Here is a 57671-nt window from a genome sequence, read left to right as displayed (position 1 = left end):
GCGACCCCGGTGAAGATGGTCGGCGGGAACCAGAAGCCCTTGTCCGGCAACAAGCACGCCGGCGACCACCGCTCGGCGCCCTCGGGCTCGCCGGCGTCCGACAGCTCCCGGATCCTGGCGAGCTGGGCGGCGGAGTTGATCGCACCGATGTCGGTGTTCTTGTCCAGGGGGTCGCCCAGGCGGAGCGTGCCGAGCCGCCGCTTCAGCGCCTCCAGCAGTTCCGTCGCGATCGACTCCTGGACCAGGAGCCGGGAGCCCGCGCAGCAGACATGGCCCTGGTTGAAGAAGATCCCGTTGACGATGCCCTCGACGGCCTGGTCGAGCGCGGCGTCCTCGAAGACGATGTTGGCGGCCTTGCCGCCGAGCTCCAGGGTGACCTTCTTGCCCGATCCGGCGACCGACCGGGCGATCTGACGGCCGACCTCGGTGGAGCCGGTGAAGGCGACCTTGTTGACGTCGGGGTGGTTGACCAGGGCCGCGCCGGTCTCACCCGCGCCGGTCACGATGTTCACGACGCCGGGCGGCAGGTCGACCTGCCGGCAGATCTCCGCGAAGGCCAGCGCGGTCAGCGGGGTGGTCTCGGCCGGCTTGAGGACGACCGTGTTTCCACACGCCAGCGCGGGGGCGATCTTCCATGCGAGCATGAGCAGCGGGAAGTTCCAGGGGATGACCTGACCGGCCACGCCGAGCGGACGCGGGTCGGCGCCGTATCCGGCGTATCCGAGCTTGTCGGCCCAGCCCGCGTAGTAGAAGAAGTGCGCCGCCACCAGGGGGAGATCAACGTCGCGGGACTCGCGGATGGGCTTGCCGTTGTCCAGGGACTCCAGCACGGCCAGCTCGCGCGAGCGCTCCTGGATGATCCGGGCGATCCGGAACAGGTATTTGGCCCGCTCGGATCCGGGCATCGCCGACCACACGGTGAACGCCTTGCGCGCGGCCTGGACCGCCCGGTCGACGTCGGCCTCGCTCGCCACGGCGACCTCGGCGAGCACCTCCTCGCTGGCCGGGTTGACCGTCTTCTCGCGGCCCTCACCGAGGGGCTCGACCCACTCGCCGTTGATGAACAGGCCATACGACGGCTTGAGGTCGACGATGTCCCGCGACTCCGGCGCGGGTGCGTACTCGAACATGGATGGCCGCCTTAGTCCAGGGTGAAGTAGTCGGGCCCGGCGTACCGGCCGGTGGCCATCTTCTGGCGCTGCATGAGCAGGTCGTTGACCAGCGAGGAGGCCCCGAGCCTGAACCAGTCGGGATCGAGCCAGTCCGGGCCTGCGGTCTCGTTGACCAGCACCAGATACTTGATCGCGTCCTTGGTCGTCCTGATGCCGCCCGCGGGCTTGACCCCGACCTTCCTGCCCGCCGTACGGAGGAAGTCGCGGACCGCCTCCAGCATGACGAGCGTGACCGGCAGGGTCGCGGCCGGCGACACCTTTCCCGTCGAGGTCTTGATGAAGTCGGCGCCCGCGATCATCGCAAGCCAGGACGCCCTGCGCACGTTGTCGTACGTCGAGAGCTCGCCGGTCTCCAGAATGACCTTCAGGTGTGCGCTGCCGCAGGCGGCCTTGACCGCCGCGATCTGCTCGAAGACCTTGAGGTAGTCCCCCGCGAGGAACGCGCCCCGGTCGATCACCATGTCGATCTCGGACGCGCCGTCCGCGACCGCGAACGCGGTGTCGGCGACCTTGACCTCCAGCGACGACCGGCCGCTCGGGAACGCCGTGGCGACCGAGGCGACCTTCACCCCTGAACCGCCCAGAGCCTGTACGGCCGTCGCCACCAGGTCGGGGTAGACGCAGACCGCCGCCACCGAGGGGACGGAGGGGTCGGTCGGGTCGGGGTGAACCGCCTTGGCGCACATCGCCTTCACCTTGCCCGGGGTGTCCGCGCCCTCGAGCGTCGTGAGGTCCACCATCCGGAGGGCGAGGTCGATGGCCTGCCTCTTGGACGTGGTCTTGATCGATCGCGTGCCCAACATCGCAGCCCGGGCATCCGCGCCCACCCGGTCCACACCGGGTAGGCCGTGCAGGAACCCCCGCAGCGTCGAGTTGGAAGCGGTGACCTCCGCGAGCGGAGCAGTGGTCATCGTTGACGGCCCCTTCCGGTTCGGCCCGCGCCTGCCGCGGTACGCGGCTTGCGCGGTGGCGCTGTCGAGGCCCGCTCGATCAGCTTGGTGTCCAGGATGATGCGCCGGGCGGCATCGTTTGCGTACTGGTCCTCGAAGCGGCGCAACAGCAACCGCATGGCGAGCGCTCCCTGCTCGACCATCGGCCGGTCGATGACGGTCAGCGGCGGCCGCAGCAACGGGCCCGTATCAAGGTCGTCGAACCCGATGAGACTCATCTCGCCGGGAATGTCCGTACGTAGGTCGCGCAAGGCCTTGAGCGCGCCCAGCGTCATGAGGTTGTTCGCGCTGAAGATGGCGGTGGGCGGTTCGGGCAGCGACAGCAGGGACAAGGCGAGCTGGTAGCCGCTCTCCTCCCGGAAGTCGCCGACCAGATCGTGTTCGGGAGGGATCTCGACGCCCGCGGCGGTGAGGGCCTTCACAAAACCCTCGCGGCGGCACCGTCCGGGAGTGGTGTCCTGGCTCCCGCTGATCGCGGCGATCCGGGTGTGGCCGAGGCCGAGCAGGTGCTCACCTGCCTGCTGACCGCCCTTGGCGTTGTTGACCAGGACGGCGTCGAAGTGCTCTCCGCCAAGCAGGTCGCGATCGACGAAGACCAGTGGGACGCCGGCGTCCCGGACATACAGCGGAGTCTGGTCCTGCTCGGTGGCCGGGGCGAGGATGATGCCGTCCACCCGGCGTATCATCTCCGCGAGCACGGCGTCTTCCCGCTCACTGCTCTCGTCGGTGTTGGCCAGCTGGATGCGGTAGTCGGTGTGGCGGGTAACGGATTCCATCCCCTTGACGACCGCGGCGAAGTAGGGGTTCGTGATGTCGGGGACGACCACGCCGATGGTGTGCGTCCGGCCCGACTGCAGAGACTGGGCTGTGGCACTCGGCCAGTAGTCCATCTCATCCACAGCCGCCTGGATCGCCTCCGCCGAGCGCACCCGTTGACCACGCAGGAACCGCGAGACCGTCGCGGGAGAGACCCCGGCACGGGCGGCCACATCGTGGATGGTGGCCAACAGGACCTCCTCATACTCAACTGAAACCGTTCTCAGAGAATGGTCGCAGCATCTACATAACCCGCGTCAACGGAGGTCTCCGACATGTGGCCGATTCGAAACCTTCTGGCTCGCCGCCCAGCTCACCGGCGACGGAACCACCCGATCATGGGATGACTTCCATTAGAGCGACGATCAGTGAAATCGATGCCAGTTACGGGTTCCGCGCCTCACACGGGAGCCGTAGGGTCACGAATTTGTGTCGCTGTGTTCAGTTCTATCACCATCCCCTTGACAGCCGCTCGACATCGCAGCGATCGTCTTACCAGCAACTACGCGGACAATCGTGCCATTTTGACGCGGTGTACCTGCCAGAGGAGTGTCGGTGATCGGTCCCGAAAAACGGCGCGGACGTTGGCGTCTGTCCAACGCCCGAGGGACACCGTTTTCAGGCTGACGCCATCGTGACGATAGGTCTCGTCGCCCATCGCCATGCCCGCCCTGGTGGCGGGCTCGCCCCCCGTTTCGTGGCCTGCCCCCAGGCGTCCGAGAACGGTTGCACACCCCCAGCCGCCCCGGCCAAGCCAGCGCCTCCCTGCCGACCGGCGTGAGTCGCCATTCTCCGCCAGGCCGTTTTGCTCACCCCAAGAAAGGCTCCTTCCATGCCTGCGCCCTTTTCTCGTCGCGCCTTCCTGTCCGGCGTCGGAGGCGTGTCGCTTCTCGCCGCCGGTATGGCGCTGAGCGCCTGCTCGTCCTCCTCCACCACCCCCTCCGCCTCCGGCCTGGCCAAAGTGAACTTCCAGCTCGGATGGTTGGCCAATGTCGAGAACATGGGCCTGTTCATGGCGGACCACGCCGGCTACTTCCGCGACGAGCGGCTCGACGTCACACTGACGCCGGGTGGTCCTTCCGTCGTCGTCGAACCGCTCCTGGTCAGTGGCAAGGCGATGGTCGGGCTCGACTCCGTCGACACCATCGCCAAAGCACGTAACGAGGGTGCCGCCCTCAAGATCGTCGCCGCGACCATGCAGACCAATCCGACGGCGATCATGTCTCTCGCCTCGGCTCCCGTGCGAACGCTGAAGGATCTGGTCGGCAAGCGGCTCGGTGTCCAGCAGAGCGGCGTGGAAATCGTTAACACCGTTTTCAAGGCGAATGGCATCGATCCCGCCGGCGTGACCATCGTGCCGATGCAGTTCGACCCGGCGCCCCTGGTGGCCGGGGACTGCGACGCGTTCATGTCGCTGCTGGTGAACCAGCCGATCCAGCTGGACCTCGAGGGTGTGAAGACCACGACGTTCACGCTCGCCGAGTACGGCTACAACGTCTGGGCTGACGTGCTGCTCGTCAGCGAGCAGACGCTCGCGGACAAGGACAAGCGCGAGTTGATCGTCAAGATCGTCCGGGCCTCGGTACGCGGCTGGCAGGACGCGCTCAGCGACACCGACGCCGCGGCCAAGATCGTCGTGGAGAAGTACGGCAAGAGCCTCAACCTCGACCTGAAGGCCCAGCAGAAGACCGCCGCGGCGTTCCAGTCCGTCATCGAAGCCGGGGACGCCAAGACGAACGGCCTGCTCACGATGAGCGCCAAGGGGATCGCGGACAACATCGCCACCCTGAACTCGCTCGGTATCAAGGCGACCGCCGAGGAGTTGTTCGACACCAGCGTCCTCGGCGATGTCTACGCGGGCAAGACCCGCCTCTGACGTCCCCCTTCCCGTTACCCCTCCATACCAACAGGAGCCCACCGCAGTGCCTGTCCCGCACACCGAAGATCCTTGGACACACGTCAACAGCGTGCGGGGATTCCCCGCCGACGAGCTGATCTCCACCCTCCAGAAGTCGGTACGCCGCGGCCTGCTGGAGAACGCCCTGCTCGTCGCTCGTGAGATGTACGAGAGCAGCGGCGAACTGGAGGAGGTGATGTGGTCACGCCTCCTCGTCATGTCAGTCGAGGACACCGGAACCGGCACGTTCGCCGAACCCGTGGTCCTCGACTGCCTCTACCGCATGCACCAGCACCTCCCCCGAGGCACCGGCGACAGGTGGCTGTTCGCGGTGCACGCCATACGCTTCCTGGCCGGCCGTACGAAGGACCGTACGACCGACGAACTGGCGCTGTGGACCACCAACGTGCTGGGCAGCGGAGAACGCCTCCCCGAGATCCCCGACTACGCCCTCGACATGCACACCCGCCGCGGGCAGGAGATGGGCCGCGACGTCTCGCACTTCCTGACGGAAGGCTCGAAGGTGGAGAACGAGCTCCCCGGCCGCGACACTTCCTACCGTGACCGGTTGCTCGCCATCCTGGCGGCGGGAAAGTGGGACGCGTGACAGCCCGCCCGCACGCGGCCCCTTCGCACGCCGCCGACCCGCCGAGCACCGTGGGCCTGGCCGCGACCACGCTCAGCAGGACCTTCAGCGTAGGGGCGGCCGAAGTCGCCGCGCTTCGCGACATCGACCTGCACACGAGACGCGGCGAGTTCACCGCCTTGCTGGGTCCTTCCGGATGCGGCAAATCCACCCTGCTGCGGATCTTCGCCGGTTTGGAGCAGCCATCTTCCGGCGCCGCGCACGTCCACGGCCGCTCCCCCGACGACCTGCGGCGTGAGCATCGCATCGGGGTGGCCTTCCAAGACGCCGCCCTGCTGCCATGGCGCAGCGTCGAGGCCAACATCGCGCTGCCCTTCGAGGTGGCGGGCCGGCCGGTGAGCCGGGCGGCGGTGGCCGACCTGGTGCGCCTCACCGGACTCACCGGCTTCGAGAAGGCCCGGCCCGCCCAGCTGTCCGGTGGCATGCGCCAGCGAGTGGCGCTCGCGCGGACCCTCGCCGGCGAGCCGGAGGTCATGTTGCTGGACGAACCGTTCGGCGCACTGGATGAGATGACCCGCCAGCGGCTCAACCTGGAGCTGCAGCGGATCTGGCTGGAGCGTGCGACGACGACCCTCCTCGTCACCCACTCCATCAGCGAGGCGGTGTTCCTCGCCGACACCGTGGTGGTGATGGGCGCCCGTCCGGGACGAATCATCGACGCGGTACGGATCGACCTGCCACGACCGCGCGACGTCGGAGTTACGCGCTCACCCGAGTTCCATGCGCTCTGCGACACCCTCAGCGAACTGCTCTTCGGACAGAGCGGCGACGGTGACTCCAGTCAGAGCGGCCCGTCCGGGGACATGACGTGAACCCATTCATGGCGACCCGGCGTGGCCTGATCGCGGCCCGCAGCGGTGTCCGATCGCCGGTGGCCGTGGCACTCGGCGTGGCGGGCCTGCTCCTGATCTGGGAGATCCTCGCGCAGATCTTCGCCGACCTCCGGGTCGTCCCCCAGCCGTGGGCAGTACTGCAGGCGATGTGGGACGACCGGAACATCTACTCCGGCAACATCTCCACCACGCTGTCCGAGGCGGCCATCGGCTTCTTCTGGGGCAACGTTCTCGCCGTCGCGCTCGCCGGTGTCTTCGTCCAGGTCCCGGCAGTGGAGCGGTTGCTGCTGCGCATCGCCGTCGCGAGCTACTGCGTGCCGCTCGTCGCGATCGCGCCCATCCTCGTCGTCGTCCTGCCCGGCAACGCCCCCAAGGAGGCACTGGCCGGGCTGTCGGTCTTCTTCACCACCTTGACGGCCGCCGTGCTCGGACTGCGATCCGCCGATCGGAGCGCGCTGGATCTCATCCACTCCCTGGGCGGGGGCTCCTTCTTCATCCTGCGCAAGCTTCGCCTCCTTTCCGCGTTGCCCAGCCTGTTCGCAGGGCTCAAGATCGCTGCGCCTGCGGCGCTGCTCGGCGCGATCATCGGAGAGTACCTGGGCTCCAGCAGCGGACTCGGCGTAATGCTGGTGCAGGCGCAGTCGTCGTTCCAGGTGGCACGCACCTGGGCGGTGGCACTCGTCATCTCGGCCCTGGCGGGCCTGGGCTACGCACTGGTCGCGATCATCGCTCGGTGGCTCACCCCCTGGGCCGGCCGGGACGTGAGCGTGGGGGTGGGCGCGGCGGCATCCGCGGTAGCGGGCGATGGACGGGCGCGGTCCCTGCTTGTCGGCACGGTTGGACTGGTCGGCTCCATCCTCCTGATCGTGGTCGGCTGGTATGCGATCATCTGGGGTTTCTCCCTCGACTCGTACTTCGCGAAGACGCCGGCGGACGTCGCGACCTATTTGTTCGCCGGCGAGGACGCGGCGGAGCATCGGCAACGTCTGCTGGCCGCGTTGGGCATCACGCTGCTTGACGCGGGTGTCGGCTATGTCGTGGGGCTGATCGCCGCATCGCTCGCCGCCGCGGTCCTGGTGGCGTTCCGTCGCGTCGAACAGATCGTCCTGCCTCTCGCCATCGTGCTGAGGTCCATTCCCCTGCTCGCCCTGACCCCGCTGCTCGCCCTCGTCTTCGGACGCGGGCTACTGGGCGTCACCATCGTCGTCGCCGTGATCACCTTCTTCGCCACCCTCGTAACCGTCAGCCAGGGACTGCGGGCAGCCCCCGTCCTCGCCTGCGAGGTCATCACGTCGCTGGGCGGCGGGCAGTTGACGGTCACCAGGAAAGTGCGGCTGCTCTACGCGCTCCCCTCGCTGTTCGCGTCCGCGCGGATCGCCATCCCCGGCGCGATCGCCGGCGCCACTCTCGCGGAGTGGCTTGCCAGCGGCAAGGGACTGGGCAGCCTGCTGGTCTCGGACTACACCGCCTCCCGCTTCGCGGGGCTCTGGTCCGGATCGGTGGTAATCGTTGTCGTGTCCGTGGCCCTCTACGGACTCGTCACCGCCCTGGAACGTCCGGTTGTCGCGCGTTACGCGCCGCAACAAGTGGAGTGAGGAGATCCTTCACCTCCATGCATCCTCGACGTCGGCGGCCTCTGCCGACACCGGCGGCGCGAGGAGCCAGGACGCAGCGGCGGCAACGGCCGCCGTGGCCTGCGCGACCTCGGCCTCAGCCACTCCTTCACCGCCTGACTTCGGAGCCATTGTGGACACCGCAGCCCTTGCCACCGCCTTCGGCGCACGTCTGCCCGGCTGGGTCACCGCCGAGCTCGGCGGCGTCCCGGAGATCCTCCCGACCGACGACGACCGCATCCGCCTGACCAACCGGCTCGCCGAGCGTAACCACCGCGAGAACACCGGCGGCCCCTTCGCCGCCCTGGTCGTGGAGTCCGCCACCGGACGCCTGATCTCGGCCGGTGTCAACGTCGTCCTGGCCTCCGGATTGTCGTCGACCCACGCCGAGGTCACCGCGCTGTCCCTCGCCCAGACCCGGCTCGGTGCCTGGGATCTGGGTGGCCCGGACCTGCCCGACCTGGAGCTCGTCGTCAACTGGCGGCCCTGCGTCATGTGCTACGGCGCCACCATGTGGTCCGGCGTCCGGCGTCTGCTCATCGCGGGCGACGGCCCGGAGCTGGAGAAGCTGACGGGCTTCGACGAGGGCCCGATGGTCGCCGACTGGGCCCCCCAGTTCGCCGCCCGCGGCATCGAAGTCGTCCTCAGCCCGCTGCGCGAGGAGGCCATCGAGGTGTTCCGCGCCTACGGGGAACGCGACGACGCCGTCGTCTACAACGCCCGCGGCACCTCTTAAGTGGTGTTCGATCCCATGGATTCCGCCTGAATCGGCTTCAGGTACCGCGCCAGATTCCGGCATCGCGAGGTGGAAGACAAAACCGCCGAGCACCCGATCGGCCTCCGGGCCGAGCAGCCGGAAACGCCCGGCCGTGAAGCCGAGCAGTGTCAGTGCCCAGATCGGGATGAAGGCCGCGATCAACGGGGGATCATCACAGCTTCCTCACCTCGGCAGGGTTCAAGCGTACCTTGCCGATCTTGACGGCCCTGAGCCGCGGTTCGGCGAGCGTGCGGTGCCGACGTGGCCGGGCGGAAGCAGGCCGCCGGGCGGCTACAACGAGCATCCGAGTCGACGGCTCGCAGCATGAACCGGCCGCGGAGAAGCCGCCTGGAATGATCCTGGTCTCTCATCCTGAGCGCTCAGGATGGTGAGCCCGTTCGGTTCCCTATTTGTCGTCGGATCGGCGTCGGGTCAGCGGCCGGGGGCGCGGGTGACGATTTCCTGGAGCACCCAGCCGTTGCCGTCGGGGTCGCTGAATGAGGCGAACGATCCGTAGCTGCGACGCTCCGGGTCCGGGCCGGCGACGCGTCCTTCCGTTCCGGCGTGGTGGAACACTCCGTCCGCGTCATGGAACACCTCGCTGATGTCGACGCCACGGGCGGCAAGATCGGCCCGGGCGGCGACGATGTCGGTGACGACGACGTGCAGGCCCTGAACGGAGCCCGGGAGCGCCGACGTGACTCCCTTGCCGATGATGACGGACGCCTCAGAACCGGGGGGTGTCAGCTGCACGACGCGGAAGTCTTCGCCGACGACGAAGTCGGCGTCCAGCCGGAAGTCCAGGTTTTCGTAGAAGGCCTTGGCACGATCGACGTCGGAGACGGGGAGCGTCAGTACTTCAAGCTTCAGGTCCATGCTGTGCCCTCTCATTGGTGACCCCGGCGAGACGCGCACCCTTGTGCGTTACCGGTTCAACTGGTGACGAGCATGGCATGTTTTTCCGTCACCCGTCAATGTGGTGACGCACGATGGTTCGTCACCTGGCAGACTGGTGACATGGAACATGCATTCCCCTGCGGCAACCTGGCTCTCGATTTCATCGGGACGCTGCGAGCGCGACGCAACCCCGTGCCGACGGACATGCTCGCGTCTCCGCGCAGCCTGGACGCCTGGTTCCGGGAGTCCGGACTCGTCGACGTCGACGGCAACGCCCGCCCGGCCGATCTCGACGACGCGATCGCGCTGCGGGAGGCGATCTACGCGCTCGTCATCGCGCGAATGAAGAACAGCGGGTACGACGAGGACGCCCTCGCGCTCGTGAACCGTGCGGCGGGCCTGCCCTCCGCGATCCCGCACCTCACCCAGGGCGGCCGGCGGACCGAGGCGACGACGGAGCAGGCGATGTCGTCGGTGGCGAGGGACGCAATCGACATTCTCGGCGGAGCCCATGCCTCGCACCTCAAGGAATGCACCCGCCCCGAGTGCACCCAGGTCTACCTCGACCATTCACGAGGTGGACGCCGCGAATGGTGCGCGATGCAAACCTGCGGCAGCAGGGTGAAAGCGGCGGCTTACCGCGCGCGCAGACGGCGAGCCGCCGTTTAGTGCTGCACCCGTTGGCTCGTTGAGGGGTCGGCCGAACCCGACGCGGTGCGGCGCTAAGGAGATCCCAGGCCGGTGTGGGCGGCGCAGAAGGCGAGGATGTCGGCCTGCAGCGCGCTCCAGCGGGACGCGGCGCGTGGTCCGTGGCCGACTCCTTCTTCGTAGCGCAGCAGGATGGGGTTGCCGGAGGTGGTGGCGTGCTGGAGGGCCGCGGTCATCTTGCGGGTGTGCATGGAGTCCACACGCGCGTCGTGGTGCGGGCTGATGAGGAGCACCGCGGGGTAGGCGCTGCCCGGCCGGACCCGGTGGTAGGGAGAGTAACCGAGCAGGGTGTCGAACTGATCGGCCTGGCCGGGGTCACCGAATTCGGTGACCCACCAGGGGCCCAGGCCGAAGTACGGGTAGCGGACCATGTCCAGGACGGCGGCGGAGCAGGCGACCGCGGCGAACAGGTCGGGGCGCTGGGTGAGGGCGGCCGCCACCATGAGCCCGCTGTGTGAGGCTCCCTTGATCGCGAGCTGCCGCGGAGTGGTCCACCGGTGATCGATCAGCCAGGTGGCGGCGGCGATGAAGTCCGCGAAGGCATTGGGCTTGTTGAGTCCGCGGCCGGCGGCGTGCCAGTCGGTTCCCCGTTCACCACCGCCGCGTACGTTGGCGATCGCGTAGGTGCCGCCGGCCCGCACCCACGCCAGGATCGTAGGTGAGTAGGCGGGCAGGCAGGAGGCACCGAATCCGCCGTAGGCGGTCAGGAGTGTCGGACGCGGACCTGGCGCCTGCTGCCCGGCGGCCGGGGCGATGACATACATCCGCACCGGGGTGCCGTCGGAAGATGCGTAGGTGATCTGACGGATCCGCGGAGGTGGTTGCCCCGGCTCTGCCAAGCCGGAGACCGGGCCGGGGACCGAGCCGGAGGGGGCGGGAGCAGCGGTGGTGGCCGGGGCGGCGGGGGCGGGAACAGCGGTGGTGGCCGGGGCGGCGGGATGGCAGCGCCGGTCGTGCAGGCTGAAGCGGTAGACGGCCGGGGCGGTGACGAAGTCGCTGTAGCCGAACCACGCCTCGGCGTCGCCGTGAGCCGGTGCGGTGAGTCTGGTGATGGATCCGGGTCCGGGCGTCGGCACCTCGGCGAGCTGGTGGCCTTCGCCGTCGTGCAGTGACAGCTCGGCCGCCCCGTGACGGGAGCGGCTCAGCAGCAGGCAGACCTCCTCAGAACCAGAATCAGAACCGGGTACGGGGCCGATGCCAGGGGCGCAGGCAGGACCGGGAGCGGTGTCGGGGCCGGGGACAGATCCAAGGTCGAGAGCAGTACCGGGGACGGACACGGAGGCAGGATCGGGGGCGGTGTCGGGGCCGGGGACAGATCCAAGGTCGAGAGCGGTACCGGGGACGGACGCGGAGGCAGGGCCGGGAGCGGTGGGGCGGGCTACAGCAGTGGCGACGTCGGAATCGGGGCCGGGGGTGGGGAGTGGGACGCAGCCGGTGAGCACGGCGGGCGGGTCCTGGGCGATCAGGGTGCGCCAGGCCGGGGCGCGGGGGTCCGCCAGGTCGACGGCGCACACCCGGCCGAACGGCGCGCCCGCGTCGGTGATCGCGTAGATCCGGCCACCGGGGCCGAAGGTGAGCACCGCCTGAGCGCCGTCGGCGCTCCCGTCGTGGAGAAGACGCGGCCGCAGGACGTGCTCCTGCCCCGCGGTCACCTCGGCCAGCCACAGCATGTTGCCGCTCTGCGCTCCCGGCGCGCAGCTCAGCATCAACCACCGCCCCTCAGGGCTGATCTTGACCGACAGCTGCGGGGAGCAGGTCTCGAAGACCACAGCGTCCCGGTCGGGGTCATGACCGAGGCGGTGCAACCGGACCTGGCGCTGTGGCGCCGCCCCGGAGCCGCGGCTCCGGGAGAGGGTGACGTAGTAGAACCCGTCGTCGCCGGCCAGCCAGGCCGTCGGCGTCGCCCGGCCCGGAACCAGCGGGCCGTCGACGACCCGGCGACCGGCCACCTCCATCACCCACAGCGCGGGCCGCTCATCGCCCTGGTAGGAGAGCTGGTAGGCCAGCAACTCGCCCGTCCAGGACGGCCGCCAGGCGTCCAGCGTCGTGCGTCCCGACGGATCCACCGCCAGCGGATCAAGTAGCGCACGCGGTGGCTCACCGTCCTCGGCGACCATCAGCACGGGCAGTTCCTGGTCGGGGGCGCGGTGCAGGAAGAAGCGACGCCTCGCCCGCCGCAGCGGCGGTGTCACCGCGGGAACGGCCACCGCGCCATTGCCGGCCAGCTCCGCGACCACCCGGTGGAACATCTCCCGCTGCGGCCAGGTGGCCGCCTGCGCCGCCAGCAGATCGTCCTGGGCGGCCAGCCATGCCGCGCACTCGGCGCCCTCGTCCGACTCCAGCCAGCGGTAGGGGTCGGCCACCGTGCGCCCATGCAGTTTCTCGACCAGCTCTTGACGCCGCGCCGCGGGATAGACGATCTGTTCCTTGACTCCCTCTTGTCGTGCCATTGTCGCCGGTTCGCCTCGCCTGATTGAGCTCCCACCCGGCAGTGGGCTTCCCACCCGGGAAGCCCACTGGCCTTTGAGGTTTCAGCGGTGATGTTCAGTCGACGTTTCCGTCGACCAACTCGATCCGCCAGTCTTCGACAGAGACGACCTCATCAGCGAGGATGCTCATGACATCGAGTGGAAGTTCGGTCATGGTCTTCTCTCTTCTTTGCCGATTAACGGCCTCACTCCGAGGCGTTCATTGCACGTCACGCCCAGTTTGACGCCATTGATTACTAATCGACTATGTTCCTCCACTTTGACTTACCTGCCTATGAGAGTGGTGGGTTCGCTCACCTAAAATCTCGACCAGGAAATGGCCAAGCACCGCGCGCCCGAAACGCTCGCGACGGTTTCAAAGGTGGTCCACCTCCGCGTACGGCAGGCCGCCCGACAGCGACGGGAAGCCGGAACCCCGGTCGAAGAACGGGGCATCCGCGGGGACACGGGCACGCAGTTCGCCACGGAGGCGGCCCGTACCCTCCTCGTCGATCGACGGATCGCCGGCGGGGCCGTGAAGGATCACGCCGTAGTGTTCGCGGGCCCCCTCGGCCGAGACCTTGCCGTCGCGGACGTCGGCGGCCACCAGCGCGGGGTCGCGATCCAGCGGCGAACCCCAGCCACCCCCGCCCGTGGTGCGCACGCGAACGACCTCGCCCGCGCGGACCGGCGAGTCGTCCACCAGCCCCTCCATCACCCGGCCCTCGATCTCCACGACGAACGGCCTGCCGGCCCGGCCGCCGTTCACTCCCCAGCAGGACAGGATCGAACGGTCGGCGATGGACATGAACGAGGCGTCGCGGAGCATCCGCAGATGCTTGTCATAGCCGAGACCTCCCCGGTAGAGACCCGGACCGCCGGAGTCCTGCGCCAGGCCGAGCCGCTCGACCCGGAACGGCCAGCGGGACTCGGCGAACTCGACCGGGATGTTGCGCGAGTCGGGGACGACGTGGATGGTGTCCTCCCCGTCGGCGTACCACCGTCCGCCCGAGCCGCCGCCGAGGACCTCTCTCATCAGGTACGGCATGCCGTCGAGGCCCTCGCCGTAGACGCCGGTGTAGCGAATGGTCTCCTGGTCTGCGGGCATCCGGCCGCCGGTCGCCTTGGCAAGCACCCCGGCCAGCACCCCCAGCAGGCGCAGGATCACGAACGTCCGGGCGTTCGTGGGCGCCGGGAAGATCGGGGTGAGCAGGGTCCCCTTCTCCGGAAACCTCATCTCGATGAGGGGGACGACGCCCTCGTTGACGTCCAGCTCCGCCATCCGTTCAGGGGTGTCGGCCAGGTTGCGCAGGATCGGCGCCAGCCACTTCTTCAGAAACACCCCGTCGGCGTAGTCGCCCGCGTGGTTGATCGGCCCCTTGGCCTGCGGCGACGTGCCGGTGAAGTCGATGATGAGGGGAGACGTGGCGGTGTGGTCGACGGTGAGGGTCATCCGCTGGGTGTGCAGGCGAGGCTCGTCCACGCCGTCGTGCTCGGCGTAGTCCTCCCACACGTGCGTACCCTCGGGAATCTTGGCCAGCAGCTCCCTGCGGAACGTCTCGGTGGTCTTGGAGATGATCGCGTCGAAGCAGTCTTCCACCGCCTCACGCCCGTAGCGGTCGAACAGCTCCTCCAGCCGCCGCGCGCCCATCAGGCAGGCCGAACACTCGGCGTCCAGGTCACCGGCGAGCGAGTCGGGCATCCGCGAGTTGCGGGTCATGATCGTGAGCGCCGCCCTGTTGGGCACGCCCTCGTCCCACAGCTTGATCGGCGGGACCATCAGCCCCTCCTCGAACACGCTCCGCGCGTGGCTCGGCATCGAACCGGGCACCGACCCGCCGATGTCGTCGTGATGCCCGAACGCCTGCACGAAGGCGACCACCTCCCCGCGGTGAAAGACCGGGACCGTGACGCACAGATCGGGCAGATGCCCGATCCCGCCCTCCGACAGGTAGACGTCGTTGTGAAAGAACACGTCGCCGGGCTTCATCTCCTCGGTGGGAAAATCCCTGACGACGGGCTGGACCAGCGCCGAATAGGACCTGCCGGTCAGCTTGCGCAGCCGTACGTCGTGGATGCCCGCCCGGAAGTCGTGTGCGTCGCGGATCATCGGTGAGCGGGCGGTCCGCGCGATGGCGGTCTCGACCTCCTTCTCCACCGACGCCAGCGTGCCCTCGACGATCTCCACCAGCACCGGGTCCGCCACACTCACCGCTCGCTTGGCGCTCACTGGTCGCTCACCGCTCCTCGCTCACTCCGCGGGCCACTCGTCCCTCGCGGACCACTCCGCTCACTGCGTCGGGTTCGCTCCGCGCTCACTGGTCGCTCACCGCTCCTCGCTCACTCCGCGGGCCACTCGTCCCTCGCGGACCACTCCGCTCACTGCGTCGGGTTCGCTCCGCGCTCACTGGTCGCTCACCGCTCCTCGCTCACTCCGCGGGCCACTCGTCCCTCGCGGACCACTCCGCTCACTGCGTCGGGTTCGCTCCGTCACGGCGCACCTCCAGGTTTCCGAACGCGTCCACGACGGCCGTGAAACCGGGATGCACCGGCAGCGTGGATCCGTACTCCTCGATGACCGCGGGGCCCGCGATCACCGTTCCGGCGGCCAGGGCGGTGCGGCGGTGGATCGGGGCCGGGCCCCACTCGTCGTAGAAGACCTGGCGGGCCGTCGCGGGTTCGGGTTCCGGCGGCACCGTGCCGTACGGCCTGCGCCCGATGGCCGGGCGGGTGATCGGGCCGATGCCCGAGACCCTGAGGTTGACCCACTCGACGCCGTGCCGGGGGTCGTCGCGGTAGCCGTACCCGTAGAGCTTCTGGTGCGCCTCGTGGAAGCGGTCCAGCACCTCGGCCCGCCACGCCTCGTCCAGCGGACCTGCCGGGGCGGGCACCCGGACCTCGTAGGCCTGGCCGTAGTAGCGCAGGTCGGCGCTGCGCGCGTAGACGTGCCTGTCGGCGGCGAACCCCTCCCGGTCGAGGGCCTCGGCCGCCTGTCCCTCCAGGTCGCGGAAGATCTCCGCGGCGTCGGGCAGGGAGAGGTCGCGGGTGACAAAGGTGCGCACGTAGTCGTTCTTGACGTCCACCGTCAGCAGCCCGAACGCCGACACGTTGCCCGGATCGGGCGGGACGATCACCGACGGCAGCCCGAGGATGTCGATCAACCGGCAGACCAGCAGCGGCCCCGAACCGCCGAAGGCCACCATGGGGAAGTCACGCACGTCCAGACCGCGCTTGACGGTGATCTGGCGGATGGCGTTCGACTGGTTGAACGCGCTGATCTCCAGGATGCCTGCGGCGGTCCGCTCGGGGGTCAGCCCGACCTTTCCGGCCAGCGCCTCGACTCCCTGGCGGGCGGCGTCCGCGTCGAGCGGGATCTCCCCGCCGAGCAGGTGCGGCGGGACCCGGCCGAGGAAGACGTGCGCGTCGGTGACGGTGACCTCGGTGCCGCCCCTGCCATAGCAGAGCGGGCCGGGATCGGCCCCCGCCGACCTGGGCCCCACCTTCAGCGTGCCCTCGGGCGAGATCCACGCGACGGACCCGCCCCCCGCGCCCACGGTGACGATGTCGATCATCGGGATCTTGCAGGGGTAGCGGCCGATGCTGCCCTCCGTGGTCAGCGACGGCTCCCCGTCGACCACCACCGCGACGTCGGTGGAGGTGCCGCCGCCGTCCAGGGTGATCGCCGAGGGGTGACCCGCGGTGGCGGCGATCAGCGCGGCGCCCAGTGCGCCCGCGGCCGGGCCGGAGAGCACGGTCGTGATCGGCTGGTGCACGACCTCGGCCGCGGACAGCACGCCGCCGTTGCTCTTCATGACGGAGAACGGCATGCCGCTCCCCCCTGCCTCCTCCAGCCGTTCGGCCAGGTTGGCGATGTAGCGGCGCATGGTCGGCTTGACCGCGGCGTCCACCAGCGTGGTGACCGACCGCTCGTACTCGCGGTACTCGCGCAGCACGTCGCTGGAGATCGAGACGACCGCGTCGGGGTGCTCCCGTTCGAGGACCTCGCGCATGCGCAGCTCATGGCCGGGGTTGGCGTAGGAATGGAGTAAGCACACGCCGATCGCGGTGATCCCCCGCTCCCGGAACCACCTGGCCGCCGCCACGGCCTGCGCCTCGTCGAACGGCCGGACCTCGGCTCCGGTGTGGTCCAGGCGCCCGCCGACGGTCCTGATCCGGTGCACCGGAACGATGCGGGGCGGTTTCACCCAGAAATAGGAGTTGCCGTAGCCGTCGGGGACGCTCTGCCGGGCGATCTCCAGGATGAACTCGAAGCCCTCGGTGGTGACGAAGCCCAGATCGGCGATGCGATCCTCGAGAAGCTGGTTGGTGGCGACCGTGGTGCCGTGCACGACGGCCGACACGGCCTCCATCCCCGCGTCGCCCTCTGTGGCCGCCTTCCGCAGGACCTTCCGTACTCCCTCCATGAATCCGTCGGCCGGGTTGGCGGGGGTGGAAGGGGTTTTGGTCGTGGTGATCTCACCGGTCTGTTCGTTCACCGAGACCACGTCGGTGAACGTGCCTCCGGTGTCGACCCCGATACGGACGCTACGCATGCCCCCGTGTCTACCCAGTCCTGCGACCTCGGCAAATCGGCGGACCCTGCCGAAGCTTCGCCTGGTCCTTGGGCAGTGTTGGTCGACATCGGCCCCTGCTTGAAGGACTCCACCGGCCGATTCGTTGTGGATCTTCTCGACCCGCGCGTTGACGCCGGACCGCGATACCGGACGTGGCCCGATGGGAATCGGCCGGCGGAGTCCTTCAGGGCGGGGATTCGGACGGCGGCCACCCCACGGGGAAAAGGTCACGTTGAGGGGGAGACATGGAACGGCCACCGCGCGATGCTCCGAGTACAACAGGTGTTCGGAGATCTGTGGTGGCCGTCGTTTCGGGCGTCAGCCCGGGTGGTCTCAGCGGCGGCGGGGACCCATGGTGGAGTTGATCACCGCGTCGGCGTCGTGCGCGTGAATCTTCGCGGCGAGCCGGATGGCGATCTCGTTCGTACGGCGCAGCTCGGACTCGACCCGGTCCTTGCCGGACTGACCGACCTGCACGCCGAAGTAGGCGCCGATGATCGCACCCGACACCCCGACGAGGCCGGCGAACGCGGCGCTCGTGTCATTGCTGCGCAGTGCGATCACCACGAACCCGATCAGGATGACCACGAGTCCCGTGACCACGACGAAGAACCCGTACCGCCAGCGAGCCGCCTCGGCCTGGGCGGCGACGGCCTCGTCCTCGGTCATCATCGCCGCAAGCGCCGTGGGCATCTCCGAGGTCTCCGCGGTGGAGGGGCCGGAGGTCGTGGTGGCTGGGATCTTGCCGAGAGGTGGAGCAGAGTTATTGGTGGTCGTCACAGATTCTCCCACTTTGATAGGCCAAAACGAATCTCCCACGCTTTTCATAATCAAGCCAAGTCAGGCTGTGTCTGCCTATGTTTGCTCGTATCACACACTTCTACCAGCGCACCGCCTGCCCAAACAGTCCCACCAGACCCACTAGGCTGGCCTCCTGTGACCGAATTGTCTGCGCTCTCCGCTGTTCCCGTCGGCTCCAGGGATGGAGTACTGCGCTTCTACTTCGGCCCAATGGACTGCGGCAAGTCCACGCTGGCCCTTCAGATGAATTACAACCACGGCCGCCAGGGCAGGCGCGGCCTGGTGCTGACCAAGCACGATCGCTCCGGCGGACCCCAGGTCACCAGCCGTATAGGGCTGGGCAGCGAGGCCGTCGAGGTCGTCGACGACCTGGACCTGGTCGCGCTGGTCCGTGCGCACGAGCGCATCGACTACGTGATCTGCGACGAGGCGTGCTTCTACACGGTCGCCCAGATCGAGCAGCTCGCCGACCTCACCGACGACTTCGGCATCGACGTCTACGCCTTCGGCCTGGCCTCGGACTTCCGCTCGCAGATGTTCCCGGCGGCCCAGCGCCTGTTCGAGCTGGCCGACGAGATCAACCGCCTCCAGGTGGAGGTCCTGTGCTGGTGCGGGCGCCCCGGGCGCCTGAACGCCCGGGTGGTCGGCGGCGACCTGGTGCGCACCGGCGAGCAGGTGGTCATCGGCGACACCGGCGCCGACCCGATCCGCTACCAGGTCCTCTGCCGCCGCCACTATCGCTCCGGCGACCTCGGCCTCTCCACCTGACCTTCTTCGCCCGGCCGGATCCACGGTGGCGGGCGGGTCTCCCCACCCGCCACCCCCATCGGCCCGGCGCCGTCGGACGGCGCGGAGCGGGCGATCCCGCGACCCGGCGTCGTCGGACGGCGCGGAACAGATGATCCTGCGGGACCCCTGAGTCAGACGGCGCAGTATCCCTCGTCGTCGCAGGCGTCCCCGCCGGATGCGGCGGCCTTGACGGCCCGGGCCGCCGGGCTCTGACCGGTGCGCTCGGCGACCTCTTCGAGTGCGGCGAGCAGGGTGTCCTCGGGCTGGGCGCCGGAGACGGCGAACTGCCCCTCGAACAGGAACAGCGGCACCGAGCTGACTCCGAGAGCGCGGGCGTGGGCCAGCTCCTCCTTCACCGCGGCCGCGCCGTCCTCTCCCTCAAGGTCCGCCCGCACACCGAGCTCGGTGGCCAGCTTGGAGAGGGCCTCGCGCGAGCCGACGTCGAGGCCGTCGGTGAAGTGGGCCCGGAAGAGCGCGTAGAGCGCCTCCTCCCCCTTGCCCTGCTCACCCGCGAGCCGGATGAGGCGGTGCGCGTCAAAGGTGTTGGCCTGGATCGAGCGATCGAAGTCCAGCACCAGCCCGTCCTCGGTGGCGACCTCGGTCACCCTCCCGAACATCTGCGCGGCCCGCTCGGACCCGCCGAACTTCTCCGCCGCCCATTTGAGGGTGAGCTCCCCGTTGGACTCCGCATCCGGCGCGAGCTGGAACGGCCGGAACTCGACCTCCACCTCACCGCCCTTGGCCCGGTAACGCTCGACGGCGCGGGCGAAGCGCGCGTGGCCGATGTAGCACCAGGGACAGACCACGTCTGAGTAAATTTCAACCTTCACATGTGGCTGCAACCAGTCCGGAGACCCGCTGATTCCGCCACCGAGGCCGTTGTTCCCGTGGGATCGCGCGACCCGGCTCGGCGGCTCGTCCGTGAGTCCACTCCCGGCACGAACGCCTACTCCGCGCCGGCCTTCGCGGTTTCGGCGGCTCCGGCCACGCCGGGACGGGTGAGGCGTTCGGGGTCGACGACCCTGTCGTACAGGTCCTGGCCGACACCCGACCTGAGGGCGGCCTCCTTGAGCGTGAGGTCCTCGTCGAGCGCCCGGTGGGCGATCCGCGCGGCCTTGTCGTAGCCGATGACGGGGCTGAGCGCGGTCACCATCATGACGGACCGGTCGATGTTGTCCCGCAGCTTCGCGGTGTTGAGCCGGACGCCCTCGACGAGGTAGGTGCGGAAGTGGTCCATCATGTCCGACAGGATCCGCGCCGAGTGCAGGACGTTGTTGATGATGACCGGGCGGAAGGCGTTGAGCTCGAAGTTGCCCTCCGCGCCGGCCATCGAGACCGCGCTGTCGTCGCCGATCACCTGGATGGCGACCATCAGCATCGCCTCCGCCTGGGTCGGGTTGACCTTGCCCGGCATGATCGAGGAACCCGGCTCGTTGGACGGCAGGATCAGCTCGTGCAGGCCCGTACGGGGCCCTGATCCGAGCCAGCGCATGTCGTTGGCGAACTTGAACAGCGACACCGCCAGGGTCCGCAGCGCCGAGGAGACGCGGACCAGCGCGTCGCACGAGGCCTGGGCGGCGAACTTGTTGGGTGCGGTGACGAAGGGATATCCGGTGAGATCGGCGATCCGCGCGGCGACCTCGTCCCCGAACCCCGGCGGCGCGTTCAGCTCGGTGCCGACCGCCGTGCCGCCGATCGCCAGCCGGTGCAGCCCGGAGAGGGTGTGCTCAAGGTGGTCGGCGGCGTCCTGGAGCTGGGCGACGTAGCCCGACCATTCCTGGCCGACCGTCAGCGGGGTGGCGTCCTCCAGATGGGTGCGGCCGATCTTGACCACGTGCTCCCACTCACGGCTCTTGGCCGCCGCGGCGTCCCGCAGCCGCGCCAGCGCGGGCAGCAGCCGGCTGTCGATCGCCCGCACCGCGGCGATGTGCATGGCGGTGACGAACGTGTCGTTGGACGACTGCCCCATGTTCACGTGGTCGTTGGGGTGGATGGGCTCCTTGCTGCCGAGCCGGCCGCCGACCAGCTGGATCGCCCGGTTGGAGATCACCTCGTTGACGTTCATGTTCGACTGCGTGCCGGAGCCGGTCTGCCAGACGTACAGCGGGAACTCGGTGTTCAGATCACCGCTGATGACCTCGTCGGCGACCCGGCTGATCAGGTCGGCCTTCCACCGGGGAAGGCGGCCGGCCTGTCCGTTGACGTTCGCCGCGGCCTTCTTGATGAAACCGTAGGCGTGGTAGACGGCCTTCGGCATGCGGTCGTCGCCGATGTTGAAGTGGATCAGCGACCGCTGGGTCTGCGCGCCCCAGTAGTGGTCGGCCGGCACCTGGATCTCGCCGAGGGAGTCACTCTCGGTGCGCGTGCCGGAGGCCTTCAGCCCGATCGGCAGATCCAGGATCCTGGGCGCGGCCTTCTGTCCCTGGTGGGCGGCCATGTCAGGCCGCCCGGACCGGCCGGTACTCCGGCTGCCACATGGCGTCCTGGACCTGCTGGACGGGGTCGTGCAGGTCGACGCGGGCCAGCTTCTCCTGGGCGGCCTGCTTGGCGACCGCGACCGCGACCGTGGCCGAGACCTCCCTGAGGTTGTCCACCTGGGGCAGCAGTGACGCGCCCGGCGTCGAGACGTCCACCAGCCCACCGACCGCCTCGGCGGCGGCCTGAAGCATGCCGTCGCTGACCCGGCGCGCCCTGGAGACGATCGTGCCCAGCCCCAGCCCCGGGTACAGCAGGGCGTTGTTGGCCTGGCCGATGACGTAGGTGACGCCGTTGTAGGTGATGGGGTCGATCGGGATGCCGGTGGCGATCAGGGCGCGGCCGTCCGTCCACCGGATCAGATCGGCCGGCATCGCCTCGATCCGCCCGGTCGGGTTGGAGATCGGGAAGATGATCGGCCTGTCGGCGCCGGCGGCCATGGCGCGCACGATCTTCTCGGTGAAGGCGCCGTGGACGGTGGAGGTGCCGAGCAGCATCGTCGGCCTGACCCGTTCGACGACCTCTCCGAGCTGGATGCTGTCCCCTTCCCCGCTCCAGTCGGCGACCTCGGAGGCCGGCCGGGCGTAGGGGACCTGGAAGTCACGCAGATCGGCCATGTCATCGATCAGCAGGCCCTGCTTGTCGACCGCCCAGATCCGGCGCGTGGCCGTCTCGCGGTCGAGGCCGTCACGGACCATCGCGTCGCGCATCTGGTCGGCGATCCCGATGCCCGCCGTACCGGAGCCGAAGACGACGATCCGCTGGTCGCGCATCGGCGTGCCGGAGACGCGTACGGCGCCCAGCATGGCCGCGAGCACGATCGCACCGGTGCCCTGCATGTCGTCGTTGAAGGTGGAGATCCGGCCGGTGTACTTCTCCAGGATGCGCCGGGCGTTGGACGGGCCGAAATCCTCCCAGTGCAGCATCGCGTTGGGGAACAGGCGGGTGGCCACCGAGACGTAGGCCTCGATGAAGTCGTCGTAGCGCTGTCCCCGCACCCGTGAATGCCCGTTGCCGACGTAGAGGGGGTCGTTGAGCAGTTGTTCGTTGTCGGTGCCGACGTCCAGCGCGACGGGGATGACCCGGGCGGGGTCGATTCCGGCGGCGGCGGTGTAGACGGCCAGCTTGCCGGCGGCGATGCCGGCGCCGCCGCCCACTCCCCAGTCTCCGATGCCCAGGATCTCCTCGGCGTCAGAGGCGACGATCAGGTCGACGTCGTCGGGCCCGATGCCGAAGTTCCGGAAGGCCTGCTCGATGCCGTCGATGTCGTCGATGGACAGGTAGACGCCCCGAGGCCGGCGGTACTCCTGGCTGTAGCCCCTGATCGCCTGCGCGACCGTCGGGTCGTACACGATCGGCAGCATCTCCCGCAGGTGATCGGCCAGGAGCCGGTAGAAGAGCACCTCGTTGCGGTCCTGCAGCGCCAGCAGGAAGACGTTCTTGAGCAGGTCGGTCGGTTGCTCCAGATACTGCGCGTACGCGCGACGGGCCTGCTCCTCCAGCGTCTCGACCACCGGCGGGATCAGCCCGTCCAGATCCAGGTCCGCCCGCTCCTGGGGGCTGAACGCCGTCCCCTTGTTCAGGAGCGGATTCTCCAGGACCTCCAGACCGCCCGCCGGGGTGACGTAACTTCCGTCGGGATTCTCCGCGAAGCCGCGGCGCATCCCTTTCGACCGTTCGTTTCTGCTGGACGACATCGCCTTCCCCCGTTTCCCTGGGTGGAGCGTTCACCCGCCGCGCGGGCCCTTGCCCAGGTGGCCGGCGGCCGGATCGTCCCCGCCCAGGTTCCCCGCGACGTCCCTGCTAGGGCTTCCCTATGGGGTGTTATGGACACCAAAACAGCTACAAAATTAGATTTGCCCCAGTTTCGCCGTCCCCTTGGGTCACCCGGCGATCAGAGCATCGTCCGGCCCTCCCCTTGGGCCACCCGACGATCCGGGCGGCCCAAGGGGAGGGACCTCAGTCTCCGGTCACACCGTCGGCCATCTCCCCGAGCAGGTCGATGTGCCCGTTGTGCCGTGCGGTCTCCTCGATCAGGTGCATGATGATCCACCGCAACGTGACCGGTTCACCGGTGCTGATCTTCCTCTTCGAGAGGGCGTCCAGGTCGAGGAGGCCACGAGCCGCCGGTTCCGTGCGCACTCGGCTTCGTACTCGGCGAGTAGCCGGACGATCGGGATCTCGACGGCGACGCGCATCTCGCGGTCGGGATCCTCCTTGGTGCATGGGCTGAGGTCCTCCCCGCCGAGGAACGTGTATTCGAACCAGCCCGCCTCCACCCAGCGCAGGTGGCTGACCAGCCCGGAGATCGTCATCAGTGGAGAACCGGGCAGGGGCGCCCGGCGGGCGTCGTCCTCGGCGATCCCGGCGCAACAGATTGATCTTGAGCGGAATCGATGGATTTACGATGGGAGTGTCGACTCCACCACCTTCCTACCGTGAAGGAGGCCGGCCCGTGACAGATCACGTCCACGCTCGCCACGGGAGTGGCAAGGAGCGCAGCACCGCGATCCTGGAGGTCAGCGGGTTGCTGTGGGCCTCCGAGCAGAACGTCGTCGAGGCCCGGCTCGGCCGCTGCCCGGGAGTGCTGGAGGTGGAGGTCAACCCGGTCGCCCAGACGGCGTCGGTGCTGTTCGACCCGGCCCTCACCTCGCTGGCGGAGCTGCGCGCCAGGGTGATCGAATGCGGTTACCACTGCGCGGGACAGTCGGTGCCCGCCCATATCTGCGATCCGATGGACGAGCCGGACCCACCGCCCGTAGGCCACGGCGGAGCCGGGGCACCGCTCTCCTCGCACGACACGATGGAGCACGGCGGAACCGAGGCGCCGCCCTCCCCGCACGACACGATGGACCGTGGCGGAACCGAGGCGCCGCCCTCCCCGCATGACACAGGCCACGGTGGAGCCGGGACGCCAACTGCCCCGCACGACACGATGGACCATGGCGGCCATGCCGGGATGTCGATGGCCGCGATGGTGGCCGACATGCGCAACCGGTTCCTGGTGGCGCTGCTGTTCTCGATCCCGATCGTGATGTGGTCGCCGATCGGCACCGAGGTGCTCGGCCTGGACCTGCCGGTTCCCTTCGGGCTGCGCCCGGACATGTGGGCGCTGCTGCTCAGCCTGCCGGTGATCTTCTACTCGTGCTGGATCTTCTTCAACGGGGCGGTGCGGGCGCTGCGGGCCCGCACGCTGGACATGATGGTGCTGGTCTCGGTGGCGGTCGGCGCGGGCTGGCTGTACTCCCTGGTCGTGACCCTCACCGGCGGCGGCGAGGTGTTCTACGAAGCCGCCACCGTCCTGGCCGCCTTTGTTCTGCTGGGGCACTGGTTCGAGATGCGCGCCCGCGGAGGCGCCAACGACGCCATCCGCACCCTGCTTGACCTGGCCCCGCCCAGGGCGGTCGTCATCCGCGGGGACGCGCTGGTCGAAGTGCCCACCGCCGAGGTCGCCACCGGCGACCTGCTGCTGGTACGTCCCGGCGCGAAGATCCCGGTCGACGGGGTCGTCGAGGACGGTGACAGCGAAGTGGACGAGTCCGTGGTCACCGGTGAAAGCCTGCCGGTGCACAAGCAGCCGGCCTCGGCCGTCATCGGCGCCACGATCAACCGCAACGGCACGCTACGGATACGCGCCACCAAGGTCGGCGCCGACGCCGCCCTGGCACAGATCGTCAAGCTCGTCCAGCAGGCCCAGAACTCCAAGGCTCCCGGGCAGCGCCTCGCCGACCGGGCCGCCTTCTGGCTGGTGCTCGTCGCGCTGACCGGTGGCGGCCTCACCTTCGTCGCCTGGTTCCTGCTCGCCGGTCAGCCGTTCGGCATCGCGATCCTGTTCGCCATCACCTTCGTGGTCATCGCCTGCCCGGACGCGCTTGTCCTCGCGACCCCCACGGCGATCATGGTCGGTGCCGGACTCGGCGCCGAGCGCGGCATCCTATTCAAGAACGCGATCGCGCTGGAGACTTCCGCGCGCATCCAGGTGGTGGTCATGGACAAGACCGGCACCCTGACCAGGGGCGAACCGGAGGTCACCGACGTCATCACCGACGGCGTGGCGGAGGACGAGGTGATGCGACTGGTGGCCGCGGTGGAGCGGGAGTCCGAGCACCCGCTGGCCGAGGCGGTCGTCCGCCACGCCGACGCGCGCGATTCGGACGCGTTGCGGGCCGTACGGTTCGAGAACGTGCCCGGCCACGGTGCCGTCGCCGAGGTGGCCGGCCATCGGGTGGTGGTGGGCAATCGGCGTCTGCTTGAGCGCGAGGGGGTGGATCTCGGCAAGCTGGGCGCCCGCCGGGACGAGGTGGCCGCCGGAGGCCGTACCGCGATCATGGTCGCGATCGACGGCACGGCGGCCGCGGTGATCGGCATCGCCGACGCGCCTCGCCCGACCTCCGCGGCGGCGGTGGCCGCCCTGCACGAACTCGGCCTTGAGGTGGTCATGCTCACCGGCGACAACGCCGCCACCGCGCGGCGGATCGCCGATCAGCTGGGCATCGACACGGTCATCGCCGAGGTGCTGCCCGGCGACAAGGCAGCCAAGATCACCGAACTGCAGGCCGGTGGCCGCAAGGTCGCCATGGTCGGCGACGGTGTCAACGACGCCCCCGCACTCGCCCAGGCCGACCTGGGCATCGCCGTCGGCGCCGGCACCGACGTGGCCATCGAGACCGCCGACGTCGTGCTCATGCGTTCCGACCTGCTGGACGTGCCCACCGCGTTACGCATCGGCCGCGGCACCCTGCGCAAGATGCGCCAGAATCTCGGCTGGGCGATCGGCTACAACACCATCGCCCTGCCGATCGCCGCGGGCGTGTTCGAGCCCGCGTTCGGCCTGGTACTGCGCCCCGAGATCGCGGCTCTGTCCATGTCCGGCTCCAGCATCATCGTCGCCGTCAACGCCCTCGCCCTCAAACTGATGCGCCTGCCCTCGCCCGCCGGCACGACCTCGAAAGGCGACCCTCGCGCGTGACGCCGGTTCCGCACCGGCCGTTACGGGGTAGAGCGAAGCGAATACCGATCCCGGCCTTTGGAACCTCCCGACCACCGACGGCTACCGCGTGCGGCCACGACGATGAGGTCAGCGGTCGGGCCAGAGCCTGGTAATCGCCAGCGCGTCCTCCGGGGACGACGCGTGCCTGATACCGGCCACTGGGCGCCCGTCATGGTCGAGGAGCCGCCAGCCGCCGAGCTGGACCACGGGGACACGTCCGCGGCGCATCGCGAGTGCCAGCTCGGACAGGGTGCCCCACGACCCACCGATGACGATCACGGCGTCCCCCGAGTTGACGATGACGCTGTTTCGCGCCTCTCCGATGCCGGTCGGGATCACGATGGAAAGGTCCGGGTTGGCGTGCTCCCTGTCCGCTCGGGACAGGATTCCCACCACCGTTCCGCCCGCCGATCGGGCGCCGGCCGCCACGGCGGCCATGACCCCCGTGTAACCGCCGCAGATCACCGCCGCGCCGCGCTCCGCCAGCAGCCGGCCGATCTCGCGGGCGTTGGACTCGTCTTCGCCTGTGCAGTCGCGCGGACCACAGACCGATACCTGGATCACGATGAGATCCTGCCAGCGCCGCCCCGGTATCGAGCGCCACCACGAGCGAGGCGAGGACGGCCGCCGCACAATCTGGATACTCCGCGCCGACGGATCATGGGTGCGGGCGTCCGCTATGAACGGCGAGGCGCCGATCGTGCACCAAGGGGCCTCGCCTCGGTGATGCGGGGCGTGGGCGACAGATGATCTGGCCGGCCCGCTCCGCCCACGAACTCGCCGATCCACGCCACCGGCCGGCCCCGCCCTCGCTCCTCCCCGCACCGTCGCAGGGCTGATGGAGCAGCGGAACGCACATCGACGTCAAGCTGCCGCGTTGGACGCACCGGTACCACGGTCACGGACATCACACCCAAAAAAGGCCGTTTATGTGTCATAGTGCGCATTAGTGCTTATATGTGACTTTGTACGCAGAAAAGAACATTTCACCCATCTAGCTTGAGGGTGCGCGTTGAGAACGGCGCGCACCACTCAAGGGGGAAATGACATGAAGAAGATCACACGGAGCCTGGCGACGGCGGCCGCGACGCTGGCGATCGCGGGCGGCATCATCGCCTCCACCGGCGGAGCCGCCTCGGCCGCCACCACGACCACCGCGTCCGCCCCGGTCACCGCGGCCGCCTCGGTCACCGCGCATCAGACCGTAGCGGTGAGCGTGTCCAACCGCGGCGAGCGCTACCGCTTCGACGGTCACCGTTTCTACCGGTGGTTCAACGGCGGCTGGAGGGCGGTGTCCTTCGACTACGCCCGTTCCCACCACTACGACCGCAACCACCGCGACCGCGACTACGACCGCGACCACAACCGCCGCGACCACGACCGGCGCGACCACAACCGCGGCGACCGGCACTGAGGACCGAAGCCCGGCCCGGTAGCACCGCCGGGCCGGTCCGCACCTTCTCCCATAGGGGACAGGGCTCGGCGCACGATCCGGCTCCACCGTTCCTCGGATGCTGCGTCCTGCCGAGCGCGACTCTCGCCCTGAGGTGAGCCGGTTCGCCCAGGCCACCGGGCTTCCGAGAAGGTCGCGTTTTCGAAAGCGGAGAAGGCTGCAACGTCCAAGAACATGGTCGGCTGACTGGCACCGTTAAGGTTTTCGGGGGCGTGCCGGTCAGCCGATCAGGTGCACGGCGAAGTGACCGCAGATCGGGAAGCCAGAGCGTGCGAGTTTATCGATTCGCTCATCTCCGAGGCCCGCGGCACGGCGAGAGATCGCACGGCGGTGTGCGGCAGGGAACTCGGCGCTAAGCAGCGTCAGCGATCTCTTCGAGACGGGCGGCGAGCTGCTTGGGCTCTCCGTCGACCAGAGCGGCCACGCCTCGCCACCAGGCGAACCACTCGGCGCTGCGCCACATCCAGTCGACCCTTTCGATCGCTGCGACGACGTCGCCCTTGACCTTCCAGACCTCACCCGCCTGCTGGGCGGAGGCGCCGTGTCCCAGGGCCCAGGCGTGCAGGATCTCGGCGGCTCGGGCGTCCACCGGCTCCCCGTAGGGATCGGGATCCTCGTCCAGAAGGTGCGGGCCGAGCCCGGCGGCGACGCCCCAGCTCCACTGGGCCTCGGCCGGGCGGGAGTAACGCAGCGAGTCGAAGTCAAGGTTGGAGCCGAGCTCGTCGTCCGGTCGGCGGAGAACCACCGCGTCGAGCCGGCCGCCCGCGTCGAAGGAGACCACGATCCGCTGTCCCGAGGTGGCGTCCTCGGGCAGCTCGACCCGGTCCTCCGCCTGCCAGGAGTTGAGGTCGGTCACGGCGAAAGGGCGGCCCCAGGCTCCGTCCGCCACGTCGTCGGCGATCCAGGCGGCGAGCATCTCCAGCACGGTCAGGTCGGTCCACGGGTCGATCGCGGTCGAGGTCCGGAGCACCTCGTCCGGCGACGGCAGCTTGCCACCGCGCTCGCGCCGCCACCATTCCTCGCCGAGCTCGCGGGTGCCGACCAGCAGGCCGGCCAGCGCGGCGAGCTCGGTGGACCTCCGGGTGAGAGGAGCGCCGCGTGCCAGCTCGACACAGCGCTCGACGCGGTCGGCGCCCAGCATCGTGCCCGCCTCACGCAGCAGAACTGCGGCGTCAGGCCGCTCCTCACCCAGCAGATCACGTATAAGTCGTCTGGCCTCGGTCCTTGCGTCCTCCGCACGTGCCTCCCGCATACCGACACGGTACGCCGGGAGATCCTTAAGCGCGAGGTTCTGAGAACGGGCTCGCCGTGCCGTCGTCCTCCGGCGACTCCCCCAGATAGGCGGCCCGTCCCACCACGTAGGCGGCCACCGCCACCGTGACCACCTGGAAGACGGCGATGAGCAGCAGCATCCCCACGACCGTCCAGCCCGGGTTGCGCAGTCCCATGGCCAGCAGGATGAGCAACAGTCCGAACACCTGGGGCTTCGTCGCCGCGTGCATGCGCGCCAGGGTGCCGGGGAACCTGACCATCCCGACTCCCGCCGCGAACGCCAGTCCCGCGCCCAGCAGCACGCACGCCGCGGCGGCCACATCCAACGGGGTCAACGGACCCACCTCCCGGAGAACCGGAGCGGAACCGTCAACGGACCCACCTCACCGGGAACCCGGCCGACGTGACAACCGGTCCACCTCACAGAGAACAGGTCGATGCGACCAACGGACCCACCTCGCGGAAAACCGGGTCGGTGCGGCCAACGGACCCGGCTCGCGAAAGATCCGATCGGCGCGGTCATCGGGCTCGCCCCGAGAAGAACCTGGCCAGCGAGACCGATCCGACGAACCCCAGCAGGGAGAGCACCAGCAGCACGGGCAGCGCCGAGTATTCGCCGAGTGCCGTCGCCCCGGCTCCGATCCCGCACATCACCACGGCGGTGAGCACGTCCAGCGCGACCGCGCGGTCCAGCATGGTGGGACCGCGCACGAGCCGGTAGAGCGTCATCGCCGCCGCGCCGCCGAGCAGCGCGAGCACGGTCAGATATACCGCCGTCATCGCAGTTCCTCCTGATCGGCGCGGGTGCCGAAGGCCGCCAGGATGCGGTTCTCCAGCCGCGCCACGTCCGCCTCGGTGACGGCCCGCGCGTCACCCGTGATGCCGAGCACGTGCAGCACCAGCTGCCTCTCCCTGACGTGCGCCTCGAGCACCAGGCTGCCCGGCAGCGCCGACAGCGCCACCGTGATCAGCACGGCCATGACCTCCGACGACGAGCGCAGCCGTACCTCGACGATCTGGACCGGAGGAGCGCCCGGGCGCAACGCCCAGAAGGCGACCCTGAAACTGGAGACCAGCATGTCCACCGCGAAACGGCCCAGGAAGACGAGCAGTCCGATGGGGTGGATGCGGAGCCCGGAGTCCAGCACCGGCAGTGGCAGCAGCCACACGACGACCAGCCCGGCCAGCAGACCGCCGAGCACGTTGCCCACGGTCAACTCGCCCCAGAGCAGCAGCCAGACCAGCGTGAGCCAGGCCACCTGCACCAGTGGTACGCGCCTGCCCAGCAGCCGCGGTGCGAAGCGCTGACCTCCTCCCCCGTTCACCGCGCGCCCCCGAACACACCGGGCCCGCCGTTCACCGCGCGCCCCCGAACACGCCGGGTCCACCGTTCACCGCGCCTCCGAGCGCCACCGAGCCAGCCGTTCACCGCGCCTCCGAACCGGCCGTTCACCGCGCGCCTTCGAGCACTGCCGAACCGGCCGTTCATCGCGCGCCTTCGAGCACTGCCGAGATGTACGGCTCGCGGGCCAGCAGTTCGGTGGCGATCCGTTCCGCCAGGGCGGACAACGGCCCGGCCATGACGGTGTACGACAGGGCCAGCGCCACCAGCGCCATCGTGGAGCCCAGCATGGCGAGCGGCATGTTCACGCTGGTCACGATCGCGCGCCCGGTGATCCCCTCGGTGCCGTGCGCGCGGGAGGCGGGGTCTTCCCCGTCCTCCCGCTCCTCGCTCTCCAGTACGGTTCCCGTCTGCCTGATTCCGGGGGGCGGTGCCCGCCAGAAGGCCCTGCTCCACGTCGTCGCCACGGCGTACAGGGTGAGCAGGCTGGTCATCAGACTCCCCGCGACCAGGGTCAGCGCCATGGGGCGGCCGTCCGCCACTCCCGCCTGGATCAACGCCAGCTTGCCCAGGAAGCCGGACATCGGCGGGATCCCCGCCAGGTTCATCGCGGGAACGAAGAAAAGCACCGCGATCAGGGGCGCCAGTTTCATCAGGCCTCCCAGCCTGTCCAGCGAGGTGGTCCCGGCGCGGCGCTCGATCATCCCGGTCACCAGGAACAGGCTGGTCTGCACGGTGATGTGGTGAACGACGTAGAACACCGCGCCCGCCATGCCCGCGACGGTGGAGAGCGCCACCCCGAACACCATGTAGCCGATGTGGCTGACCAGGGTGAAGGAGAGCATTCGCTTGATGTCGGTCTGCGCCACCGCCCCGAACACGCCGAGCAGCATGGTCAGCAGCGCCGCCCACATCAGCAGGCCGCTCACCGGCCCGCCGGGGAACAGCAGCGCCTCCAGGCGGATGATCGAGTAGATGCCGACCTTGGTGAGCAGCCCCGCGAAGAGCGCCGTCGCGGGGGCGGGCGCGGTCGGATAGGAGTCGGGCAGCCACGCCGACATCGGGAAGATCGCCGCTTTGACCACGAAGACCAGCAGGAGCATCAGCTCGACGAGCAGCTTGACGTGCTGGGGAAGGACCGAGAACCGCTCGGCGAGCTGGGCCATCGACACGGTGCCGGTCGCGCCGTAGGCCACCGCGATCGCGACGAGGAACAGCAGCGACGACGCCAGCCCCATCACCACGTAGGTGGCGCCCGCCCGGATGCGGGATTCGGTCCCGCCGAAGGTGAGGAGTACGTAGGACCCGCTGAGCAGCATCTCGAACGCGACGAAGAGGTTGAACAGGTCGCCGGAGAGGAAGGCGTCCGACACTCCGGCGACCATGATCAGGTAGGCCGGATGGAAGATCGACAGCGGGGCCCTGTCCTCCTGGTCGGCGTAGGCCTGGGCCAGCGAGTAGATCATCACGCACAGCGTCACGGCCGAGGAGACCACCAGCATCAGCGTGGAGAGCCGGTCGGCGACGAGCGCGATGCCGATCGGCGCCTCCCAGCCTCCCGCGCGGGCCACCAGCGGCCCCTCCCTGTCGGCCACCGGCAGCAGGATCAGCGACACCGCCAGCACCGCCGCGAGGGTGAGCACACTGATGAGCGCCTGAAGCCTGCGCAGCCGCCTGCCGATGGCCAGCTTGAGCCCCGCGGCCAGCAGCGGCAGCACCACGGGCACCGAGATCAGCGCCTCCACCGGCGCTCCCCCCGTGCGTCCCGTACGGCATGCGGCATCGCCATCAGCTCTCCTCCTCCGGGTCCGGCCCCTCCAGGTCGGGGTCCTGCGCCCTGGCCTGCCGCTCCCGGTCGGCCCGGATCGCGGCGCGCAGCTGCTTGCGCGCCTCGCGCCGGCGGGTACGGAGCCGCCTGCGGATGTGCCGTTCCCGCTCGGCCTGCTCCCGCTCCCTGCGGGCGAACTCCGCGCGCAGCTCACGGACCCGCTCCTGCCTGCCCTCCTTGGAGACGTCCTCGGCACGCTGGGCCTCGGCGAAGCGCTCCGCGAGCCGCTCCGTGGACAGTCCCTCGTCCTTGTTCTCCTGGAGCCATCGGCCCAGGTCCACGTTGACGTCCAGGATCCGCTGCTCCAGCTCCTCGGCCTCCCTGCGCTCCCTCTCGTGCCGCGCCGCCTCCAGCCGGGCGAGCTCCGCGCGCTGCTCCCGGACCATTCGCCGGTACGCCTCCTGCCTGTCGAGCACGGCCTGGGCGAGCTCTCCGCGCCTGGCGCGCAGCCGTACCCGGCGGTCCTCGGTGTCGTCCTGCACCTCGTCGCCGCCGGTGAGCTGCCAGGACCGGTGAACCATGGAGAGCAGGAACGCGGTGACGCCAAGGGTGATCACGATGGAGGTGAGCACCATCGCCTGCGGCAGGGGGTCGGCCATCCGGTCCGGGTCGGACCTGCCGAGGATCGGCGGCTCCCCCGCGGGCCCGCCCGCGGTGAGGATCAGCAGGTTCACCCCGTTGCCGAGCAGGATGACACCGGCCAGCAGCCGGACCAGGCTCCGTTCCAGCAGCAGCGTCACCCCCGTCGCCACCAGAACCCCCGACGCCGCGAACGGCACCAGCGAGGCGGTCACCCGGCCTCCTCCTCGATCTGCCGGTCCAGCTCGGTGCCGAGGCTGCGCAGGATGTCCTGCACCATGCCCGCCACCGTGATGTAGACCCCGAGATCGAACAGCAGCACGGTGGACAGGTGAAGCCCGCCGACCAGCGGGACCGTCAGGTCGGCGGAGAGCATGTCCAGCGGCGCGCCACCGAACAGCAGTCCCCAGAACGCGGTGGTCGTGGACAGCAGCAGTCCCAGGCCGATCAGCACTCCCGCCGTGACCGGCGCGGCGACGGCCAGCTCGTAGCGGCCACCGGCGAGGTAGCGGATGACCAGGGCAAGCCCGGCCACGATGCCTCCCGCGAACCCCCCGCCGACCGAACTGTGCCCGGTGAACAGCAGGAAGACCGAGATCAGCACCACCGTGTGGAAGATCAGCCGGGCCACGACCTCGACGATGACGGCGCGCTGCCCCGCGGGCAGGGTCGCCGAGAGCCAGGCCGTCCGGGTGTCCGTGCCCGCCGTCTCCGGCGGGCGTTCCATCGAATACGTACGGCGGCGCAGGAAGACCAGGCCGGTCACTCCCAGGGTGAGGACGGCGAGCACCGAGCTCTCGCCCATGGTGTCCCACGCCCTGATGTCGACCAGGAGCGCGCTGACGACGTTGGAGGCCCCGGCCTCCTCGGCGGCGGCGGCCATCAGCGTGCCGACCGGCACCGCCTGGCGCGCGTTCACGGCCAGGATCCCGGCTCCGGCGGCCACGGCGCCGCTCACCAGCCCGAGGACCAGTCGCACGCCGAAGGGGATCCTGAACCGGCCCTCCTTCGATCCCGCCGGGAGCCTGCGGAGCACCAGCACGAACACGACCAGGCTCAGCGTCTCGACGAGAAACTGGGTCAGCGCCAGGTCCGGCGAGCCGTGGACCAGAAACAGCAGGGCGGTGCCGTATCCGGTCAGCCCGGCCACCAGCACGAGCACGATGTGCGCCCGCACCCGGAGCGCGACGATCGCCGTGGCGATGAGGAGGATCCCGATGACGGGCTGCTCGACGCGCTCCCAGGGGACCACGTCCAGCCGGATCCGGGTGATGGGCCCGTACAGCAGCGAGAAGACCTCGACCCCCGCCGCGGTCACAAATGCGATCATGAGGTAGTCGGGGAGCGAGCCGCGCTGGGTGACACCGGTCAGCTGGAGGGAGAAGCGTTCCAGTCCCCGGACGAGAGCCCAGTAGATCCGGCCGGAGTCGATCACGTGCAGGGCGGCCCCGGCACGCGACAGCGGCTCCCTGGCCAGAAACAGGATCGCTCCCCCGGCCAGTGCGGCGGCCGACAGCAGCAGCGGCACGGGCGAGGCGGTCCACAGCGCGAGGTGGGTGCCGTGGCCGGGTCCGGGGAAGGTGCGGGTGTAGCTCTCCATCGCCTGGCCGTACCGGCCGGAGAAGGGGGCGGCGAGAAGTCCGAGCGCGGCGAGCAGCGCGGGCGGCAGGAACATCGCGGCGCCGGTGCGGTGGACGGGGACCGGTTCCAGGCCGGGCCTGCTGCCGAAGGCTCCCCACAGGAACCGCGCGCTGTAGCCGACGGTGAGCACCGAGCCGGCGACCACCCCGGCCAGCGTCACGGTGTCGGTGAGCCGCCCGGTCAGCAGCGACTCGAAGGCGGCCTCCTTGCCGACGAATCCCAGGAACGGCGGGATCCCCGCCATCGAGGCCGTCGCGGCCACGGTCGCCGCGCAGAGCCAGGGCGCCGAACGCCTCAGGCCGCTCAGCTCGCGCAGGTCGCGGATGCCCGTGGAGTGGTCGACGACGCCGACGATCAGGAAGAGCGACGCCTTGAACAGCGCGTGCGCCGCCAGCATGCCGACGCCCGCGATCGCGGTGTCCCGGGTGCCCGCGCCGAACAGCACGGCCAGGAAACCCAGCTGGCTCACCGTGCCGTAGGCGAGCAGCTTCTTGAGGTCGTTCTCGCGCAGGGCCCGCCAACCGCCCAGCAGCATGGTGAGCAGGCCGAGGGATACGGCCGGCCACCGCCAGACGGCCGGTTCCCCGAACGCCGGGCCCAGCCGGGCGAGCAGGTAGATCCCGGCCTTCACCATCGCCGCGGCGTGCAGGTAGGCGGAGACCGGGGTCGGCGCGGCCATGGCGGCCGGCAGCCACATGCTGAACGGGAAGATCGCCGACTTCGACAGCGCCCCGGCCAGGATGAGCACCACCGCCGCCGAGACCATGCCACCCGCCGGGGGGTCGGCGACGATCTGTGAGATCCGGTAGGTCCCCGCCGCCTCGCCGAGCATGACCATGCCGGCGAGCATCGCCAGCCCCCCGGACGTGGTGACGGTCAGCGCCTGCATCGCGGCCCTGCGGCCGGTCCTGCTCTCGGGGACGTGGCCGATCAGCAGGTAGGAGCAGACCGTGGTCAGCTCCCAGAACACGTACAGCAGCAGCAGGTCGTCGGCGACCACCAGCCCGAGCATCGCCCCGGCGAACGCCACCAGCACCCCGCCGAACCGGCCGAGCCCGTCGTCTCCAGGGGCGAAGTAGCGCGAGCAGTACAGCAGGACCAGCGCGCCCACGCCTGTGACCAGCGACATCATGAGCACGGCGAGCGCGTCGGCGCGGAAGGACAGCCCGAGGCCGAGAGCGGGGGCGAAGGAGTGGTGCGACTCGACCGGGATGCCGGTCAGCGCCACCCACAGCGTGTAGGCGAACCCGCACACCGGCGGCACGGCGAGCACGAAGAAGGCGTCGCGACCGAGACGGCGCACCAGAGCCGGGGCGAGCACCGCGGCCACGGCGTGCAGGATCAGCAGCGGCTCCATGTTCCCCCGGCAACCGTCGTGGTCGACGTATCCCAAACTGCCAGGAGATGCGCGTTTCACCGGTCAAGCGCGCGAACCGCTTGACCCGAAAACCGCTGGTTCTTCACCGGGGCATGATCAGCGCTTCCTATCGCCACCGCCGCTCGGCACTTCCCTGCGACACAGCCGGCCGATCACCGCTTTCCGCCGGTACAGCCGATCACCGCCTCTCGGCGACACGGCCGGCCGTGTCACCGCTTCCCGCCGATGCGGCCGGTCACCGTTTCCCAGCGGTACGGCCGATCAGCGCTTCCTGCTGCTACGGCCGAGCAGCCAGCCGATCACCGCGCTGCCGAGCGCGACGCCCGCGCCCATCCCGAACCCCGCGAGGAGCGACCACGCGGGAACGCCGGGCCTGGGCTGCTTGGCGGGACGTTCGAAGACCTGCGCGGTCCCGGCCTGCCCCGCTGTACCCGGGACGCCCGGCGCGGCCGGCGCGGTGAAAGCGGTGGCCGACGGCCCGCCCGGCGCGGCGCCGTCGAGAACGGGGACCGCGGGCGCGGTCACGGCGGGAACGGGGACGGCCTGAACGGGCACGGCCGTCTCGTTGAGGACGAGGTGGCTCTCGACGGCGGCGAAGAAGTCCTTCGCGGTCTTCTTCGCGACCGAGCTGAGCATGCGCTGGCCGACCCCGCCGATCATCCCGCCGATCACGGCCTCGGCGTCGTAGTCGACCCGGGTGCCGCCCTCGACCTCGCTGAGGCGGACCTCCACGACGGCGTCCACGGTGCCGGGGGCGCCCTGGCCCCGGGCCCTGAGCACGAACCGCTGCGGCGCGTCGGGTTCGGACAGGGCGACCTCGCCCTGGTAGACGCCCTTGATCGAGGCGACTCCCGCGGTGACCATCATCCGGTAGGTGTCGGGCCCCGTCTCCTCCAGCCGCTCGCAACCCGGGATCGTGCACACGAGCACGGCCGGGTTCTGGAGCGCGGACCACACACGATCTCTGTCGATGCCGAGTACGGCACTGCCTGCGAGCTTCACACGAACCACCCTAGGCAATCGCCCGGCGGAGCGATAACAGCAACATCTGCCCTATGGCGTGGCGTGCGATTGTCAGAGAGGTCCCAGCTCATGAGGGTTCCGGAAAGATCGCCTCGGTCGCCCGGGCCCGCGAACCACACGTTGGGAACGCCCCCGGCTCCTTGGGGAGGCCGGGGGCGCGGTGTCACTGAAAGGTCAGGACTGTTTCCACGGTTCGAAGTAGGCGACCGTGACCATGTCCACTTCGGCGGCGTTCGGCGGGGTGCCGCCGGTCGCGCTGACGCCGGTCACGAAGATGCGGACTCCGTTGCCGGAGGTTGCGTCCACGGCCAGGCCGCGGGCGGAGTCCCCGGCCGCGACGTTTCCGTCGTAGCGGCCCGTCCAGATCGGCTCGCCGGTGGCCGCGTCGTAGGCGATGGTCACGTAGTCCATGGTCACCGCCGTGCCCAGCTCCGTTTCGCTGCTCACGCTGCTCTCGCCGGTGACGACGACCTTGCTCCCGTCCGGCGTCACCCGGACGCCGTTGGCGTAGTCCTCGTTCTTGGCCGTGCCGTCGAAGCTCCGCACCCAGGAGCGTGCGCCGGTGGCCGGGTCGTAGGCGATGGTGGTGTAGTCGGACCCGGAGCCCTCGCCGGTGGTGTTGCCGGTGACATACAGCTTGCCGCCGGGCGCGAAGGTGATGTCGTGCGGGGTGTCGCTCTCGTGCGCGGGGCCGTCGTAGGTGTCGGCCCAGAGCTGCTTACCCGTGGCGACGTCGTAGGAGACGGTGGTGTAGTCGGTCAGCGTTCCGGGGTTGCTGGTGACGCCGGTGACGACGACAGCCTTGCCGTCCTCGGTGACCGCCAGGGCGGAGGGGATGTCCAGGCCGTTGTCCTCGCCGTTGAGGTCGGCGGCCCAGAGCTGCTTGCCGGTGGCGGCGTCGTAGGAGACGGTGCCCCAGTCGGTCAGGCCGGTGCCCTCGGGGCCGGCGCTCTGGCCGGTGACGACGACCTTGGACCCGTCGGGGGTCACCACGACCTCCCGGCCGTCGTCGGTGCTGGAGCCCGGGCCGTCGTACTGGACGTACCAGGACTGCTTGCCGGTGGTGGCGTCGTACGCGGCCGTGAAGTAGTCGTTCTTGTCGGCCTCACCGAACGAGGTCATGCCGGTGACGTAGACGGTCTTGCCGTCGGGCGCGACCGCGGCTCCCTTGGCGTAGTCGCCGGCGGAGCCCTGAGTGGTGTGCCGGGTCTCCCACAGCTGCTTACCCGAGGCGCTGTCGTACGCGATCGTGACGGCGTCGAGGCCGGTGCCGGTGCCCTGGCTGGCGCCGACGACAAAGAGCTTGGAGCCGTCAGGGCTGGTCTCCAGGCCGTACGGCTCGTCGTACACCTTCGCCGGGCCGACGTAGCTTCTGTTCCACAGCTCGGCGCCGGTGACCGCGTCGTAGGCGACGGTGACCATGGACCGGCTGTCCTGGCCGAACGTGGCCACCTGGCTGAGGCCGGTCACGTAGACCCGCTCACCCTTGGGGTCGAGCGTGACGTACTCGCCGGAGTCGGGGCCGCCCGCGACGCCGTACGAGGCCGCCCAGGTCTCCTGCGCCGGTCGCAGCACCAGCGGGATGCGTACGGTGTGCTTCTTCTTCTCCTTCCAGGTGAGGTGGCCGCCGACGTAGGCGTTCATCGCGGCGGTGGTGCGGCTGAACGTGACCGTGAACGACTTGGTCTCGCCCGCCTTGAGCTTGAGCGTGCTCGGCGACACCTTGGCCTTGATCCCGCCCAGGCCGGTGACGGAGGCGGTGTACGTGGCGGTCGAGCGGCCGACGTTGGTCACCTTGCGGGTCACGGTCTGCGTGCCGGTCAGGCGGCCGATCGCGATCGAGGGGGTGTTCAGGTCGTTCGGGTCGAACGAGTAGCCTTCGCTCTTCAGCTCGTCGCAGGCGGCCTTGGTGACGCCCTTGGTCTCGCCGCAGAGGAACGCGATCCAGTCGTTGGTGCCGCTGTCGTAGACGAGGCCGGGGTCGGCGGCGTTGTTCGGGGCGGCGTGGCCGGCGCCCGCACCGAAGATCACCGAGGGGTCGTCGGCGGGGCCGTCCTTGACGTCGGTGCCGCTGGTCATGAGGGCCGACTTGACGGCCATCGGCGACCAGTCGGGGTGCAGGTCCTTCAGCAGCGCGGCGAGACCGGCGATGTGCGGGGCGGCCATCGACGTACCGCTGGACAGGTTGAAGTCGAGACCCCCCGAGCCGGCCGGGGAGAACGCGGCGAGGATGTCCTGGCCGGGGGCGATCACGTCGGGCTTGAGCACGTCGCCGCCGCCGGCGTTGAGCGGGCCGCGCGAGGAGAAGTCCGCGACGTACGGGGCCGGGGCGTCGGTGTTGACCGTCGCCTGCTCGACGGTGGCGGTGGCGCCGCCGGTGGCCGCGTAGTCCTTGACGGCCTGCCGGTCCTTCACCTGCAGCTGCACGGTCGGAACGCTGGTCAGGTCGGTGTAAAGCGAATCGTCGTCGACGTTGGTCAGGATGACGCCCAGGCCGCCGGCCTCGGACACCGCGACGCTCTTGTTGACCCGGGACGTCACGCCGCGGTCGCAGACCACGATCTTGCCCTTGGTCTTGGCCGGGTCGAGCACCGCCGTGCCGCCGTTGTCGCGGGCGGCCCAGCACTGCGCCGCCTTCGCCGGGTCGGCGCCGGGCAGGCCCGCCGTCGCGGCGTCGATGAGCGGCGCCGGGCCCGCCTTCGTGGGAGCCGCGGATGGCCCGGTGTAGGAGGCGCCGTTGCCCAGCGTCACCCTCCCCTGCGTGGTCCGGTTGTGCGTGCCGGCGGCGACCGTGGTGATCCACGGGGACGGGTGAGCCACCGTGTTCGCGGCCGGGCCGCTGTTGCCGCCGGCGGCGGAGACGAAGATGCCCGCGTCGGCGGCGGCCAGGAAGGAGAGCTCGGCCGGGTCGAGGAAGTCCGTGCTCGTCCCGGAGACGGAGTAGTTGATGACGTCGACGCCGTCGGCCACCGCCTGGTCGATGGCGGCGACCATGTCGGAGTTGTAGCCGTTGGCCGTGTCCGCGGCCTGGGTGGACCACAGCGCCTTGTACACGGCGATCCTGGCGCGCGGCGCGATGCCGCTGATCGTGCCGTACCCGGCGGCGGGGCCGGTCACCCGCACGTCGTGGTTGCCCGCGGCGGTCGAGGAGGTGTGGGTGCCGTGGCCGTTGTAGTCACGCGGCGAGGCGAACTCCCACGGCATGAACTCCTTCATGCCCTGGTCGCCGCCCCAGCCCTCGTCGAAGTGCCGGGCGCCGACGATCTTGCCGTTGCACAGGGAGGCGTCCCAGGAGTCGTCCGGGCTGCCCTGGTCGCACGTGCCGGTGTAGCCGTCGACCGGCCTGTACGCGTGGCGGTCCGGATCGGGGTTGGCGAAGCTCTGGTTGTCCGCCCAGATGCCGCTGTCGATCACGCCGATGACGAGGCCTTCACCGGCGCCGCCCTTCTTGCCGCTGGGGCCGCCGAGCTGGTCCCACAGGCCGCCGCGGGCATCGAGGCCGAGGAACGACGGCGTCGAGGAGGTCTGCACCGTGACCTTCTTGTCCTCGGTGACCGCCACGACGTCGGGTAGCGTCCGCATCTTCACCGCCTGCGCGGCGGTCATCTTGGCGGCGAACCCGCCGAAGGAATAGACGTAGTCGTAGATTTTCCTGCCGCCGGCCTTCTTCAGCGCGGCGTCATGCTGGCCCTTGAGGTGGTCGGCGTATTTTGTCACTGCGGCGGACCTGGGCTGGATCTTCTTGCCCCGCTCGGGCTTGGTCCTGGCCAGCCCGGCCACTTCGCCGTCGTACGTCGCGACGGGTTCGGGGAGCATCTGCACGATGTAGGTCTTCTGCTTTTCGTCGCCGGTCGCCGCGGAGGCCGATCCAGGCCAGGCGAGGCCGCTCACCACCAGCGCGGTCAACGCTGCGGCTGTGGCCAGCCTTCTGGGAATTTGGGGGGATATGGGATGCATCGTTGGCCCTTCATGCCTCTCCGCACGTCGCACGGACGATCACTGAGGCTAGGGAGGGGCGCGGGACGGGGCATCCGTACCGTATACGGATTTTTGGGCAGTACTTAATGAATTTTTGGTACCCTGTTTGCACTAATTAGTGCAGGTAGGGGGTGGCCGCATGCCGTCGGGCGCCCTGTCTGACGTCCTCGTCGGCCGGCACACCGAGCTGGCCCTCCTGCGTGCGGCCATCGGCGCACGGCCCTCGCTCGCCCTGGTCGAGGGCGAGGCGGGAATCGGCAAGAGCCGCCTGGTCGCCGAGCTGTTCGCGGCGCCCGACCTGGCCGCGACCCGCCGGCTCGTGGGCCAGTGCGAACAACTCCAGGAACCGCTTCCGTTGTCGCCGCTGCTCGACGCGTTCCGCCAGGCGGAGGCCGAGCTGGCCCGGTCGCGGCCGTCCAACCCCGTCGTCGGGGCGCTGGCGCCGCTGCTGCCCGAGATCGCCGAGCACCTGCCGCCGCCGCTTCCGCCCCTGCCCGACCAGCGGGCCGAGCGGCACCGGGTGTTCCGCGCCGCCGTCGCGCTGCTCGACCACCTCAGCCCGCTGGTGCTCGCCCTGGAGGATGTGCACTGGGCCGACGGCGGCACGCACGACTTCCTCGCCTTCCTGGCCGCTCACATGCCGCGCGACCTGACGGTGATCCTCACCGTACGCACCGAGTCGGGCTTGCTGCCGATCCGCGAAGCCTTCGCCCGGGCCCCGTCGGGACCGGCCCGCACGATCAGCCTGGCCCCGCTCACCATGCCCGAGGTCGAGGAGCTCGCGCGGAGCATACTCAAAACCGATCTTCCCCCGGCGTTCGCCGGACCCCTCTGCGAGAAGACCGGCGGCATCCCGTTCGTCGTGGAGGAGGTGCTGCGCACGCTGCTGGAACGGCTGCCCGCCGGCGAGATCCCCGGCCGCCCCGACGTCCTGGCTGGCCTCGCCGTGCCGACCGTGCTGCGCGACGTCGTCCTGCAGCGGCTGTCCGCCCTCGACGACCCGGCGCGGGAGATCCTCGGGGCCGCCGCCGTCGTCGGCATGACGCCGGACGAGCGGGTGCTCGCGGAGGTCGCGGACAGTGGGCCGCCGGCCATCGCCAGGGCGCTGGCGCAGGCCCAGGCAGTGGGGCTGCTGCACGAGGAGGGCGGCCGGTGCCGGTTCCGCCACGCGCTGGCGCAGCAGATCGTGTACGAATCCGTGCCCGTGTCCAGCCGCCGCTGGCTGCATCTCAGGACCGCGCAGGCCCTTGAAACCGGCGCCGAATCCGGCGGCGGGCCGAGGCCCGTGGCCCGGCTCGCCCACCACTACCGGCACGCGGGGCGCACGGCCGAGTTCGTGGGCAATGCGGAGGCCGCCGCCGACACCGCCTTCTCCCACGGCGACGACGCCACCGCGGCACGGTTCCTGCTCCAGGCGCTGGAGATCGGCGAGTTGTCCCGCGAGGTACGCGTGCGGCTGGCCGTCAAGCTCGGCCGGGCGGCGGTGGACGGGCTGGCGCACACGGAGGCCGTGCCGGTACTCGAACGCCTGCTGGCCACCGAGCCCCTCCCCGCCCACCTGCGCGGCGAGCTGCGTTTCGCGCTCGGCCGCCTGCTGCGGCAGCAGGGCGAGACGCGGGCCGGCCACCTCCAGATCGAGGGCGCCCTGGAGGACCTCGCCGACCGGCCCGCGCTCCTGGGACGGGCGCTGGCGGTGCTCTCCGCGCCGGAGACCGTCGTGGACCGGCACGTCAGCGAGCACGCCGCACGCTGCGACCAGGCCGAGGCGGCGGCCCGCCGCAGCGGCGACCGCGACGTACGCGTCGCGGTGCGCATCGCCAGGGCCTCACTCCTGCTGGAACAGGGCGACCCGGCCAGCACGCGGCTGATCGCCGGGCTGCTGCGCGACGACGAGCTCAGGGCCGCGCCGCGGGAGCACGCCCGCGCCTGCCTCAACTGGGCGCAGGGCGCCCTGCACGTCGGCCGGCTGGAGCTGGCCGAGGCCCTGCTCGCCGAGGGACGCCAGGTGGCCGACCAGGCCGAGTACCTCCGGCTGGCGGAGGTCACCGAGCTGGTGACGGCCGCCGTCGACGTGGCCGCCGGGCGGTGGGCGGGCCTGGAGGAGCGCAGCCCCCGGTTGGCGGACTCGGGGGCCAGGGTGGGGGCCGCGTCCCTGGACCGGCGGCTGCTGCAGGCCACGTTGCTCGCCGCGACCGGCCCGGCCGAGGAGGCGACCGCCCGCCTGGACGACGTGATCGCGGTGGCCGAGCGGGTCGGGGCCGTCTGGCCGCTCATCCCCGCCCGGATGACGTTGTCCCGGCTGCTGCTGACCTTGGACGACGCTGCCGGGGCGGTCGAGCACGCCACCGCCGCGCTGGCCCACGTACGGGCCAAGGGGAACTGGGTGTGGGGGGCGGAGAGTGTGCTGTGCCTGGTGAACGCCCTGGACGCGCTCGGCGAAGCGGACCGGGCGGCCGGGCTGGTGGACGAGCTGGGCGTGGGGATCTCGGGCGCCGACGCGCCGATCGCGCAGGCGGCGCTGCTGGGCGCGCGGGCGGTCCTGGCGCGGTCCCTGGATCCGCTGGAGGCCGACCGGCTGCTGGACGCCGCGCGTACCACCCTGTGTGAGGCCGGGCTGCGCTACGAGGAGGCGCTGGCCGCCGAGCGCCTGGGCCGGTGGCGCTGCGAGCACGGGGCGGCCGACGGCGGGCCGCTGCTGGAGGGCGCGCTGCGGCTGTACGGCGGGATGGGCGCGGACCGGGACATCGCGCGGATCTGCCGGATCATGCGGCAGAACGGGGTGCCCATCCCCTATCCGTGGCGCGGCGGGCGGCCGTCCCACGGGCAGACGTTGTCGTCCCGGGAGCGCGAGGTGGGGCTGCTGGCGGCGCGGGGGAAGACGAACCAGGAGATCGCCACCGAGCTGTTCCTGTCCAGGCGCACCGTGGAGAGCCACGTCTCCAACGCGCTGCGCAAGCTCGGGCTGCTGTCACGCAAGGAACTGCGGGGGCTGGCGGCGCTCCTGGCCGAGCCGGTCGGCGGGGCGGAGGCTTAGCCCCGGCTCGGTCCTCTCTTATGACGAGTGGGGCGGTTCCGTGGCGGCGGGAGCGCCGTTCGCGCATGGCGACGGGGTGCCTCGGCTCGTCGACGGTCACTGATGAGCGTGGAGTGCAAGGGCCGTCATACCGTCGAGTGCGGGATCAAAGGGCCGGAGCCGCCCCAGGGACAAGCTGAGGCGGCAGCGTCCTTAAGACACGGCCTGGCGCGCCACGCGATGGCGGAGGTAGACGCCCCTTGAGGTGAAGGTGCGGGTCTCGACGCGAGCTAACGGGCCGCGGCGGCTTGGGCTCGCAGCGGTGCCCCCACCTCGTGCAGGTGGCGCAGCGCCTGCGCGTAGGAGCTGACGATCCCGGACTCCAGGTAGTCGACGCCGATCTCCTGGCAGTACTGCTGGACGATCGGCTGGGCACGGCGCAGGTTCGGCATCGGCATGCTGGGAAAGAGATGGTGCTCGATCTGGTAGTTGAGCCCGCCCAGCACCGTGTCCACCACGTAGCCGCCGCGCACGTTGCGCGAGGTCAGCACCTGACGCCGGAGGAAGTCGAGCTTCTCGTCGCCCCGGAACATCGGCATTCCCTTGTGGTTGGGCGCGAACGTGCAGCCCAGGTAGACGCCGAAGAGCGCCTGGTGCAGGAAGAAGAACGCCACGGCCTTGCCGGGCGACAGCACCGCGAACAGCGCGACCAGGTACAGGACGGTGTGCACGACCAGCAGCGACGCCTCCACGGGACGGTGCTTCATCGTCGGGCGCAGCAGCGCCCGGACGCTGGCCACGTGGAGGTTGAACCCCTCCAGCGTGAGCAGCGGGAAGAACAGGTACGCCTGCCAGCGGCCCAGATACTTGGGCAGTCCCTTGGTGACCGCGGCCTGCTCGGGCGACCAGAGCAGGACGTCCGGCGAGACGTCGGGATCGTGGTCCTCGTGGTTGGGGTTCGTGTGGTGGCGGGTGTGCTTGTCCATCCACCAGCCGTAGCTCATGCCGATGGCGACGTTTCCGGCCACCAGTCCGGCGATCTCGCTGGAGCGCCGGGAGCGGAAGACCTGCCGGTGAGCCAGGTCGTGGGCGACCAGCCCGATCTGGGCGAACACCACCGCGAGGAAGACCGCGACCAGGAGCTGGTACCAGGAGTCGCCCAGTGCGAAGAATGCGACCCAGCCGCCGACGAAGGAGGCGGTGACGAGACCGATCCTCAGGGCGTAGTAGCCGGGGCGCCGCTCCATCAACCCCGCCTGTGTGATCCGGCGCGACAGACGGGCGAAGTCGCTGCCCCGTGCTCCATCTTCTGGGTCGGCGGCTTGATACACGGCATCGGTCACGATCGAATCGGTCACTGCTCTCCTCGGGTGGGCCGGATCCCTAGACAGGATTTGTCAGCTATTAGCGCCAAAGGTTGGCATACAAAAGCTGACAGGGTGACCGTCTTAGGGTTTCGCGATTGTCGTGTTCCCGAACTCCGGCCCCCACCCCGGCTTGTGGTAGTGCTGGCCCTACCAGCACGCGTCGAAGAGCCTGGTGACGATCTCAGAAAATCCCCACGGCGACCTTGGGGAGGGACGGATGACCAGGTCTGACCTGCGGGGATCTATACGAGCCTCACCTCTGTCGGCCGTATTCCGCCAGGCTGCTCGAAGCACGTGAGTCGAATGTGCTATAGGGGGCCGCGCGGTCGTGGCGGACGGAGGCAGCCGGTCGAGATGACGGCACGGCGGAGAGAGCCGATTGACACGGCGGGCGCGAGGCGAGTGGAGACAACCTGTCGAGGGGGCGGGTGCACGGTGGGCGGAATCCATGGCAGCCAAACTCCCAAATCGGGCATTTACCCCTTCGACTACTGGCAGGATGATCGTCCATGTCACCGGCGAAGTCATGGGCGATCAGATCGGCGGCCGCGTTCGCAGTCCTGGCGGTGGGCGCCGGATGTGGCACCGGAGTGGACCTCGACGGGGAATCCGGCGACGACGGCACCGTCTCCGCACCCGGCGCCTCCCCCATCGGTTCCCCCGAGCCGGCGAGCCCGAAGGGACCGCCGGGGGCACTCCTCAGGCCGGGTGAGGTGAAGAGGATCCCCCGGTCCGGCGACGGTCTGCCGCCGGTGATCAGCTCCATTCCGACCAAGAGGAAGGTCGTCTTCCTCACCATCGACGACGGCTGGGAGCAGGATCCCGGCTTCGTGGCACAGGTCAGGAATCAGCGGATTCCCATCGCGGCCTTTGTCATGCGCGACGCCGTGGAGGCCAGGGGCGCGGTCGATCCGACCGCTCAGGGCGGCAAGTTCCTGGGCGCGGGCAAGTGGGGATACGTGCGCGACCTGCGCGACGCGGGCGCGACGATCGAGAACCACACGCTGACCCATCCGAACCTGCCGACGCTCGGCTACGAGCAGCAGAAGGCCGAGATCTGCGGCTCCTCCAAACTGATCCGCAAGCACCTGGGAACCCAGCCCACCCTGTTCCGCCCGCCGTTCGGCAGTCTGAACAGCCTGACGCGCAAAGCGGCCAAGGCCTGCGGCATCGACGCACTCCTGCTCTGGACCGCGACCGTGCAGCCCGGCGGGAAGATCGCCTATCAGGTGCCCGACAAAAAACTGCGCCCGGGCGACGTGTTGCTGCTGCACTTCCGCCCGAACCTCTCGCGCGACTTCCGCATCCTGGTGAACAAGATCAAGCGCCGTGGTTTCGAGCTCGGCAATCTCGACGCCTACCTGAAGGCCGCGACCGGAAACCCCTCCGACAACTCGTAACCCACGCGACCCCTGGCGTTCTCTCCAAAGCCACAATTAGCCATAAAATATGATTTTCGATAAGCAATGATGAAAACAGGAAAATCGACCGATAGGCGCGACCCATAAACCTCGTGAAAGGCCGAACGGCCCGCCCCGGAAAGGGGACGGGCCGGTCAGGGCTAGGGGACGGGGCCTATATGTGATCACTCGCTCTCGGCGGTGTAGAGGTACTCCCAGTCGCCACACCTGGTCGGCGAGGAGCTGTGCAGGGGGATCTGGCAGACCTTGACGCGGACGCTGTCCACCCGGTTCTTGGAGAACTGGAACTGCTTGGCCCCGCCGGCTCCGCAGTAGGTGTAGGACTTGCCGTCGTACCACTGGCCGTCGTGGTCGCCGAAGTGGTGCACCGCGAACTTCACGTAGGCGCACTTTCCGCCCTGCTTGTACGTGCGGTGGTCAAGGTCGTACAGGGAGCCCTTCACCCGCACGCTGTTCCACTTCTGGTGCTTGTCCCACTCGACGCCGATCCAGCCGCGGGCCTTGGCCTTGTGGTTGGAAGAGAAGTAGCTGCCCCAGTAGTCGCTGTAGTCGTAGTCGGACGAACCGGCCGCGGCGGTCGTCGCGGTTGCGGCCGTGGCCGTGGCCGACGTCGCGGCGGACGCGGTCGCCGGAGTGGCGAAAGCGAGGGCGCCGGTGGCGGCGAGCGCCAGCAGACCGGTGGCCATTTTCTTCATCATGATTTCTCCTCAGCCCTCCGTGCCGGCCCTTTGCCGACTCCCCCTTCGGGCTGATTCATTGATATCGGGATGCACTTGCACATCCCCATATCATTCCTTGCAATTTCCTTTAAGAAATGGCTGCAAGCCGGACGGCCGTCGTGCAACCCCGCGGGCCCGCTCCGGGCCGTGTGACGAAGATCGCACGAGCTCGCGGCACCTGCCCCTCCCAATGCTCTACAGCGTGTAGTACTACTGAAAGTAGAACTACAACCCGTAGAGCATCGGATCGGCGAGGGGAAGATGGACGCACTGGACCTGGCACGGTGGCAGTTCGGGGTCACCACCGTGTACCACTTTCTGTTCGTGCCCCTGACGATCGGCCTCGGCGTCTTCGTGGCCGGCCTGCAGACCGCATGGCACCGCACCGGCAAGGAGCACTACCTGCGGCTCACGAAGTTCTTCGGGAAGCTCTTCCTGATCAACTTCGGAATGGGCGTGGTGACCGGCATCGTGCAGGAGTTCCAGTTCGGCATGAACTGGAGCGAATATTCGATCTTCGTCGGCGACGTCTTCGGCGCTCCGCTGGCCCTGGAGGCGCTGCTCGCGTTCTTCCTGGAGTCAACCTTCCTGGGTCTGTGGATCTTCGGCTGGGACAAGCTGCCCAAGCGCGTCCACCTGGCCACCATCTGGGCGGCGGTCATCGGGTCCAACCTGTCGGCCTACTTCATCCTCGCCGCCAACGCCTGGATGAAGCACCCGGTCGGCTACGAGGTCGTCGACGGCCGAGCCCGGATGACGGACCTGTGGGCGGTGCTCACCAACTCCACCGCGCTCGCCCAGGTGCCCCACGTGGTCGGGGGCGCCTTCGTGGTCGCGGGCGGATTCGTGCTGGCGGTCTGCGGCTACCGCATCCTGCGGGAGCGGCGGAACGACCCGGCGGATCCCGGCCTGACCACGCCGGCGCGGGAGGGCTCGGCGAGCATGTGGCGAACCCCGATGCGGGCCGCACTGGTCATGGTCGCGATCGCCGGAGTCGTGGTGGTGGGCAGCGGGGACACGTCCGCCAGGCTGCTGTACGAACAGCAGCCGATGAAGCTGGCCGCCGCCGAGGGGCTCAGGCACGACACGGCGGGCGCGCCGTTCTCCCCCGTCCCCGGGGTGGAGGTGCCCAGGCTGCTCAGCTTCCTGTCCACCCACGACCCGAACGCGGTGGTCCAGGGCACCGAGAACCTGCAGGCCACCTTCGAGAAGCAGTTCGGCCCCGGCGACTACCGGCCCAACCTGCCGGTGGTCTACTGGTCCTTCCGCGTGATGATCGTCTTCGGTCTGTCCACGGTGGCCCTGGCGGCCCTCGGCCTCTGGCTCACCCGCAGGCGCCGCCGCACTCCCCGCCCGCCGCGCGAGATCCCCGCGTGGTTCGCCCGGGCCTGCGTGCTGGCGCTGCCGCTGCCGACCATCGCGATCATCGCGGGCTGGCTGCTCAGCGAGGTCGGCCGCCAGCCGTGGACCGTCCAGGGCGAGCTGCTCACGGCCGCGAGCGTGTCACCCGGCGTCAGCCTGACCGAGGTGGCCATCTCCCTGGCGATTTTCACCGCCCTGTACGGCGTGCTCGCGCTGGCCGAGGCCGTTCTGCTCGTGCGCCACGTCAGGACGGGTCCCGAGCCCGTCTCCCCCGATCCCCTCACGCGGCCCTCCCACGACGACGAGGACCGGGCCGCCCGGCTCCAGCCGACCCTGATGTACTGAAGGCGGAAATCATGGAACTCACCACCTTCTGGTTCGCGGTCATCGCGTTCCTGTGGACCGGTTACTTCGTCCTGGAGGGCTTCGACTTCGGCGTGGGCATGCTGGCACCGGTGCTGTCCAGGAACGAGGCCGAACGCAAGCAGGTCCTGGGCACGATCGGCCCGGTCTGGGACGGCAACGAGGTCTGGCTGATCACCGCCGTCGGGGCGATGTTCGCCGCCTTCCCCGCCTGGTACGCCGGGCTGCTGAGCACGTTCTATCTCCCGATCGCGCTGGTCCTCGTCGGGCTGATCGTGCGCGGAATCGGCCTGGAGTGGCGGGGCAAGGTCCACAGCTCCACGGGCCGCGCCCGGGCCGATCTGGGCATCCTGATCGGCAGTTTCCTCCCCGCGTTCCTGTGGGGCGCGATCTTCGCCGACCTGCTGCACGGCAGCGCGACGGCGGCGCTGGCCGGCGGGATCTTCTCCCTTTCGCTGTGCGTGCTTCACGGGGCGGTCTTCGTCGCACTCAAGACCTCCGGCCCGGTGCGCTCGCGGGCCCGCCGTACCGCGATGATCACCTCTGCGGTGGCCCTGCCCGCCGCGGTGGTGGCGCTGTCCGGCATCCCCGGCGCATCCGCGTCCGTCTCCGACTGGGCCGCGGCGCCGTGGCTGTGGGCGTGCGCGCTGGCCGCGATGGCGGCCCTGTCCGCCGGGATCGCGCTGACCTGGCGCGGCCGGGACGGCTGGGCGTTCGCCGCCACCGCCTCGTCCATCGCCGGCACCGGCGCCGCCCTGTTCGGCGCCCTCTCCCCGGCGCCCCTGCCGGGCCTGACCATCGCCGAGGCCGCCTCCGGCCCCTACACGCTGAACGTGCTGACCTGGATCGGCCTGGTCGCGCTGCCGTTCGTACTGGGCTACCAGGCCTGGTCGTACTGGGTGTTCCGCAAGCGCCTGGTCGCCGAGGTGTCCTGAAACACCGGGCTCTCGCCCGCTTGGGCGAGGTCTCCCGCAGTCAGCCCGACCAGGACGAGGCCAGGTCCTCCCACCGGGAGGCTCAGGCAGACCGCCGGTCGTCCCGGACGGAACGGGACCGCACCCTCCCACCGGCAGGCTCGGGCGGAACGGGACCGTGGCGGCGTCGCCGCCTACTTCACGACGCGAAATTCCAGATGCGTGGCGTGCGGCGACTCGATCACCCGGGTCCGTTCCAGCTCGATGTGCTCGGTCCCGAGGTGGTCGAACAACCGGCGGCCGTCACCGATCAGCACCGGTGCGATCTGAAGGTGTATCTCATCGAGGAGGCCGGCCCTGAGGACCTGCTGGGAGACGTCCGCGCCCATCACGATGACGTTCTTCTCACCCGCGGCCGCCCTGGCCAGCCGGAGTGCGCTCTCGACGCCGTCGGTCACGAAGGTGAACGTTCCGCTCTTCATGGCCAGTTCGTCTCGAACCTCATGTGTGAGCACGAAGGAGGGTGCGGGGAAAGGCGTGTCCTCCCACTCCCCCAGGCCCACATCGAACGTCCTCCTGCCCAGCACGACCGCCCCCGTCGTGGCGAACAGCTCCCGGATCACCCCGGCGTCCACGTTGTTGGAGGACGCGTTGAATATCCAGTCGTGCAGCCGCGGCCCGCCCCGGCCCATGGGCAGCTCAACGCTGATGTCCGGACCGGCCATGAAACCGTCCAGCGACATGGTGACGTGCAAGATGACCTTCCCCATACGGCCCGACAGTAGAGCACGAACAAGGCCTCGCACGACGCTTTACGGTCATCGGGCCGTTTATATCCGAAATGTCAGCTCTCCCTTTTCGGGACCAATGGACAAGACCACAGGTCCGGCCCTGCAAAATACGAAGGAGTTCCGCCCCGGATCATCAGGACGGAACGAGGTGGGAATCCTGTTCGATCCCCACCTCAACGCCGTCGGAACCCTTGCTGTCGGCTCCAGCGGCGGAGTAAAGGTGTTGATTTTCGCCGCACAAGTCGTCAGCATGCCCCGGTGACCTCACCCAGCCTGTTCCGGCATCGGAACTTCATGCTCCTGTTCGGCGCCGACACGATCAGCCAGGTCGGCACGCAGATCAGCATGCTCGCGCTTCCACTGGTCGCGGTGCTCGCGCTCAAGGCGAGCGAGTTCGAGACCGGACTGCTGGTCGCGGCCGAGACCGCCGCGTTCCTGCTGGTGGGGCTGCCCGCCGGGGTGTGGGTGGACCGGATGCGCAGGCGGCGGATCCTGATCACCGCGGATCTGGTCCGCGGCGCACTGCTGCTGTCGGTGCCGATCGCGTGGTGGCTCGATGGGCTGACCCTCCCCCATCTGTACGGCGTGGCGCTCGGCATGGGCCTGGCCACGGTCTTCTTCGACATCTCCTACCAGAGTTACCTGCCGAGCCTGGTCGGGCGGGAGCGACTGGTGGACGGCAACGCCAAGTTGGAGATCGTGCGGACGACGGCGGGCGTGGCCGGGCCCGGCGTGGGCGGTCTGCTGGTTCAGGCGCTCACCGCGCCGGTCGCGGTGCTCCTGGACGCCGTCAGTTTCCTGGGCTCGGCGCTGTTCCTGTGGCGGATCAACGCCACCGAGCAGGTGCCGGACCGCGCGGCGCGGCGGAGCCTCCTCAAGGAGATCGGCGAGGGATTGCGGTTCGTGTCCACGCACCGGATCCTGCGGATGATCGCCGCCTGCACCGCCACCTCCAACTTCGGCAGCGGGATGCTGGCGGCCGTCGAGATGATCTTCCTGGTCCGGGTGATAGGTCTCTCCCCCGGCGGCATCGGCCTGCTGTTCTCGGTGGCGGCCCTCGGCGGGCTCGTCGGCGCGACAATCGTGAGCGTGGTCGGCCGCCGGGTCGGCACCGCCAGGATCATCTGGCTGTCCAACCTCGTGACCAACCCGTTCATGCTCCTGGTGCCGCTCGCCGAGCCCGGCTGGAGAATGTCGCTGTTCGCGATCGGCATGTTCATGAACGGGATCGGCGTGGTGCTCTACAACGTCGGACAGCTCAGCTTCCGCCAGAGCGTCACCCCCGAGCACATGCTCGGCCGGATGAACGCCACCATGCGTTTTGTCGTATGGGGCACGATTCCCCTCGGCGGCCTGGTCGGAGGGGTGCTGGGCGAACTTTTCGGCGCCCGCACCACACTGTGGATCAGTGTCGCGCTGGGGCTGCTGTCGGTGGTGCCGCTGCTGCTCTCCCCGCTGCGCACGATGCGCGACCTGCCCGCCGCGGACCAGGTCGACGCCCGGCCCTGAGCCGCAGCCCGGCCGTCGCCTGCCGGGCAGGTGTCAGCCGGGCTGGCTGTTGTCCTTGAGCGTGCCCCAGCCGTGCCAGCCGTCGATCTCGATCCAGGCGCTGACCCGGCTGCGATCCCGCCGCGGGTACGGCTTCCCGGTGTACTGCTGAGACAGCCTGTCGATGCCGACCAGATCCTTGTCGTCGCGCATCTCGGCGACGTGCCCGATGATGCTGACGTGTGTGTACCAGTCGCCCTCGTCGAGCACGGTGAGGGCGACCCGGGGATCGTCGCGCAGATGACCCAGCCGCTTGCGGCCCTCATCCATGTTGACCAGGATCCGGCCGTCGTCCCAGAGATACCAGGTAGCCGTGGACACCGGCTGTCCGTCGGACCGAAGCGTCGTGATGACGGCGGGATTCGGCTTTTTCAGCATGGCGACTGCTTCCTCGGGAAGCGGCGGCTTTGACATGATCACTCCTCTTCGCCTCGGCGTCCCCCCACGGTGAAGGTCACGCATGCGGCTCGCGAGATATACATCCACGGTGTCACATCTCAGATGGTCACGACTCGGCGACCCTCCGTGAACGGTTCGTCTCATATCGGAACGCCCGTCCAGGCGGCCGGAACCCCTGGCGCGCAGGTGGCGTCGACGGGCCTCGCCGAAGGTGCCGAGCACGTACCCACCGGTGGGAACCCCGTCCCTCGGCATGGCGATCCGGCGGCGCGGCGTGGGTCGAACGGCAGGGCGATCCGGCGGATCAGCCCGTGGCGGCTCGGCGGAGGTCGAACAGCTCCGAGGGGGAGATCGGCATCTTGTCGATCCTGATCCCCTCGGCGTCCTCGATGGCCGAGGCGATCACCGCCGAGCCCGGGATCACCCCCGCCTCACCCGCCCCCTTGATGCCCAGGGGGTTGAGCGGGGACGGAGTCTCCAGGTGGGCCGTCTCGATGGAGGGGATCTCCGTGGCATAGGGCATCAGGAAGTCCATGAACGAGGCGTTCAGCAACTGACCGTGGTCGTCGTAGACCATGCGCTCGTACAACGCGCCACCGACGCCCTGGGCGACCCCGCCGTGAATCTGCCCCTCCACGATCATCGGGTTGATCAGGTTTCCGCAGTCGTGGACGACGGCGTAACGCAGGATGCGGATCTCGGCCGTCAGCGAATCGGTCTCGACGATCGCCGCGTGCATGCCGGAGGCGAACGTCGAGCGGATCGGCGAGTAGTAGTCGCGTCCCTCCAGCCCCGGTTCCTCCCCCGCCTCCACCGGCGGCCGGTCGAAGGACGACGCCCCGGCGAACTGGGTCGCCCGGGCCGTCTCGGAGTCGAAGGCGTAGCGCAGGGGGTTGGACAGCACCGCCACCGTCGCCAGCGGGATCGAGGCGCCGGGCGAGCCCACCACCCTCACCTCGCCGTCGATGATCTCCAGGTCGCGGGGGTCCGCCTCGAGCGCCTCGGCGGCGATCCGCAGCGCCTTCTCCCTGACCTTCCTGCACGCCAGGGCGATCGCGTTGCCGCTCATCACCGCGGCCCGCGAGGCGAACGTGCCGACCGCGTAACCGAACCTGCGGGTGTCGCCGGTGACCACCGAGACCCGTTCCATCGGCACGCCGAGCTCGGCCGCGGCGATCTGCGCGAACACCGTCTCGTGGCCCTGGCCCTGTGAGGTGAGCCCGGTGGAGACGTGCACCCGGCCGTCGGAGGTGATCTGGACGTGGCCGCCCTCGTAGGGGCCGACTCCGGTGCCCTCGACGTAGCAGCCGATGCCGAGCCCGATCCTCCGTCCCTCGGCCGCCGCCTGGGCCTTCAGCGCGGGGAAGCCGTCCCAGCCGATGAGCTCCTTGAGCAGTCGCAGCGACTCGGGGTAGTCGCCGCTGTCGTAGATCAGCGGACGGCCGTCCTGGAAGATCAGGCCCTGGTCGTAGGGGAACTCGTCGGGCTGGATGAAGTTGATCTCGCGCACCGCCGTACGGTCCGCCCCCAGGTATTCGGCGATGTGGTCCATCGTCCGCTCCATGCAGAAGACCCCCTGCGGGCGGCCCGCCCCACGGTACGGCGTGACCTGCACGGTGTTGGTGTAGATCGAGGAGAACTCGACCCGGTAGGCGCCGATCTTGTAGGGGCCGAGGAGCTGGGTGGAGGTGATGATCGGGACGATGATCCCGTACGGCGTGTAGGCGCCGTGGTCGTGCAGGATGTTCACGTCGAGGCCGAGCACCCTGCCGTCGTCGTCGAAGCCGACCCTGACGAACTGAACCTGGGCCCGCTCGTGCGCCGAGGAGACGAAGTGCTCGCGCCGGTCCTCGGTCCACTTGACCTCGTGGCCGAGCAGCATCGCCGCCCACGGGACCAGCACCTCCTCCGGCCACGGATGCACGATCTTGACGCCGAACCCGCCGCCCACGTCGGGCGCGATCACCTCGACCTTGGGCAGCGGCAGGCCGAGCTTGGCCGCGATGGCCATGCGGACGCTGGTGGAGGTCTGGGTGCTGGAGTAGACGCGCAGGGACCGGTCGTCGGCGTCCCAGCGGGCGTACACCCCGCGCCCCTCCAGCGGCATGGAGGCGCTGCGCTCGATGTCGAGCCGGAAGGTCAGCGTGTGCGGCGCGGTCTCGATCAGCTCCCGCGCGTCGAGCCCGTCCGCCGAGGGCACCTCCTGGATCAGGTGCGCGCCGACGTTGTCCGGCACGTCCTCGTGGACGAGCTGCGCCGACTGCGCCGCCTCCTCCACCCCGACCACCGGCTTGAGCAGCTCGTAGTCCACCTGGATGAGCGCGCAGACGTCCTCGGCGAGGTAGCGGTCGCGGGCGACGACCATCACGACGGGCTCGCCGACGTGCCTGACGACGTCGCGGGCGAGGGGGTAGGCGGTGCGGCCGTGCGTCAGCGCCGGGTGCGGGATGAGCAACGGCAGCGGCTGGGCGAGGAGGGTGGGCAGGTCCTCCCACGTGTAGATCGCCACCAGCCCCTCCACGTCGAGGGCGTCCGACACGTCGATGTCGCGGATCCGGGCGTGGGCGTGCGGGGATCGGACGAACGCCACCTCGAGCGCGCCCGCTCCCAGGTCGTCCACGTAGCGTCCCTGCCCGGTGAGCAGCCGGGGGTCCTCCCGCCGCTGAACCGGCTCTCCGAACAGCTTCGTGCTCATGATGTCCTCGCCTCGTGCCCGTCCCTGTCCTGTCCCGCGGCTCGGGGTCCGCATCGGCACACGCCGCACCCACTCACACGATCTCCTCGCTCCACGGTTCGGAGTCCGTATCGGCGCACGCCGTGCCCGCAGGCCCGGTCCCGTCGCCCCCTCACACGATCTCCTCGCCCGGCTGCTCGGAGTCCGCGTCCGCTCGCCGCTCCTCCGCCATGATCTCGGCCGCGCGATGAACGGACTTGATGATGTTCTGATACCCCGTGCACCGGCACAGGTTGCCGGAGATGCCCTCCAGCACCTCCTGCTCCGTCGGCGCCGGGTTCTCCCGCAGCAGGGCGGTCACCGTACACAGGAAGCCGGGGGTGCAGAAGCCGCACTGCAGGCCGTGGCACTCGCCGAAGGCCCGCTGCACCGGCGACATCGTGCCGTCGCGTGCGGCGAGCCCCTCCACGGTGGTGATGTCGTGCCCGTCCACGGTGACCGCGAACGTCAGGCAGGACCGGACGGGCTCGCCGTCCAGCAGCACCGTGCAGCAGCCGCAGACCCCGTGCTCGCAGCCGACGTGGGTGCCCGTCAGGCCGAGATCGTGCCGCAGGCAGTCCGACAGCAACCGCCGCCCCGGCACCTCGACCTGCCGGATCATCCCGTTGACGGTCAGCGTGATCTCATGCACCGGTGGCCTCCCTGGCCGCGTCACGGAGTGCCTGCTCGGCCAGGACCCCGGTGAGATGCCGCCGGTAGTCGGCGGTCGCGTGAATGTCGGTCTCCGGGTCGACACGATCCTGTACGGCCCACGCCGCCGAGGCCCAGTCGGCCGTCGCCGGCGGCCGGTGACCGCATGCCGCGGTGACGTCGACGACCACCGGGACGGGGCCGACGCTCACGCACGCCACCGTGGCCGAGGTGATCCGCAGGTCGTCGTCCAGGCGGACCAGGGCCGCGATCCCGGCCAGGGCGTAGTCGCCGTGCCTCCTGGCGACCTCGCGGAACGCGGTGCCCGAGCGCGGGAGCAGGGCGGGGAAGAACGCGGAGACGGCCAGCTCGCCGGATTCGACCGCCGATTCCAGGGGCCCCACGAAGAAGTCGGCGGCCGGGACGTCGCGGGTGACGCCGGGTCGCGCCAGCCGTACCGAGCCTCCCAGAAGGGCCAGTACGGCGGGCAGCTCGGCGGCCGGGTCGGCGTGCGCCAGGCTGCCGACCACGGTGCCCCGGTTGCGGATCACCGGGTGGGCGACCAGCCGGAGCGCCTCGCGGAGCAGCGGCTGAACGGCCGCGACCCGCTCGGACCGCTCCACCTGGGCGTGCCTGGCCAGCGCGCCGACGCGGACGCCGTCCGGCCCCACGTCGAGGGTGGCCAGCTCGGACAGCCGGTTGATGTCGACGAGGTGCGCCGGGGCGGCCAGCCGCATGTTCAGCATCGGGATCAGGCTCTGGCCGCCCGCGAGGACCTTGCCGTGCTCCCCGGCCTCGGCGAGGGCGTCGAGCGCCTCGCCGAGGGAGCGGGGTGCGTGGTAGTCGAAAGGGGGTGGCTTCACCCGGCGGCCTCTCGTTTCAGCCCGGTCGGCTCGGTATCGGGAACGGGGCCGGCGGGACCACCGGAACCATCGGAACCGCTGCCCGCACCGGTGCGGTTGGAGATCGCCCGGAGCACGTGATAGCCCACGAGGACCACGATGGTGCCGAGGGCGATGCCCTCCAGCGTGAAGTCCGAGCTGATCATCTGCTTGACCGGGCCGATGGCGAGGATGATGCCCGCTCCGATCGGAACCATGTTGACCGGGTCGGAGAAGTCCACCCGGTTCTCGATCCAGATCTTCGCGCCGAGCAGGCCGATCATGCCGTAGAGGATGACGGTGATGCCGCCGAGCACGCCGCCCGGCGTCGCCGCGACCAGCGCGCCGAACTTGGGGCAGAGGCCGAACAGGATCGCGATGACGGCCGCGATGTAGTACGCGGCCGTCGAGTAGACCCTCGTCGCGGCCATGACCCCGATGTTCTCGGCGTAGGTGGTGGTCGGGGAGCCTCCGAAGGCGCTGGCCACCACGGTGGCGGCCCCGTCACCGATGATCGCCCGGCCGATGTAGGGGTCCACGTCGGTGCCGGTCATCTCGCCGACCGCCTTGACGTGGCCCACGTTCTCGGCGACCAGCGCGATCACGGCAGGGAGCACGAGGATCACGGCGGAGACCTTGAAGTCGGGGA

General features: G+C 69.8%; 44 protein-coding genes and 1 pseudogene (2 of these 45 only partly in view). 15 read left to right on the top strand and 30 right to left on the bottom strand.

Going from position 1 to position 57671, the window contains the following annotated elements:
- The 3 genes in view from CHC08_RS07590 to CHC08_RS07580 are tightly spaced (at most 11 nt apart) and all read right to left on the bottom strand, a layout consistent with a single transcriptional unit that may run on beyond the window.
- A protein-coding gene (locus CHC08_RS07590; RefSeq protein ID WP_089206459.1) for an aldehyde dehydrogenase family protein crosses the window boundary here: on the bottom strand, positions 1–1130 show its 5' portion. The gene continues 298 nt to the left of window position 1, outside the view; the window shows 1130 of its 1428 coding nt (coding positions 1–1130); the start codon lies at positions 1128–1130; its stop codon lies beyond the left edge, outside the window.
- 11 nt (positions 1131–1141) lie between these two features.
- On the bottom strand, positions 1142–2083 hold the full coding sequence (gene deoC, locus CHC08_RS07585; RefSeq protein WP_089206458.1) for a deoxyribose-phosphate aldolase: 942 nt from the start codon (positions 2081–2083) through the stop codon (positions 1142–1144).
- Positions 2080–3129 (bottom strand): LacI family DNA-binding transcriptional regulator, encoded by a 1050-nt coding sequence (locus tag CHC08_RS07580; RefSeq protein WP_089206457.1) that lies wholly within the window; start codon positions 3127–3129, stop codon positions 2080–2082. Before CHC08_RS07580 ends, deoC begins: the two co-directional genes overlap by 4 nt.
- A 641-nt stretch (positions 3130–3770) precedes the next feature.
- Between CHC08_RS07580 and CHC08_RS07575 the strand changes: the two genes are divergently transcribed.
- The 5 genes from CHC08_RS07575 (at position 3771) to CHC08_RS07555 (ending at position 8663) form a co-directional block, all read left to right on the top strand.
- The gene (locus tag CHC08_RS07575) at positions 3771–4814 is read left to right on the top strand and encodes an ABC transporter substrate-binding protein (RefSeq protein WP_089206456.1); all 1044 of its coding nucleotides are present in this window, start codon (positions 3771–3773) and stop codon (positions 4812–4814) included.
- A 46-nt stretch (positions 4815–4860) separates the two neighbouring features.
- A complete protein-coding gene (locus CHC08_RS07570; protein ID WP_089206455.1) occupies positions 4861–5442 on the top strand; it encodes an AAA family ATPase in 582 nt (193 codons plus the stop codon).
- Positions 5439–6293 carry an ABC transporter ATP-binding protein gene (locus tag CHC08_RS07565; RefSeq protein ID WP_245878189.1) on the top strand — a complete coding sequence of 285 codons (855 nt, stop codon included), beginning with the start codon at positions 5439–5441 and terminating at the stop codon, positions 6291–6293. Before CHC08_RS07570 ends, CHC08_RS07565 begins: the two co-directional genes overlap by 4 nt.
- On the top strand, positions 6290–7909 hold the full coding sequence (locus CHC08_RS07560) for an ABC transporter permease (RefSeq protein WP_143653134.1): 1620 nt from the start codon (positions 6290–6292) through the stop codon (positions 7907–7909). Before CHC08_RS07565 ends, CHC08_RS07560 begins: the two co-directional genes overlap by 4 nt.
- A 151-nt stretch (positions 7910–8060) precedes the next feature.
- Complete coding sequence (locus CHC08_RS07555) at positions 8061–8663, top strand: nucleoside deaminase (protein WP_089206452.1); 603 nt, start codon at positions 8061–8063, stop codon at positions 8661–8663.
- Positions 8664–9116: 453 nt separating this feature from the next.
- On the opposite strand, the gene CHC08_RS07550 is transcribed toward CHC08_RS07555, so the two are convergent.
- Positions 9117–9560, bottom strand: coding sequence for a VOC family protein (locus CHC08_RS07550; protein ID WP_089206451.1), 444 nt, complete (start codon positions 9558–9560; stop codon positions 9117–9119).
- Positions 9561–9701: 141 nt separating this feature from the next.
- Here CHC08_RS07550 and CHC08_RS07545 point away from each other — a divergent pair, with 141 nt between their 5' ends.
- Complete coding sequence (locus CHC08_RS07545; RefSeq protein ID WP_089206450.1) at positions 9702–10250, top strand: CGNR zinc finger domain-containing protein; 549 nt, start codon at positions 9702–9704, stop codon at positions 10248–10250.
- Between the two features lie 53 nt (positions 10251–10303).
- Here the strand turns inward: CHC08_RS07545 and CHC08_RS07540 are convergent, their stop codons facing one another.
- From CHC08_RS07540 to CHC08_RS07525, 4 genes are all read right to left on the bottom strand, one after another.
- Positions 10304–12739, bottom strand: a complete 2436-nt coding sequence (locus tag CHC08_RS07540) for a prolyl oligopeptidase family serine peptidase (protein WP_089206449.1) — start codon at positions 12737–12739, stop codon at positions 10304–10306.
- A gap of 394 nt (positions 12740–13133) precedes the next feature.
- Positions 13134–14987, bottom strand: a complete 1854-nt coding sequence (locus CHC08_RS07535) for a hydantoinase B/oxoprolinase family protein (protein ID WP_245878188.1) — start codon at positions 14985–14987, stop codon at positions 13134–13136.
- Between the two features lie 238 nt (positions 14988–15225).
- Positions 15226–17310 carry a hydantoinase/oxoprolinase family protein gene (locus CHC08_RS07530; RefSeq protein WP_089206448.1) on the bottom strand — a complete coding sequence of 695 codons (2085 nt, stop codon included), beginning with the start codon at positions 17308–17310 and terminating at the stop codon, positions 15226–15228.
- Positions 17311–17664: 354 nt separating this feature from the next.
- The gene (locus CHC08_RS07525) at positions 17665–18111 is read right to left on the bottom strand and encodes a hypothetical protein (RefSeq protein WP_089206447.1); all 447 of its coding nucleotides are present in this window, start codon (positions 18109–18111) and stop codon (positions 17665–17667) included.
- Positions 18112–18267: 156 nt separating this feature from the next.
- On the opposite strand from CHC08_RS07525, the gene CHC08_RS07520 reads away from it, so the two are divergent.
- Positions 18268–18900 (top strand): thymidine kinase, encoded by a 633-nt coding sequence (locus tag CHC08_RS07520; RefSeq protein WP_089206446.1) that lies wholly within the window; start codon positions 18268–18270, stop codon positions 18898–18900.
- Between the two features lie 152 nt (positions 18901–19052).
- On the opposite strand, the gene CHC08_RS07515 is transcribed toward CHC08_RS07520, so the two are convergent.
- From CHC08_RS07515 to CHC08_RS07500, 4 genes and pseudogenes are all read right to left on the bottom strand, one after another.
- The gene (locus CHC08_RS07515; RefSeq protein ID WP_089206445.1) at positions 19053–19751 is read right to left on the bottom strand and encodes a DsbA family oxidoreductase; all 699 of its coding nucleotides are present in this window, start codon (positions 19749–19751) and stop codon (positions 19053–19055) included.
- A gap of 116 nt (positions 19752–19867) precedes the next feature.
- Positions 19868–21358: a class II fumarate hydratase gene (gene fumC, locus CHC08_RS07510; RefSeq protein WP_089206444.1), complete on the bottom strand. Its 1491-nt coding sequence runs from the start codon at positions 21356–21358 to the stop codon at positions 19868–19870.
- A gap of 1 nt (position 21359) precedes the next feature.
- Positions 21360–23060, bottom strand: a complete 1701-nt coding sequence (locus CHC08_RS07505) for an NAD-dependent malic enzyme (protein WP_089206443.1) — start codon at positions 23058–23060, stop codon at positions 21360–21362.
- Between the two features lie 295 nt (positions 23061–23355).
- Positions 23356–23714: pseudogene (locus CHC08_RS07500) on the bottom strand (mycothiol transferase).
- Between the two features lie 137 nt (positions 23715–23851).
- Between CHC08_RS07500 and CHC08_RS07495 the strand changes: the two are divergent.
- On the top strand, positions 23852–26365 hold the full coding sequence (locus CHC08_RS07495; RefSeq protein ID WP_245878186.1) for a heavy metal translocating P-type ATPase: 2514 nt from the start codon (positions 23852–23854) through the stop codon (positions 26363–26365).
- 108 nt (positions 26366–26473) lie between these two features.
- Here the strand turns inward: CHC08_RS07495 and CHC08_RS07490 are convergent, their stop codons facing one another.
- On the bottom strand, positions 26474–26950 hold the full coding sequence (locus CHC08_RS07490; RefSeq protein WP_245878185.1) for a TIGR00725 family protein: 477 nt from the start codon (positions 26948–26950) through the stop codon (positions 26474–26476).
- Positions 26951–27434: 484 nt separating this feature from the next.
- Here CHC08_RS07490 and CHC08_RS49365 point away from each other — a divergent pair, with 484 nt between their 5' ends.
- Positions 27435–27800, top strand: a complete 366-nt coding sequence (locus tag CHC08_RS49365; RefSeq protein WP_089206441.1) for a hypothetical protein — start codon at positions 27435–27437, stop codon at positions 27798–27800.
- 391 nt (positions 27801–28191) lie between these two features.
- Here CHC08_RS49365 and CHC08_RS07480 read toward each other — a convergent pair whose 3' ends face one another.
- The 9 genes from CHC08_RS07480 to CHC08_RS52335 all read right to left on the bottom strand — a co-directional run bounded on the left by CHC08_RS07480 (position 28192) and on the right by CHC08_RS52335 (position 40808).
- Positions 28192–29091 (bottom strand): hypothetical protein, encoded by a 900-nt coding sequence (locus tag CHC08_RS07480; RefSeq protein WP_089206440.1) that lies wholly within the window; start codon positions 29089–29091, stop codon positions 28192–28194.
- A gap of 25 nt (positions 29092–29116) precedes the next feature.
- Positions 29117–29455 carry a monovalent cation/H(+) antiporter subunit G gene (gene mnhG, locus CHC08_RS07475; RefSeq protein ID WP_245878184.1) on the bottom strand — a complete coding sequence of 113 codons (339 nt, stop codon included), beginning with the start codon at positions 29453–29455 and terminating at the stop codon, positions 29117–29119.
- A gap of 175 nt (positions 29456–29630) precedes the next feature.
- Positions 29631–29891 (bottom strand): MrpF/PhaF family protein, encoded by a 261-nt coding sequence (locus tag CHC08_RS07470; RefSeq protein ID WP_089206438.1) that lies wholly within the window; start codon positions 29889–29891, stop codon positions 29631–29633.
- Complete coding sequence (locus tag CHC08_RS07465; protein WP_089206437.1) at positions 29888–30436, bottom strand: Na+/H+ antiporter subunit E; 549 nt, start codon at positions 30434–30436, stop codon at positions 29888–29890. The genes CHC08_RS07470 and CHC08_RS07465 overlap by 4 nt, the downstream gene beginning before the upstream one ends.
- A gap of 160 nt (positions 30437–30596) precedes the next feature.
- On the bottom strand, positions 30597–32198 hold the full coding sequence (locus CHC08_RS07460; RefSeq protein WP_089206436.1) for a Na+/H+ antiporter subunit D: 1602 nt from the start codon (positions 32196–32198) through the stop codon (positions 30597–30599).
- A gap of 43 nt (positions 32199–32241) precedes the next feature.
- Positions 32242–33075, bottom strand: a complete 834-nt coding sequence (locus CHC08_RS07455; RefSeq protein WP_089206435.1) for a Na(+)/H(+) antiporter subunit C — start codon at positions 33073–33075, stop codon at positions 32242–32244.
- Positions 33072–35894, bottom strand: a complete 2823-nt coding sequence (locus CHC08_RS07450; RefSeq protein WP_245878183.1) for a Na+/H+ antiporter subunit A — start codon at positions 35892–35894, stop codon at positions 33072–33074. Before CHC08_RS07450 ends, CHC08_RS07455 begins: the two co-directional genes overlap by 4 nt.
- A 246-nt stretch (positions 35895–36140) precedes the next feature.
- The gene (locus tag CHC08_RS07445; RefSeq protein ID WP_089206433.1) at positions 36141–36881 is read right to left on the bottom strand and encodes an SRPBCC family protein; all 741 of its coding nucleotides are present in this window, start codon (positions 36879–36881) and stop codon (positions 36141–36143) included.
- Between the two features lie 195 nt (positions 36882–37076).
- Entirely contained in the window at positions 37077–40808 is a 3732-nt protein-coding gene (locus tag CHC08_RS52335; RefSeq protein WP_179281929.1) for a S8 family serine peptidase, read from the bottom strand.
- Between the two features lie 211 nt (positions 40809–41019).
- Between CHC08_RS52335 and CHC08_RS52330 the strand changes: the two genes are divergently transcribed.
- Entirely contained in the window at positions 41020–43914 is a 2895-nt protein-coding gene (locus tag CHC08_RS52330; protein ID WP_089206431.1) for a helix-turn-helix transcriptional regulator, read from the top strand.
- Between the two features lie 269 nt (positions 43915–44183).
- Here CHC08_RS52330 and CHC08_RS07430 read toward each other — a convergent pair whose 3' ends face one another.
- Positions 44184–45140 carry a fatty acid desaturase family protein gene (locus CHC08_RS07430; RefSeq protein WP_089206542.1) on the bottom strand — a complete coding sequence of 319 codons (957 nt, stop codon included), beginning with the start codon at positions 45138–45140 and terminating at the stop codon, positions 44184–44186.
- A gap of 629 nt (positions 45141–45769) precedes the next feature.
- On the opposite strand from CHC08_RS07430, the gene CHC08_RS07425 reads away from it, so the two are divergent.
- A complete protein-coding gene (locus CHC08_RS07425; protein WP_089206430.1) occupies positions 45770–46660 on the top strand; it encodes a polysaccharide deacetylase family protein in 891 nt (296 codons plus the stop codon).
- 185 nt (positions 46661–46845) lie between these two features.
- Here the strand turns inward: CHC08_RS07425 and CHC08_RS07420 are convergent, their stop codons facing one another.
- Complete coding sequence (locus tag CHC08_RS07420) at positions 46846–47379, bottom strand: hypothetical protein (RefSeq protein WP_089206429.1); 534 nt, start codon at positions 47377–47379, stop codon at positions 46846–46848.
- Positions 47380–47661: 282 nt separating this feature from the next.
- On the opposite strand from CHC08_RS07420, the gene CHC08_RS07415 reads away from it, so the two are divergent.
- On the top strand, positions 47662–49107 hold the full coding sequence (locus CHC08_RS07415) for a cytochrome ubiquinol oxidase subunit I (protein ID WP_089206428.1): 1446 nt from the start codon (positions 47662–47664) through the stop codon (positions 49105–49107).
- A gap of 11 nt (positions 49108–49118) precedes the next feature.
- A complete protein-coding gene (gene cydB, locus CHC08_RS07410; RefSeq protein WP_089206427.1) occupies positions 49119–50060 on the top strand; it encodes a cytochrome d ubiquinol oxidase subunit II in 942 nt (313 codons plus the stop codon).
- Between the two features lie 173 nt (positions 50061–50233).
- Here the strand turns inward: cydB and CHC08_RS07405 are convergent, their stop codons facing one another.
- Entirely contained in the window at positions 50234–50809 is a 576-nt protein-coding gene (locus CHC08_RS07405; RefSeq protein ID WP_089206426.1) for a dihydrofolate reductase family protein, read from the bottom strand.
- 97 nt (positions 50810–50906) lie between these two features.
- On the opposite strand from CHC08_RS07405, the gene CHC08_RS48045 reads away from it, so the two are divergent.
- On the top strand, positions 50907–51092 hold the full coding sequence (locus tag CHC08_RS48045) for a hypothetical protein (protein WP_143653132.1): 186 nt from the start codon (positions 50907–50909) through the stop codon (positions 51090–51092).
- Positions 51089–52339, top strand: coding sequence for an MFS transporter (locus tag CHC08_RS07400; protein WP_089206425.1), 1251 nt, complete (start codon positions 51089–51091; stop codon positions 52337–52339). The genes CHC08_RS48045 and CHC08_RS07400 overlap by 4 nt, the downstream gene beginning before the upstream one ends.
- 33 nt (positions 52340–52372) lie before the next feature.
- Here the strand turns inward: CHC08_RS07400 and CHC08_RS07395 are convergent, their stop codons facing one another.
- The 5 genes from CHC08_RS07395 to CHC08_RS07375 form a co-directional block, all read right to left on the bottom strand.
- On the bottom strand, positions 52373–52792 hold the full coding sequence (locus CHC08_RS07395; RefSeq protein ID WP_089206424.1) for a PPOX class F420-dependent oxidoreductase: 420 nt from the start codon (positions 52790–52792) through the stop codon (positions 52373–52375).
- A 289-nt stretch (positions 52793–53081) separates the two neighbouring features.
- Complete coding sequence (cutA, locus tag CHC08_RS07390) at positions 53082–55472, bottom strand: aerobic carbon-monoxide dehydrogenase large subunit (protein ID WP_089206423.1); 2391 nt, start codon at positions 55470–55472, stop codon at positions 53082–53084.
- Positions 55473–55623: 151 nt separating this feature from the next.
- Positions 55624–56112 (bottom strand): (2Fe-2S)-binding protein, encoded by a 489-nt coding sequence (locus CHC08_RS07385; RefSeq protein ID WP_089206541.1) that lies wholly within the window; start codon positions 56110–56112, stop codon positions 55624–55626.
- A 22-nt stretch (positions 56113–56134) separates the two neighbouring features.
- Positions 56135–57004 (bottom strand): FAD binding domain-containing protein, encoded by an 870-nt coding sequence (locus tag CHC08_RS07380; RefSeq protein WP_089206422.1) that lies wholly within the window; start codon positions 57002–57004, stop codon positions 56135–56137.
- On the bottom strand, positions 57001–57671 hold the 3' end of the coding sequence (locus CHC08_RS07375) for a uracil-xanthine permease family protein (protein WP_089206421.1). Its footprint extends 751 nt past the window's final position; only the last 671 of its 1422 coding nucleotides appear in the window; the start codon falls outside the window, past its right edge; it ends in the stop codon at positions 57001–57003. The genes CHC08_RS07380 and CHC08_RS07375 overlap by 4 nt, the downstream gene beginning before the upstream one ends.

The organism is Streptosporangium subroseum (assembly GCF_900188345.1).
GTDB lineage: Bacteria > Actinomycetota > Actinomycetes > Streptosporangiales > Streptosporangiaceae > Streptosporangium > Streptosporangium subroseum.
Note: the sequence above shows the minus strand (reverse complement) of the source record. Positions and strands in the feature narration are given on the sequence as shown.

Coding starts and splice junctions, on each gene's coding strand:
- deoC (WP_089206458.1), bottom strand. CDS start 2,083: ATGACCACTGCTCCGCTCGCGGAGGTCACCGCTTCCAACTCGACGCTG.
- CHC08_RS07575 (WP_089206456.1), top strand. CDS start 3,771: ATGCCTGCGCCCTTTTCTCGTCGCGCCTTCCTGTCCGGCGTCGGAGGC.
- CHC08_RS07550 (WP_089206451.1), bottom strand. CDS start 9,560: ATGGACCTGAAGCTTGAAGTACTGACGCTCCCCGTCTCCGACGTCGAT.
- CHC08_RS07545 (WP_089206450.1), top strand. CDS start 9,702: ATGGAACATGCATTCCCCTGCGGCAACCTGGCTCTCGATTTCATCGGG.
- CHC08_RS07540 (WP_089206449.1), bottom strand. CDS start 12,739: ATGGCACGACAAGAGGGAGTCAAGGAACAGATCGTCTATCCCGCGGCG.
- CHC08_RS07530 (WP_089206448.1), bottom strand. CDS start 17,310: ATGCGTAGCGTCCGTATCGGGGTCGACACCGGAGGCACGTTCACCGAC.
- fumC (WP_089206444.1), bottom strand. CDS start 21,358: ATGGCCGCCCACCAGGGACAGAAGGCCGCGCCCAGGATCCTGGATCTG.
- CHC08_RS07505 (WP_089206443.1), bottom strand. CDS start 23,060: ATGCGCCGCGGCTTCGCGGAGAATCCCGACGGAAGTTACGTCACCCCG.
- CHC08_RS49365 (WP_089206441.1), top strand. CDS start 27,435: ATGAAGAAGATCACACGGAGCCTGGCGACGGCGGCCGCGACGCTGGCG.
- CHC08_RS07480 (WP_089206440.1), bottom strand. CDS start 29,091: ATGCGGGAGGCACGTGCGGAGGACGCAAGGACCGAGGCCAGACGACTT.
- CHC08_RS07470 (WP_089206438.1), bottom strand. CDS start 29,891: ATGACGGCGGTATATCTGACCGTGCTCGCGCTGCTCGGCGGCGCGGCG.
- CHC08_RS52330 (WP_089206431.1), top strand. CDS start 41,020: ATGCCGTCGGGCGCCCTGTCTGACGTCCTCGTCGGCCGGCACACCGAG.
- CHC08_RS07430 (WP_089206542.1), bottom strand. CDS start 45,140: ATGGAGCGGCGCCCCGGCTACTACGCCCTGAGGATCGGTCTCGTCACC.
- CHC08_RS07425 (WP_089206430.1), top strand. CDS start 45,770: ATGTCACCGGCGAAGTCATGGGCGATCAGATCGGCGGCCGCGTTCGCA.
- CHC08_RS07420 (WP_089206429.1), bottom strand. CDS start 47,379: ATGATGAAGAAAATGGCCACCGGTCTGCTGGCGCTCGCCGCCACCGGC.
- CHC08_RS07415 (WP_089206428.1), top strand. CDS start 47,662: ATGGACGCACTGGACCTGGCACGGTGGCAGTTCGGGGTCACCACCGTG.
- cydB (WP_089206427.1), top strand. CDS start 49,119: ATGGAACTCACCACCTTCTGGTTCGCGGTCATCGCGTTCCTGTGGACC.
- CHC08_RS07405 (WP_089206426.1), bottom strand. CDS start 50,809: ATGGGGAAGGTCATCTTGCACGTCACCATGTCGCTGGACGGTTTCATG.
- CHC08_RS48045 (WP_143653132.1), top strand. CDS start 50,907: ATGGACAAGACCACAGGTCCGGCCCTGCAAAATACGAAGGAGTTCCGC.
- CHC08_RS07395 (WP_089206424.1), bottom strand. CDS start 52,792: ATGTCAAAGCCGCCGCTTCCCGAGGAAGCAGTCGCCATGCTGAAAAAG.
- cutA (WP_089206423.1), bottom strand. CDS start 55,472: ATGAGCACGAAGCTGTTCGGAGAGCCGGTTCAGCGGCGGGAGGACCCC.
- CHC08_RS07385 (WP_089206541.1), bottom strand. CDS start 56,112: ATGATCCGGCAGGTCGAGGTGCCGGGGCGGCGGTTGCTGTCGGACTGC.